Source organism: Rhizobium alarense (assembly GCF_021555155.1).
In the GTDB taxonomy this organism is placed as follows: domain Bacteria; phylum Pseudomonadota; class Alphaproteobacteria; order Rhizobiales; family Rhizobiaceae; genus Rhizobium_D; species Rhizobium_D alarense.
Genome location: NZ_JAKGBU010000018.1, coordinates 4,249 through 54,881, shown reverse-complemented (window position 1 = coordinate 54,881; position 50,633 = coordinate 4,249). Strand labels below are relative to the sequence as shown.

The following is a 50,633-nucleotide window of genomic DNA, read 5'->3' as shown; positions in this document are numbered from 1 at the left end:
TCCTGCCGCGCCTTCTGGTTGTCCTGCTGGTCCTGCTGGCGCGCCTTCTGGTTTTCCTGACGCTTCTTCTGCTGTTCCTCGCGCTGCTGGCGGCGCTTCTTCAGCAGTTCCTCGGGCGTTGCCTCGTCTTCCGCCTGGACCTGGATGACCTGCGCAGCGACGTCGACGGCAATCGCCGGACGGAGGGTGGCGGCGGCGACGGGCTCAAAGATGAGCGAGGCGAGCGGCAATGCCACGGTCGCCAGAAGTTTCGTTCGATTACCCATTGGTGTTTCCTCGCAGGTTTCTATCGTCTTCCGGAGAAGGGTTCGACGGGGTGTTCAGGGCGATTTTATGACTCGCGGCTAATCCTTGCCCCGAGGCAAACCGGTCCCATGCATGATCGATACCTAGTCTTTTCCGCCTTAACTCGCGATGAACGCGGGATTCTGCCGCCGTTCATCGTGCGGGCACTTCATAACCGCGTCCGGGCGCCTTCGGTTCCGCACCGGAGCCTACTTGCCGTGGGCCATGCCGATTTGCAGTTGATTTTTGTTGCGAAAGAAGTCGAATATCGGCGCCAAGTGGGCCGGGAGCGCCCACTGCCTAAAGGTCGCCGGATAACAAGCAACAAGCCGGCACCCAACAGAGAGGATCGACATGCGCATTTCCAAACGTCTCACCATGGCGGCATCGGCCGCCGTCATCGCGCTGTTTGCGGGGTCCGCGATGGCGGAGGGAGAGAAGATCGTCATCGGAACCGAGGGTGCCTACCCGCCCTTCAACAACCTTGAGGCCGACGGCACGCTGACGGGCTTCGACATCGACATCGCCAAGGCGCTCTGCGACGAGATGAAGGCCGAGTGCACCTTCGTCACGCAGGACTGGGACGGCATCATTCCCGCCCTGATCGCCAAGAAGTTCGACGCGATCGTCGCCTCGATGTCGATCACCGCCGAGCGTCTCGAGAAGGTCGACTTCTCGAAGAAATACTACAACACGCCGCCGGCGATCGTCGTGCCGAAGGATTCCGACATCACCGAGGCGACGCCCGAGGCGCTCGCCGGCAAGGCGCTCGGCGCACAGGGTTCGACGACGCATTCCAACTATGCCGAAGCGCATATGAAGGATGCCGACATCAAGCTCTACCCGACCGCCGACGAATACAAGCTCGACATCGCCAACGGCCGCGTCGATGCCGTCATCGACGACGTGGTCGTGCTGTCGGAATGGCTGAAGAGCGAGGACGGCGCCTGCTGCAAGCTGCTCGGTACGCTGCCGATCGATCCGGTCATCAACGGCGACGGCGCCGGCGTCGCGGTTCGCAAGGGCGAGACGGCGCTGGCCGACAAGTTCACCGCCGCGATCGCCGCGATCCGTGCCAACGGCAAGTACCAGGAAATCAACGCCAAGTACTTCCCCTTCGACGTTTACGGCGACTGATCCGTGCAATCATGCGGCCTGCGCGTCGCATCATGACGAGAATGTAACGGCGGGAGGCTTGCCCTCCCGCCTTTTTTGCCTGAAAACAGACCGAAAGGCGCACAAAGCGCCGGCATAAGGCGCAAAGCGCTTGGGGGACTATTTGGCATGAATGCAATCTTCGCCGCGATCAGCGAGGCGATCGGCAGAGTTCTATCCGTCATCGATCCGATGTGCGGCCCGGTCGGCATCTTCCGGCTGTTCGCCGGCGAAACCCTTCTTGCCTGCGGCGACACCGGCTGGGGCGACGAGATCGCCCTCGGCTTCCTGGTGACGGCCAGCCTCGCGGTGGCGACGCTGCCGGTCGGCCTGTTCTTCGGCTTCTTCATCGCGCTTGCCAAGCAGTCTGACGAGAAATCGCTGCGGCTTGCCGCCAACATCTACACCACGATCTTCCGCGGCCTGCCCGAGTTGCTGACGCTCTTCATCGTCTATTACGGCCTGCAGATCCTCGTCCAGAACCTCGCGGCTTCGCTCGGCTACGACGGCACGGTGGAGATCAACGCCTTCTTCGCCGGCATGATCGCCCTCGGCGTCGTCTTCTCCGCCTATTGCTCGGAGGTGCTTCTGTCGGCCTTCAAGGCGATCCCGCGCGGCCAGTACGAGGCGGGTTACGCGCTCGGCCTGCATCACGGCCGCACCATGCGGCTCGTCGTCCTGCCGCAGCTCGTGCGCATCGCGCTGCCGGGCCTCGGCAATCTCTGGATGGCGCTCCTCAAGGACACGGCCCTCGTCTCGGTCGTCGGCCTGCCGGACATCCTGCGCCAGACGGGCATCGCGGCGCGCGTCACCAAGGAAGCCTTCCAGTTCTACGCGCTCGCCTGTCTGCTCTTCCTCGTCCTCGCCTTCCTGTCCTCGATCGTCTTTTCGATGATCGAGAGCCGGGTGAAACGCTCGGAGGTCGCACGATGAGCTACGTCACCGCCCTCATCCCGCCGCAGGCCCCGCCGCCCGGCCCCGCCGTCCGCTACACCGCCGCGCGCTTCGTCGGCAATGTCGCGATGGGCGTCTGGCTCGCGCTGTCGATCGGCATCTTCCTGATGATCGTCGACGGCTGGGATCCGGAAAAATTCGCCCGCTACGGACCGAGCTACCTCTCGGGTCTCGCCGTGACGCTGACGCTCGTCATCCTGTCGGTCGTGCTCGGGGGCCTGCTGTCGCTGCCGCTCGCCTTCGCGCGCATGTCGAGGAACCCGGCGCTTTCCTGGCTCGCCTATACCTATGTCTATTTCTTCCGCGGCACGCCGCTGCTCACCCAGCTTTTCCTCGTCTATTACGGCCTCGGCAGCTTCTCCAACGAGTTGAAGGCGGTCGGCCTCTGGTGGTTCTTCCGAGACGCCTGGAACTGCGCGCTTTTGACCTTCACCCTCAACACCGCCGCCTATCAGGCCGAGATCCTGCGCGGCGCCATCCAGAGCGTGCCGCGCGGCCAGCGCGAGGGTGCCGCCGCGCTTGGCATTCCGCCGCGCATCGCCTTCCTGAAGATCATCCTGCCGCAGGCGATGATCGTCGCGCTCCGCCCCTACGGCAACGAGATCATCCTGATGATCAAGGGGTCGGCCATCGTGGCGATCGTCACCGTCTTCGACCTGATGGGCGAAACGCGCCGGGCCTTCTCGCGCACCTTCGACTACCAGACCTATCTCTGGGCGGCGCTGATGTACCTCGTCATGGTGGAGGCGCTGCGCAACCTCTGGGCCTGGCTCGAGGCACACCTGACCCGCCATCTCAAGCGCTAGGCCGGTCCTGGCAGCACTCGCCGTTGAGTGCTGCTAATGCTTTGATTTCAAAGGAATATTACTTCTCCTCGATCAAAGTCAAGACTTGATTAAGCGTTCGGGCGCTTCAATCATAGGGACCATCATTCACCACGCGATGAGGTCCCGAATGACGAACGACATGGAAATGCAGATGAAGGGTTACGGCCTAACCACCGCCCAGATCCTCTACCGCATGCCCGATCATCCGAGCTTCCTGCAGACCTATATCTGGCAGCACTACGACATCGCCCCCGATTTTCCGGAGATGAAGGGGTTCCTGAAATTCTGGCAGGAAACGCTCGAAGGGCCGCTGCATTCGGTGCGCTACGTCCACCGCAAGCTGATCTCGGCCTCCGAATGGCGGGCGCTGAAGGGCGAATTCATCATCAACTGAAAGCCCAGGGCGCCTTACCGCACGGCTCAGACGTGAACCGAGCCATGCGCGAGTTCCGTGTCCGACATGTCGACACGCAGCGAGCCGTAGACGATTGCCGCGTAGAACACGGCGACGAAGCCGAGCACGGCCGCGCCGTTGATCGGCCCGAAGGCGGCATGCGCGAGGATCGTATCGAAGGACAGCGCGACGTCCGCCTTCGCCCCTTCGATCTGCATGCTCGACGACGAAATCTTGAGGCCCCAGGCAAGCAGCAGGATGAGATACATCCAGCTGTAGTTGCGCCTCAGCCGCCGGCAGGCGGCCACGCGATAGCTGATCAGAAATTCCGGCTTGCGCAGGCTCTTGGCGATCGCCGCCGCCCAGTCGGTCGCGATGTCGCCCTGCGGGCTCATGAACTCGGCGAAATAGTGCCGCTCGAGCTGCCGCACGCGGGCCCGGTAGACGTCGAAGAAGCGATAGCGCCTGGCCTCGATCAACAACAGCAGCGTGATCAGCAGCATGGCGAAGAGCAGCACGCCGTGATGCGAGGTCGGCGTCGACAGCGAGACCGAAAGCAGGGCGGCGACGACGGTGATCGCCCAGTTCGAGGTCCGGTCGATGCGATCGCGCCAGCCGGCCATGCGGCCGAGTTCGCCGCGATAGTAGTGCACCATCAGGTTCATCGATTCCGCCGAATTGCTCGGCAGGGGCGGTCCGGCGCGCTGGCTGCGTTCCAGCGTCCCGATCAGCGTCGGCATGTCACCCGGCATCGGCGTGTCCTCGCATTTTCTTCTTGCTGTTGCCGCCGATGATGCGCCCGTTCCCGAAATTGATAAACCTCTATTTTCACCGACGCGGCGCGGTCCGCTCCGGTCCGGCATTGCCAAAGAGCCGGCACGCCCCTAAAGAGACGCCCCATGAAAAAGATTGACGAAGACGCGCTCGCGGACGCCTACAACCGTGCCCTCGCCCTGGAGAAATCCGGGGATTTCGACGCCGCCGCAATGGCCTATCAAGAGGTGCTGGCGATCGACCCGGAGGATCACGGCGGCGCGGCCGTGCGGCTTGCCTCGATGGGCCGCGGCGAGACGCCGGAAAAGGCGCCGGACGCCTATGTCACGACGCTCTTCGACCAGCATGCCGAGGTCTTCGACAGCGTGCTCGTCGACCAGCTCGCCTATTGCGTGCCCCTCCTCGTGCGCCAGCGGCTGCAGGCGCTCGGGCTCGGCCCCTTCGGCCGCGTGCTCGACCTCGGCTGCGGCACCGGGCTCACCGGCGGCGCGCTGCGCGACATGGCCGAGGACATCACCGGCATCGACCTTTCGGAAAACATGGTCGAGATCGCCCATGAGAAGGACCTCTACGAGACGCTCTACGTCGCGGAGGCGGTGGACTTCCTCGACGACAACGACGAGGACCCCTTCGACCTCGTGACGGCGACCGACGTGCTGCCCTATCTCGGCGCGCTGGAGCCGCTCTTCTTCGGCGCCGCCGAAAACCTCGTGCCGGGCGGCCTCTTCGCCTTCTCGTCGGAGACGCTGCCTGACGCGGCCTTCGCCGGCCGCCCCTTCATGGTCGGCCCGCACCAGCGCTTCGCCCACGCCGAAGGCTATCTCCGCGAGCGGCTTGCGGCGACCGGCTTCGACCTCGTCGAACTGACCGCCATCACGGTGCGCACGGAGGAAGGCGAACCGATCCCCGGCCATCTGGTGCTGGCGCGCCATATCGGCACCGCCTGACCCTGGGCAAGGGGCCGACCGGGCGCGGCGCCAGGAATCCGCTTGCGCCGATCCACCATGAGACTATCGTCGCCTCATGGATTTGTTCGAAGCCTTTCAACGCCTTGGCGTCGCGCTTGCGGTCGGCATGCTCGTCGGAATCGAACGCGGCTGGCAGGAGCGCCAGGTCCGCGCCGGCGGTCGAACCGCCGGCATCCGCACGTTTGCGCTGATCGGCCTCCTCGGCGGCCTTACGGGTTATCTGAACCGCTTCGCCGGCCCGGCGCTTCCCATCGCGCTGTTCCTGCTCTTCGGTTTCGCCTTTGTGCTCTTCAAACTCCGGGAGGCGACCGAGGAGAACGACCACAGCGTGACCGACGTCGTCGTCGCCCTTGTGGTCTTCGCGCTCGGCACGGCATCCGTCCTCGGCGAAATGGAAATCGCGGGCGCCGGCGGCGTGGTCGTCGCCGCGCTGCTCGCCGCCCGCCAGAGCCTGCACAGCTTCCTCCGGCGCCTGAGCTGGCTCGAACTCCGCGCCACCCTCGTGCTGCTCGTCATGACGATCGTCGCGCTGCCGATCCTGCCGGATCGCACCGTCGACCCATGGGATGCTCTCAATCCGTTCAATCTCTGGCTCCTCACCGTCACCATCGCGGCGATCTCCTATGCCGGCTATATCGCAATCCGCCTTGCGGGCCCGAGCCGCGGCATCCTCTTTGCCGGTGCGGCCGGCGGCCTCGTCTCCTCGACGGCGCTCACGCTGACCTTCGGCCGCTTCGCCGCGGAAACCCCGGACAATCAGCGCCGGCTCGGCGCCGGCGCCATCGTCGCCGGAACGCTGTCGCTGCTGCGCGTGCTGGTGATTTCCGTGGCACTCGCCCCCTCGCTGGCGCTGACGCTCGCCGCGGCCCTCCTTCCCGCTGCCCTCGCGATGCTCGCCGCGGCCTTCCTGGCGGCGCGCCGGGAAGAACGCGGGCGAACACCCGATCTCGGCCTCGAAAACCCCTTCGACCTCGGCATGGTGCTGCGTTTCGGCGCGCTTCTCGGCGCCGTCACCTGGATGTCCAAGGTGCTCGTGGATATCGCCGGCGCCCGCATGCTGTTTGTCGTCGCAGGCATCTCCGGCCTCGTCGACCTCGACGCCATCACGCTGTCCACGGCCCGGCTCGCAGGTCACGCTGTTGATCTCAGAACGGCGTCGGCGGCCATCCTGCTCGCGGTCGTCGTAAACCTGCTGACCAAGGTGGCATTGGCCTACTCGGCGGCAGGCAGGGGACGCTATGCCGCATCTCTCGCGACGGCGACCGGGGTCGCCGTCACCGCTATGGTCGCCGGGCACGTTCTGCTGGCGCCCCTCCTTCCGGCCACCGTTGCCGGCTGACGCGGTCATCGACCTCTCCCTTTCGCCGTGCCGGCGTTTCCGATAAACCACGGAACCAAAGCATCGAAAGGAGCCTCCGGAAATGGCGAAAGTCGCATTCATCGGTCTCGGCGTCATGGGGTATCCCATGGCAGGTCACCTGAAGGTGAAGGGCGGGCATGACGTGACCGTCTACAACCGCACCTTCGCCAAGGCGGAACAGTGGGTGGCCGCGTTCGGCGGCAGGGCGGAACGCACCCCCGCGGCCGCCGCCGCCGGCGCCGGATTCGTCTTCACCTGCGTCGGCAACGACGACGACCTGCGCTCCGTCACCACCGCAAAGGACGGCGCGCTGGAAGGCATGGCCGCCGGCGCGATCCTGATCGACAACACGACCGCCTCCGCCGAAGTCGCCCGCGAGCTGGAGGCCGCCGCCCGCGCCAAGGGCTGCGGCTTCGTCGACGCGCCGGTTTCCGGCGGCCAGGCGGGCGCCGAAAACGGCGCGCTGACCGTCATGTGCGGCGGCGAGGAAGCGACCTTCGAGACGGCGCGGCCGGTGATCGACGCCTATGCCCGCATGGTCGGGCTGATGGGCCCGGCCGGCAGCGGCCAGCTCACCAAGATGATCAACCAGGTCTGCATCGCCGGCCTCGTCCAGGGCCTTGCGGAGGGCATCCATTTCGGCAAGCAGGCCGGCCTCGACATCGAGAAGGTCATCGAGGTCATCTCCAAGGGGGCCGCCGGCTCCTGGCAGATGGAAAACCGCCACAAGACGATGAATGCCGGCAAATACGACTTCGGCTTCGCCGTCGACTGGATGCGCAAGGACCTCGACATCGTGCTGTCCGAGGCCCGCCGCAACGGCGCGAAACTGCCGGTCACCGCCCTCGTCGACCAGTTCTACGGCGATATCCAGGCGATGGGCGGCAAGCGCTGGGACACCTCCTCGCTGCTGGCGCGGCTCGAGAGGAAATGATCGGCCGCACCTCCGCGGCCGGCGACATCCTGGAGCACATCCGGGCATTGCGGTCGGAGGCAAACATCGCCGGCATGCGGCGGTACGGCATCGTCACCGACACGGCGCTCGGCATTTCCAATGCCGAGCTGCGAAAAGTCGCCCGGGCCGCCGGAAAGGACCATGGCCGCGCCGCCGCACTTTGGGCGACCGGTGTGCGCGAAGCCCGCCTGCTGGCGCTCTACACGCTGGACCCGCAGCGGCTGACGCTTGCGGAGGCCCGCCGTCTCGCGGCGGATTTCAACTCCTGGGAAATCGTCGACGGCGCGGCCGACATCTTCGTCGCGGCCGGCCTTCTCGCCCTCGTCGAGGACTTTGCCGCGGACGAGCGGGAATTCGTGCGGCGCGCGGCCTTCGCGATGATCGCCGGCGCAGCCGTCCACCTGAAGAGCGAATCCGACGCGACGCTGATCGCCTGGCTTGGCGTCATCGAGCGGCACGCCGCCGACCCGCGCAATTTCGTGAAGAAGGCGGTCAACTGGGCGCTCCGCAGCATTAGCAAGCGCAGCAGTGCCTGCCACGCGCCGGCCGTCGCGCTGGCCGGCACACTCGCCGAAAGCGCCGACCGGACCGAGCGCTGGATCGGCAGGGATGCGCTGCGTGAACTGACGGACGAAAAAACGCTCGCCCGGATCAGGCGCTGAGACGTCCGGCCGCATGCAGCACCGGGCGGCCTATTCCTCGCCGCTCTTCTGGTCGACCATCATGTAGTCGAGCGGCAGTTCGGTCGTGTACTTGATCTGCTCCATGGCGAAGACCGAGGAGACGTCGCGGATCTCGATGCGGGCGATCAGCCGCTTGTAGAAGGCGTCGTAGGCGGCGATGTCGGGCACCACGACGCGCAACAGGTAGTCGACGTCGCCGCTCATGCGGTAGAACTCGACGACCTCCGGAAACTCGACCACCACCTCCGAGAAACGCTTCAGCCACTCGATCGAATGCGAACTCGTGCGGATCGACACGAAGACGGTGACCTTCGTGTTGACCTTCACCGGGTCGAGCAGCGCCACCCGCTTGCGGATGACGCCGTCCTCTTCCATCTTCTGGATGCGCCGCCAGCACGGCGTCGTCGACAGGCCCACCTTCTTGGCGAGGTCGGCGACGGCGAGCGTCGAATCCTCTTGCAAGAGACGCAGGATCTTGCGGTCGAGACGGTCCATCATATCCCCCTTCGGAATCTTTTTTCACACTAGACCGAATTTCGCGGTGAAGGGAAGAATGAGGTTTCACGCGATCAGGCTTTTCACCCGCTTTCGCAGCTCCGGCACCAGTTCCGCCTCGAACCACGGATTGCGCTTCAGCCAGCCCGTGTTGCGCCAGCTCGGATGCGGCATCGGCAGGATCGCCGGCCGGCGGTTGCGGCCGAGATGCCGGCGCCAGTCGGAGACCGTCTCCGTCATCGTCGCCGCCCGCGCCGCGCCGAGGTGCCAGCTCTGCGCATACTGGCCGATCGCCAGCACCAGCTCGACCTGCGGCATGGCCTCCATCACGGGCCGACGCCAGAGCGGCGCGCATTCGCGCCGCGGCGGCAGGTCGCTCCCCTTGGCGTCGTAACCCGGAAAACAGAAGCCCATCGGCACGATCGCGAACCTGTCCGGATCGTAGAAGGTCTGCCGGTCGACGCCGAGCCACTGGCGCAGCCGGTCGCCGGAGGCGTCGTCGAAGGGAAGCCCGCTCTCGTGCACCCGAAGCCCCGGCGCCTGGCCGGCGATCAGCACGCTCGCCGTCGGCGAGATCACCGCGACCGGCCGCGGCTCGTGCGGCAGCGCTTTCGCCGGCCCGCCGGCCGGTGCGTCGCGACAGAGGCGGCAGCCGGCGATCGCCTCGCGCAGCACGGCGATCGTCCGCTCCCTCTCCGCTTCGCCGCCGTCTTCCATCGGGGCCTCCCTCGTCACGAACGCAGCAGCGCGCCGAGCCAGCCGACGAGGCCCGCCGCGCCGTCATGCGGCTCTTCCGGCGGCCGGTCGTTCCGCCGTCGCCAGTCCTGCGGCCGGTCGAAGCTGCCGCCCCACAGGCCGCGCCGTTCCGCCTGCGCCAGCGCCTCCTCCTGCGTATAGTCGCCATAGGAGACCGCCATGCCCTCGCGCACCATGCGCGCGCCGAGGTCCTCCCCGCCGACCGCGCAGCGCGCCAGCAGGCGGCCGTAGCGGTCGTGTCCGTGCGTGCGGCAGACGATCTCGCGGACGCGCATCAGTTCGGCGAGCCGGGCGCGGGCCGCCGCGCCGCAGTTCCAGCTCTCCCCGCCGCGCCGGCAGGTCTGGGCATATTCCGGCGCGTCGAGGCCCTTCAGCCGGATGCGGCGTCCGTCGAGCGTCAGCGTGTCGCCGTCCGCCGCCCGGCCGCGGCCGGCGACGTCCACGCTGCCGTCGCCGATCCGCAGCACGACGAGCGCCAGCAGGAAGACGATCGCCACCGTCGTAACGATGTCGCGCAACAGGCTGAAACGGCTGGGATTTCGTCCGGTCTTACGCAAGGTCAGTCTCGCAGGCGATTGTCCCGAATGGTTCGCAAATGGTTTATGCGCGGCAGCATCTTCTTAAGGATTACGGCCTAGAGTTCAATGTCGATTGCAACAGTTGCGTTATCATGAGTACGGGCGTCAGCACCTCGACGGACAAGATCATTGTCGACAAGTCGCGCAGCCATCGAAACAAGGCTGTGTCGAAGGCTGTGCGCGCGACCCGTGAACGGCTGCAGACGGCAACCGGCGTTTCGCCGATCTTCGAGCGCGACATGCTGCTGTTGCACATCGATTCCGTGCTCGACAATGCCATCGCGATGCCGATCCTGATCGTCGGGATCGCCACGGTCGGCGTCTACATCACCGGCGAGCCGGGCCTCATCGCCTGGGCCCTGCTGGCGCTCAGCCTGCATGCCCTCGGCATGGTCGCCGCCCGGCAGGCCCGCAAGGCGGAGATCACCGCCGAGACGATGCGGCGCTGGATACGCATGCTCGGCCTGACGCAGGCTCTGATGGGCATTGCCTGGGCGACGCTCGCCTTCCAGGATTGCGGCCCCTGCACCGGGTCCTCCTTCGGCTTCTTCAAGGGAACCGCCCTTCTCGTGGCGCTCGCCGTCACCGCCATGAGCACGATGATGCTGCGCAACGCGGTGCTCTTCACCTTCGCGCCGACCGCCTTCGTGCTCGCCGCGCAGGCCTACGGCGACCCGGATCCCGTGCTTGTCGGAATGACGGCGATCGTCACGGCGGCGATGATCTTCCTGATGTTCATCACGCACCGCATGCGCCAGACGAGCACGCAGCTCCTCTCCTTCCAGTCGGAAAAGGACGACCTCATCGCCGAGCTCGAGGTCGCCAAATCGATGTCCGACGAGGCGCGCCGCCGCGCCGAGGAGGCGAACCTCGCCAAGTCCCGCTTCCTTGCCTCCATGTCGCATGAGCTGCGCACGCCGCTCAACGCCATCCTCGGCTTTTCGGAGGTCATGTCGACGGAGGTGATGGGGCCGCTCAACAATCCGATCTACAAGGAATACACCTCCGACATCCACCGCTCCGGCCAGCATCTGCTGAACCTCATCAACGAGATCCTCGACCTGTCGCGCATCGAGGCCGGCAAATACGAGCTCAGCGAGGACGCGATCCACCTCGTCGACATCACGGAGGACTGCATCGGCATGGTGCAGTTGCGCGCCCGGGCGAAGAATATCACCATCGCCGAACAGTTCGAGACCGGCATGCCGGCCGTCTGGGCCGACGAGAAGTCGATGCGCCAGGTGGTGCTGAACCTGCTTTCCAATGCCGTGAAATTCACGCCGCAGGGCGGCGAGATCACCGTCAAGGCCGGCTGGACGGCCGGCGGCGGCCAGTATCTGTCGATCAGGGACAACGGCCCCGGCATTCCCGAGGAGGAGATCCCGGTCGTGCTCTCCGCCTTCGGCCAGGGCTCGATCGCCATCAAAAGCGCCGAGCAGGGCACCGGCCTCGGCCTGCCGATCGTCCAGGCCATCCTCGCCAAGCACAACGGCGAATTCATCCTGCGCTCGAAGCTGCGCGAGGGCACCGAGGCCATCGCTATCCTGCCCGCCAAGCGGGTGCTGCAGAGCCTGCCCGCCGTCGAGGAGACACAGGCGGTCAAGCCGCGCAGGAAGAGTTTTGCCTGACGCCGGCCGGCCTCTTCAGAAGATGTGCGAGAGCACGATCACATAGGCGGCATAGACCGCATTGGCGACAATGAGGCAGAAGCAGGCGAAGGACCCGAGGTCCTTGGCGTTCTTGCCCATTTCCGAAATTTCCGGCGAGACCCGGTCGACGATCTCCTCGATCGCCGTGTTCAGCGCCTCGAAGGCCATCATCAGCAGGAACAGGATCGCCATGGCGACATACTGGAAGAGCGTGGCGCCGGTTGCGATGAAGCCGATCATCGCGGCCCCGAAGGCCATCAGTTCGTGGCGGAAGGCGGCCTCGCCGAGCAGCCGGCGCGCGCCGGAATAGGAGTAGGTGCCGGCCGCGTAGAGATGCCGGATTCCGTGCTCCTTCTTGATCGACCGCGCCTTCATCGTTGCTTCCATCCGTCCGACCCTTTCGCCCGCCCCGGCCCGCTGCCGGGGCGCGCGGTCCATGCACCGCAATCTAGCCCGAATTGAGGTAAGAAATCCTTGCCGGTGCGCAAGGGCTCCTTCCGCCCCGTCGTCAGGCGCGGTTGCTGACGCCCGCCTGCGCGAAGGTCGCCATGCCGGAATGGCAGGCCGCCGCCGCCTTGACGATGCCGGCGGCGAGCGCCGCGCCGGTCCCCTCGCCGAGCCGCATGCCGAGCGCCAGCAGCGGCGTCTTGCCGAGCTTTTCGATCGCCTTCAGGTGGCCGGGTTCGGCGGAGACATGGCCGATCAGGCAGTGGTCGAGGGCGGCGGGATTGGCGGCGCGCAGCACCGCGCCCGCCGCCGTCGCGACGTAGCCGTCGAGGATGACCGGGATCTTCTGCATGCGCGCGGCGAGGATGGCGCCGGCCATCGCCGCGATCTCGCGTCCGCCGAGCCGGCGCAGCACTTCCAGCGGGTCCGAAAGGTGCGCGTCGTGCAGCGCCACCGCCTTTTCCACCGCCGCGATCTTCCGCGTCAGCACGTCGCCCTCCGACCCGGTGCCGGGGCCGACCCATTCCGCCGCCGTGCCGCCATAGAGCGCCAGGTTGATGGCGGCGGCGATCGTCGTGTTGCCGATGCCCATCTCGCCGATGCAAAGGAGATCCGTGCCGCCGGCGACGGCCTCCATGCCGAAGGCCATGGTCGCCGCGCAGTCGCGCTCGGAAAGTGCCGCCTCTTCCGTGATGTCGGCGGTCGGATAGTCGAGCGCCAGATCGAAGACCTTGAGGCCGAGGTCGTGCGTCACGCAGATCTGGTTGATGGCGGCACCGCCCGCGGCGAAGTTCTCGACCATCTGCGCCGTCACCGAGGACGGGAACGGCGTGACACCCTGCTTCGTCACGCCGTGGTTGCCGGCGAAGATGGCGACGAGCGGCCGCGTCACGGCGGGTGGCCTGCCGGTCCAGGCGGCGAGCCAGAAGGCGATTTCCTCCAGCCGTCCGAGCGCGCCGCCGGGCTTGGTCAGTTGCGCGTCGCGCTGGCGCGCCGCGGCAAGCGCCGCCGAATCCGGCCCCGGAAGGTTGCGCAGCAAGTCACGGAAATCATCGAACGGCAGGCCGCTGGCACTCATTTCAGGAAATTCCTCGTCTCGGGCTTTCAGTTGCGTTGCGGTCCCTCATAGAGCGAGTGCGCCGCTGCGACAATCGCATTTGCGCCGCCGGCTTGCGTGGAATCAGCGAAGCGGAAATGATCGCGGGCGCGGACTCACGCTCCGGCGACGGGCGGGCGACGGCAAGAGGGACGCCGCCACCCGCCGGAGCACTCGTTCCGGAGGCCGCGTGGAGGGGAAAACTTGGACATTCGCGATTTCGTCGACGATCTGGCCCGGTCTGTGGCCTTCCTGTCGCGCCTGCCGGTGCCGGAGCGCCATTTCATCGGCCATGACGGGCGGCTGAGCCGCGCCGTGCGCGCCTTCCCGCTCGCCGGCCTGATGATCACGCTGCCGCCGGCAGCGCTTCTCTCGGTGCTGGTGGCGCTGCGGACCGATCCGCTGCTTGCCGCGCTGCTGGCCGTCGCCGCCGAGGTGCTGATCACCGGCGCGCTGCACGAGGACGGGCTCGCCGACACCGCGGACGGCATCGGCGGCGGCCGCGACCGGGACCATGCACTGACGATCATGAAGGACAGCCGGCTCGGCTCCTTCGGCGCGGTGGCCCTCGTGCTGGTGCTCGGTGCGCGGATCGCGGCGATCGCCGCGATCCTGCCCGGCCTGTCGCCGGCCGGCGCGGCACTCGCGCTCGTCGCCGTCGCGGCGGGCAGCCGGGCGGCCATGGTCTGGCACTGGCAGGCGCTGCCGCCGGCCAGGAAGGACGGCGTGGCGGCGTCCGTCGGCGAGCCGGAACGCACCGCGGCGGTCGTCGCCCTCGCCTCGGGTGCCGCCCTGTTCCTTCTCCTTCTCGTCCTGTCGGCCGGCGCGCTCGCGGCCTGTGCCGCCGCCGCGGCCCTCGCCGTTGCCGTGCTCGCGCTGAACCGCCTCGTGCTGCGCCGGATCGGCGGGCTCACCGGCGACACGATCGGCGCGACGCAGCAGGTCGCATCGGTCGCAGCCCTCGTCGCCCTTGCGCTCGTGCGGTAGCTCGCCGATATGTGAGGGTAGCCAGGCGGCGATGCCGCGCTTCGGGTCCGAAGCGCGAAACCCGCCGCAACCTTGACGGCGGCGCAGGCCCCGATCACGGATCGGAGCGCACGCAACGGAAAGCGGAGACCGCATGGAATCGCCCTGCATCCTCGTCTGTTCGATCGACATGGCGACCGGCTACTGCTTCGGCTGCGGCCGCACGCGCGAGGAGATCGGCGCCTGGACGCTCTACACCTCCGACGAGCGCCGCGCCATCATGGCAACGCTGCCGGCGCGGCTGGAGACGGTCGAGCGCAGGCCGCGCCGCGAGACCCGGCGGACCCGCATGGCCCGCGAACGGCAGGACGGCAACGCATGAGGCTTCTCGTTCTTCTCGCCATCCTCGGCCTCGGCCTGGTCATGCTGGTGCTCAACCACGACGACGGCCGCACATTCGGGCTTGCCAACGACGACTTCGGGCGCCTCGTCATGCTGTCGAGCCTCGTCGCGCTGTTCGGTGCCGGCATGCTGGCGAGCCGCCGGCGGTTCGGCGAGAGCCTGCGGCAGGCGGCGATCTGGCTCGTCATCATCCTGGCGCTCGTCGCCGTCTATCTCTACCGCACCGACCTCCAGTCCTTCGCGAGCCGCATGACCGCCGGCCTCATCCCCGGCCGCGCCATCGTGACGACGGCGGCGGACGGCAGCCGGATGCTCGTCGTCCACCGCATGGAGGGCGGCCACTTTGCGGCCGACGTCGCCGTCGACGGGGTCAGCCTGCGCATGCTCGTCGACACCGGCGCGAGCACCGTCGTGCTCAGCCACGACGACGCCCTGCGCATCGGCATCGACGCGGAGGCCCTCACCTATTCGATCCCCGTCATGACCGCCAACGGCCGCACCATGGCCGCGCCGGTGACGCTGCGCCAGGTGGCGATCGGACCGATCGTCCGCGACAACATACGCGCCATGGTTGCGCAAGACGGCAATCTCGACGAAAGCCTGCTCGGCATGAGCTTCCTCGGCACGCTCGGCTCGCTGGAGATGGCGGGCGACGAATTGCGGCTCCGCGACTGACGTCAGACCCGCCCGCGGCCCTGGCCGCAACATTCGTTCACACTCAGACACGCCGCCGCAACAGTCCTTAATTTTTCCTGCGAATCCAGCCGCGTACTGTGAAATATCGGGGGTCATTCCTGCTTTTGACGCAGCCCCCCGATCGACCTACCACTGAATCATCGCATCTTTCCGTACCGTTTTCGATGCGACCTTCACAACGGACGATCAGGAGGTCACATGACAAGCATTTCGTCTACAACGTCTAGTTCATATCAGTACCAGAGTCCCTTCCTCCGCATGGACACCAACGGCGACGGCAAGGTCACCGAGGACGAATTCGTCTCCGCGCGGCCGAAGGAGGTCGACGAAGCGAAATCCAAGGCGCTCTATGCCGAGATATCCGGCGGCTCGACCGAAGGCATGACCGAGGAGGAACTCGCCGCGGCGATGGAAGCCGCGCGGCCGAGTGCCGAAGCACGCTTCAGCGGCGACATGAGCGCCATGATGCTCGACATGCAGGAAGCGTCCGCGGCGCCGCCGGACGCGACGGACCTGTTCTCCGCACTCGACACCGACGGCGATGGCACGGTGAGCGAGGCGGAATTCGCCGAGGGCCGGCCCGACGACGTGAGCGAGGAGCAGGCACTTGCCCTCTTCGCGAGCTTCGACAGCGAGGGCACGGGCTCCCTGACGGAGGATCAGTTCGTCGCGGCCATGGAGGCGAACCGGCCCGCCGGACCGCCGCCCGGCATGCCGCCGGCCGGTGACGTAAGCGAAAGCGACAGCGAGGACAGCGAAACGGCCAGCGCGGCCTCGACCACGCTCGACGACCTGCTCGCGCGCATCCGCCAGGTGATCGAGGAATACGAATCGCTCGGCACCACCGAAGACGACACCGCGGACGAGAGCACCACGACCGTGACCGCCTGATGCGCCGTGGAGGGCCGTCGGCGACGGCGGCCCTCTGCTCCCCGCCCGGCCGCCGTCAGTTCTTCAGCTTGTAGCCCGTCCGGAAGATGAAGGCGGTGATCGACAGGCACGCGACGAGGAAGACGACCACCATGGCCAGGCTGACCATCGGGTCGACGTCGGCGATCTCGTAGAAGCTCCAGCGGAAGCCGGAGACGAGATACAGCACGGGATTGAAGTGGCTGACCGTCTGCCAGAAGGGCGGCAGCATGTCGATCGAGTAGAAGCTGCCGCCGAGGAAGACGAGCGGCGGCACGACGAGCATGGGGATGAGGTTCAACTGTTCGAAATCCTTCGCCCAGATGCCGATCATGAAGCCGAACAGGCTGAAGGACACGGCCGTCAGCACGAAGAACAGCACCATCATCACCGGGTGGGCGATCGTGATGTCGACGAACAGCGAGGCCGTCGCGAGGATGATCGCGCCGACGATCAGCCCCTTCGTCGCCGCCGCGCCGACATAGCCAAGCAGGATTTCCGTCATGGAGATCGGCGAGGACAGGATCTCGTAGATCGTGCCGGTGAATTTCGGGAAGTAGATGCCGAAGGAGCCGTTGCTGATGCACTGGTTGAGCAGCGTCAGCATGATCAGGCCGGGCGCGATGAAGGCGCCGTAGGGCACGCCCTCCACCTCCTGCACGCGCGAGCCGATCGCCGCGCCGAAGACGATGAAATAGAGCGAGGTGGAGATGACCGGCGAGACGACGCTCTGCACGAGCGTGCGGCGCGTGCGGGCCATCTCGAAGCGGTAGATGGATTTGACGGCCTCGAAGTTCATCACTTTTCCCCCACCAGTTCGACGAAGATGTCCTCGAGCGAGCTCTGCCGCGTCGAGACATCCCTCAGCCGCAACCCCGCCTCCGAGATCGCGGCAAGCAGGGTGGTGATGCCGGTCCGCTCGGCCGTCGTATCGTAGTCGTAGACGAGATGCCGGCCGCCGTCGTCGAGCATCAGCCCGTAGCTGGCGAGCGCGTCGGGAACCGTCGCCACCGGGTCGGAGAGCTCGACCATCAGCTGCTTGCGGCCGAGCTTGCGCATCAGCGTCGCCTTGTCCTCGACAAGCAGGATCTCGCCCTTGTTGATGACGCCGATCCGGTCGGCGATCTCCTCGGCCTCCTCGATATAGTGCGTCGTCAGGATGATGGTGGTGCCCGCCGCACGCAGCCGCTCGACGAGCTGCCACATGTCCTTGCGCAGGTTGACGTCGACGCCCGCCGTCGGCTCGTCGAGGAAGAGCACCTTCGGCTCGTAGGAGAGCGCCTTGGCGATCAGCACGCGCCGCCGCATGCCGCCGGAGAGGTGCCGGAGCATCGTGTCCTTCTTGTCGTAGAGCGACAGGTCCCGAAGGATGCGTTCGATCAGCGCCGGATCCGGCTTGCGGCCGTGCAGGCCGCGCGAGAAGGCGACGGTGTTCCACACCGATTCGAAGGCGTCGAGCGTCAGTTCCTGCGGCACCAGGCCGATCATCGAGCGCGTCTCGCGGAAGTCGCGCACCACGTCGTGGCCGCCGACCGTGACGGTGCCGCCGCTCGGATTGACGATGCCGCAGACGATCGAGATCATCGTCGTCTTGCCCGCCCCGTTCGGCCCGAGCAGCGCGAGGATCTCGCCCTCCTCGATGTCGAGATCGACACCCTTGAGCGCCTCGAAGCCGGTGGCATAGCTTTTCGTGAGATTGCGGATGGAAACGATGGGTGCCATGGGAAGGTCCGGTGGAGGGGGCTGTCGAAGGGACACCCTATATGGCGTATCGCATCGGCGATTTCATCCTCGCGGCCAAAAAAACGTCCTCAGCCGTAAACGCTGAACAGGAAGCGGCAGGCGACGAGCAGAAGGAAGACCCCGAAGCCGATCTCGAGCTGGCGCTTGCTCATCGCGTGGGCGATCTGCACGCCATAGGGCGTGACGACGAGCGTCATCGGCACGATGAGCGCGACGGCGATCCAGTTGATGAAGCCGGTCGAAAACGGCGGCAGCGCCGTCTCGCCCAGGCCCGCCCAGACATAGCCGAAGAGCCCGGGTATCGAGATCAGCACGCCGACGCCGGCGGAGGTCGCGACGGCCTGGTGCATCGGCCGGCCGTAGAGCGACATGAAGGTGTTGTTGAGCACGCCGCCGCCGATGCCCATCAGGCCCGACAGGATGCCGATCAGGACGCCGACGAGCCAGGTCCACGGGTTGCGCGGCAGGTCGGTGCCGAACCGCCAGCTCGGCCGGTTGAAGAGCATGCGCACCGCGACGATGACGGCGATGCCGGCGAAGATCAGCCGCAGCTCCTCGCTCGACGCCTTGGCGGCGATCAGCGCGGCGAGGATGGCGCCGAGCGGCACGGCGACGATCCAGCCGCGCAGCAGCGCCGTGTCGACCACGCCGCGCGCATGGTGCGACAGGAAGGAGCGCAGCGACGTCGGCACGATGATCGCCAGCGACGAGCCGACGGCGAGATGCATGCGCACCGTTTCGGCCACGTCGAGATAGCCGAAGACCTGGTAGAACACCGGCACGAGAACGGCCCCGCCGCCGATGCCGAAAATGCCGGCGAGCAGCCCCGACAGCACGCCGGAGGCGACGAGCAGCAGCGCGAAGACGAGAAGATCGGCGTCGGGAGGCATGGTCACTCCGGAGGGCGGCGGGCGGGACGCGCGCCGCCCAAAAAGAGTCGCGGCGCGCCTCTGAATGTCATGAAACCGTGATGCTTTTCAACGAAAGTCTGCCGCGAGGCAAAGGACAGCATCCGCCGCCCCTTCCGCAAGCTGCACCTTGCGCCGCGCCATGCGGCCGCGCCTCGCTCCGTCACCCTGGACGGAGTCCGGACGCATGATGCGTCCGCAAGGCCTCGTGCGAGGCCGCCCGCATGCCCCGCCCCTGGCGGACAACCGTGACTGTGACGTTCTTTGCGTATTGCGTACCTGCGGCGGACCACCCCTTCGCCGCCTTTTTCGACCGGCGTCCCCGCCGGTCTTTTTTTGCCCGCCTGCCGGGATCGCCGGGGGGCGCTCGACAGTCTTCATCCCGATCGGCTGGATCGGGGCCGCCCGCGGGTGTCGTCAAGCCTCGTCCGGTTCGGGGAAAAGTTCGGTCCTCTCCCGACATTCCGACGACGTGACGGTCGGCAGGCGGCGTTCTCCGACGCGACCACGTCAATGCGCCGACCGGAGCGATCCTCTCCGGTCACCGGCGGCCCGTGACGTTTGCGAGCATTCGATTGTGATGGACAACCGGAACAAAAACAATAATGTTCCAACGCTGGATACAGAGGGGGCAATGACATTGGCAAAAATGTTTTACTGGCTGGATGCGGAATATATCAGCTCCACGTCAAATCTCAATTTCTCTCTACGATCAAAAAGTGACAACAAAATATCATATAAAGTAGAAGACGACAGCGGAGCCATTAAAGGTCTCGTTCTCAAAGGGGACGATATTGTCGTAAACAATAATCGCATCACGTCCGGCAATATCGACGAGGTCATCTTTCTTGCGGGAGGAAAGAGAAAAATACTCGAAGTCGAGGCGCTGGACCTGGGCGGCAAGGAGATACAGACGGCAATCGCCGCGGAAACGACGTGGAAATTGCTGACGTTAATCTTCAACGGCAACGACAAGATTTCGGTCCGTGGCGACGAGGTCGATGTCTTCACAGGAGCCGGCAACGATGTCGTCAGGTTGACGGCTTCCGGCTACAAGCTCATCTACGATGGTCCCGGCTCCGACACATATATCGGCAGTTCGGGCAACCGTGCGGACACGGGGCTGTCCTATGAGGATGCCGACCTCTACACGGGCTTCGGCAAATACCAGGGCGTCAAGGTCGACCTCGCCCGCCAACGCGCCGTTGATCCTTGGGGAGACGTCGATACCCTGAAGAACATTGGGTTCGTTTTCGGCAGCGATCGCGGCGACGTGATCAAGGGGGCGAGCAATTGGGAAAGCTTCTGCGGCATGGCAGGCAACGACCTGATCGACGGCCGCGGCGGCGGCGACCGTGTCGACTACAAACCCGAACTGCGCGACGGCGGCAGGCACGGCGTGACCGTCAACCTGGCCAAGGGGACGGCGCTGGACAGCTTCGGCGACAAGGATACGCTCAGGAATATCGAAGACGTGCGCGGCAGTCGCTTCAACGACAGGATTATCGGCGACGACACGGGCAACATGCTCGAAGGGGCGGAAGGACAGGACGTTCTGACCGGCAAGGGAGGGGCGGACCAGTTCCGATTTCGGGATGGCTTCGGGCGGGATACGATTACCGACTTCAAAATCGGCGTCGACACGATCGGCCTCAATGAATTGGCGGGACTGTTCGACGGCTTCGACGGCCTGGACATCACGCAAAGCGGCGAGAACACCGTCATCCGGTTCGATGATCTGCCGCGGCAGAAAATCACCCTGCTCGACGTTCAGGCCGACGACTTGACGGCCAGCGATTTCCTTCTCTGACACCGCTTGCGCAGATCGATGCCATGACGGGGTGCGCGCGGCATCTCCCCTGCCTTGGCAGATGCGGATAGGCTACAGGCTGCAGTAGCGGCCGCCCTTCTTGCGGGCGCGCAGGTCGAAGTGGAAATGGTCCTTGTGATAGCGGTCGCTGCCGGGGCCGAGCACGGTCGTGAAATATTTGCAGCTGTCGCTGCGCACCGCCTTCAGGAGGCCCTTCTCGCGGAAGGCGAAGAAGCCCTTGCTCTCGATCTTGATCGCCTTGCCGTTGCTGAGCGCGATCCTGCCCACGTCGATGGCATTGCCCTTCGCATGCTCCGACATCGGATTGCCGCGCCGCGAATTCATCGTGCGGCACGAATAAGACGACATCTGGTGGATCGCCGAGATGCCGCCGACATAACGGAAGCGCACGGCCGGCGCGAGTTCGTTCTTCACCCATTTGGCGAAGGCTTCGGTGATCTGGCAGTTGACGCTCGCCGCCGGCTTGATCGCAATGCCGCCGGAAAGACCGGTGAGCTCGATCGGATAGTCGATGCCGCAGGATTTTCCGCGCGAGATGCGCGGGATGTCGCGGAACTTTACGCCGAGCTGGCGCAGCCGCTGGCGGCAGGATTTCTCCGCCGCCGGCATGCCGCCGAAGGATTCCGGCACGGCCATCGGATCGGCGATGCGCGGGATGAAGGCAACCTCGCGCTCCTCCTCCGCGATCGGCCGCCGGCGGCTTTCCTGGTCGGGAAGCCGCAGCACGGTGTCATCGGCCTGCGGCACGAGGTCGTCGGCCGCCTCCGTCAGCGGGATGACGGCGCGCGTTCCGATCTGCTGCGGATTGTCGCTGCCGATGCCGTCGACCGCCACCTGGCTCGTGGTGCCCTCGGCGATCTCCTCCGCCTGCGCCGCGGCAAGCCCCTGGATCGGCTCGGCGCCGAGCGCGGCATCCATGTTGACGCCCTCCTCCGGTATGGCGAGCGGATCGGCCCCGGCGGGTTGCAGGCCCGCGACGCCCATCGCCTCGTCGCTGTCGATCATCGGCAGGCCCGACGTGCGCCGCGACGTGCTCGTCATGGCGGTCTCGGAGGCCGACACGATGCCGGTGTCCGCCCCGTCGAAAGCGACGTCGCCGGCGACCGCGCTGCTCTCGGCCCCCACTCCCTCGAACACATCCGCCTGGCCGCCGGTGTCGGAGACCGGCGCGATCGCGCTCACCGTGTTGCGGCTGTCGATGTCGCCGGGCGGCGTCAGGCCGGACCCGGAACAGGCGACGAGCATCGTCGCCGCCATCAGCCAGCCGGTGCCTCTGCGAAGGGAAGGAACAAACGCCATACTCATCGTCACTCACGCTTCGCCTTCGGGCCGCCGCGGCGCAAAGGGCTCGATGTCCCGAATCCTTCCACCCGCCTGTGTCGCAATTCGGTCCACCGACGCCCTTCGGGACCCGGTCCGGCTACAGGCTTGCAAAACAGGGAAATTTTGCCAGAACAAGGTAAACGGAGCCTTTCCAGCGCGCTGGCGCTACTAACCAGATGGGTTTTTCTTTCCTCCCGGATCGGCAGGGGGCTACTGGTCAACGCTGACGCAAGCCGATAAATTCCGGCGCATATTGATGTCGGGGGACAGGGAATGAAACGGTGGCGAACTATAGCACTCGGGATAGAGGTTCTTGCGGCATGCTCCGGGCTAGGCGCAACGGCAGTGCCAACGCCAGCTGTGGCAGCGAATGAGCTTCCTTCCGGCTATAAGTGCGAATTTCGCGAAGCCGGGGAAGCGCCCACTCTGTTCATCATCTTTTCCAGCGACACGAGATACACGCTTTACAAGCACGACTACCCTGTCGACACGTTGTTCGTCGCCGACAAGTGGGGCAACTATTTTACCCTGGGGGCCGGCCTATTCCGCAATTATTTAAAGTACACCATTGTCTCAGGCGGCTACAAACGCGTCGTGCTGCTCGGTGCAAGCAAGGGTGGCTTCGGTGCAATCCTTCAGGGTAATTTGCTAGCGCAATCTCTACCGAGCGTGTCGATCTCGGTATTCGCTTTCAGCCCTCAAACGCGGCTCTATCCGCTAAACGACCGACTCTATTTCAAGAGTTATAGGAACCTGATGCGCCGCGCCGAGGAGAAGCAGAGCATTCGTGACTTTTTGGAGAAATTCGGAGATTTGGGACGGCTCACCTATCCCGCCAATCTCAAAGTCAGGATCTTCTACGGCGAAAAGAACGCCATCGACACTGCCGAAGCGCAATATCTCAAGGCAAAGCCTGTGGAAATGTATCCTCTGCCCGTCGGCGGCCACGCGACGCTTACGCTGGCTATGCTCGACCCGAGTGACGAGCGCGAACTACACGACATGGTGGATCGAGTCTACGAGCGTGCCAAGACAAATCCCGACCTTCAGAGCAGCCTACCAAAGGAGAAGGCCGATTTCCTGCACGACGCACGCGTGACAGCGGGCCTCAACCTCGACGCTATCCTTCACGAAGAGTTAGCGCCGACGGTATCCGCAGAATGAGTGCGGCCCAATAACAAATACGTTGGTTCGCTATGTGGTGATCGCAGGCTTCGCCAACAATCAACATGCCGCGTTAAAAGACCCCGGCATGAGCCGGGGTCCAGTCTTTCGATCGGTGGTCTTCTTATGCGGCGCGGCGGGCCGAGGGCTGCGCGCCCGTTTCGGCAAGCCGGAAGCTCTGCAGCAGCGCCCTGAGCTGGTTGCTTTCCTCGGTCAGCGTCTGGCTGGCGGCATTGGTTTCCTCCACCATCGCCGCGTTCTGCTGCGTCATCTGGTCCATCTGGTTGACCGCCGTGTTGACCTCGGCGAGGCCGACCGCCTGTTCGCGGGCGGCCGTGGCGATCGACGTCACCTGGTCGTTGACCTGGTTGACCAGGGCCTCGATCTCGGTCAGCGCCGCGCCCGTCGAGTTGACGAGCGACACGCCGGTGCCGACCTCCGTCGCCGAATTGCTGATCAGCGACTTGATCTCCTTGGCGGCGTTGGCGGAGCGCTGCGCCAGTTCGCGCACCTCCTGGGCGACGACCGCGAAGCCGCGGCCCGCCTCGCCGGCCCGGGCCGCCTCGACGCCGGCATTCAGCGCCAGCAGGTTCGTCTGGAAGGCGATCTCGTCGATCACGCCGATGATCTGGCTGATCCTGTTGGAGGCGTCCTCGATCCGGCTCATCGCGGAAACCGCGTCGCGCACGATGGCGCCCGACTTGCCGGCGCTGTCCTTCGTCTCGGCGACCATGCGGCTTGCCTCGGCCGCCCGCTCGGAGGCGCTGCGCACCGTCGCGGTGATCTCGTCGAGCGCGGCCGCCGTCTCTTCGAGCGAAGCCGCCTGCTGCTCGGTGCGGTGCGACAGGTTGTTGGAGGCCTCGGCGATGCCGCCGGCGCTGCCATGGACGATGTCCGTCGAGCGCGCGATGGCGCGGATGGCGCCGGCGAGCGCATCGACGGCACGGTTGAAGTCGTCCTTGAGCTTGGCATATTCCGGCGAGATCCGGTCGATCGTCGCCGTCAGGTCGCCGTTGGCAAGGCGCTCCAGCGCCGAACCGACGGTCTCCATCGCCTCGGCCTGGCTGCGGCTGACGGCCTGCTGGCGGCGTTCGCCGTCCTGGCGCTCCTCGTCGAGCCGAATCTGCTGCTCGCCTTCGCGCGTCCGCAGTTCGGCGCGTTCGCGCACCGAGTCGCGCAGCACCGAGACGACCGCCGCCATCTCGCCGATCTCGTCGCGCCGGTCGAGTTCCGGAACCTCCGCCGCCACGTCTTCCCGGGAGATCGCCAGCATCGACGCCTTCAGGCGCTCGATCGGCCGCACGACGCTGCGCACGATCGCGAAGGCGGCAAGCAGGGTGGCGAGCGCGCCGATCGCCAGGATACCGCCGGTCTGCAGCGCGTTGCGGCGGAAGAGCGCCGCGAGGTCGTCCGCATAGACGCCGGTGCCGACGATCCAGCCCCAGGGCTCGAAGCCGGCGACGTGGGAATATTTGAGCACCGGCTCCTCGAAGCCCGGCTTCGGCCAGTAGTAGTCCACGAAGCCTTCGCGCGTCGGGCTCGACTGCACCATCTTCACGAACTCCTGGAAGATGTACTTACCCGTCGGATCCTTCATGCCCGACTGGTCGGTGCCGTCGAGCGCCGGCTTGATCGGATGCATGACGATGACGCTCTTCATGTCGTTGATCCAGAAGTAGCCGCTGTCCTCGTAGCGCAGGGCGCGCACCGCGTCCTTCGCCCGGGCCTGCGCTTCCTCGCGCGTCAGCTGGCCCGAGGTTTCCATGCCGTGGTAGAGTTTGAACAGCGTCAGCATGCTCTGGTCCATCGCGGCAAGCTTGGACTTGCGCTCGACGACCATGTCCGCCTGCGAATTGTGAAGCGTCCAGACAAGCGCCACCGCCAGAATGGTGAGCAACAGCCCCACGAGCATGTACAGTCGCGTCGAAATCTTCAGACCCTTCACTTCGCCCTCCTCGTCAACACCGAAAGCCGGAAGCCGGCTCATTTTGACAAAAGGATCGAAGCAAGAGGTTTAAATTCAACTAAAATGTGATTCATCAATTCGGGGAGGCGTTTCCCCGGACGGCCGGCACCTCTTCCGCCCGTGCGCGCAATTCGCTAAACCGGTGCGCGAGAGGGAGACTCCGATGCAGGACGACAAGGCGGCCAACCCCAACGGACAGCTCACGCTGCGCACGCTCGCCATGCCCGGCGACGCCAACGCGGCCGGTGACATCTTCGGCGGCTGGGTCATGGCGCAGATGGACCTTGCCTGCGGCATCCGCGCGGCCGAGCGGGCCGGCGGGCGCGTCGTCACGGCGGCGGTCAAGGAAATGGCGTTCGAGCTGCCGGTGAAGATCGGCGACACGCTCAGCATCCATACCGAGGTGGCGCGTGTCGGGCGCACCTCGATCACGCTCGCCGTCGAGGCCTGGGCGCAGCGCTACCTCACGGGCACGCTCGAAAAGGTCACCGCCGCAACCTTCATCATGGTCGCCCTCGACCGGGACGGCCGCCCGACGCCGGTTCCCGAGGGCTGACGGCGATGGAAGCGCCGGTCCACGATCCCGCCCTCTTCGGCCATGTGCGCATCGTCATCGGCATGGTCGTGTCGCTCAGCCTGGCGCGGCTTCTGACGGGCCTGGCGCTCTTCGTGCAGCATCCGGGCCGGAACCGCGTCTACTGGATTCATCTCGGCTGGGTGCTGTCGCTGTTCCTGTTCATCCTGCACTTCTGGTGGTGGGAGTTCCGGCTGCAGACGCAGGTGATCGGCTTCGGCATCTACCTCTTCCTCATCTGTTTCGGCTGCCTGTTCTTCTTCCTCAGCGTCCTGCTCCTGCCGACATCGATCGAGGACTATTCGGGCTACGAGCACTATTTCATGTCGCGCCGCCGCTGGTTCTTCGGCCTCCTGGCGCTCGCCTACGCGGTCGACCTCGTCGACACGGCGATCAAGGGCGCGGACTATTTCCGCGCCACCTATTTCGAGCCCTTCGGCTACGAATATCCGCTGCGCAACGTCAGCTACATCCTGTTGTGCTGCATCGCGGCGGCGACCGCGAACCGCCGCTTCCACGCCGCCTTCGTCGTCGGCGGGCTCGTCTACCAGGTCATCTGGATCTTCCGGGCCTTCGACCTTCTCTGACGGTCTTTCACCCCTTGAAGACGAAGGCCGAACCGATGGCGATCAGCGCGAAGCCGATCAGGTGGTTCCAGGAGACGCTTTCCTTCAGCCAGAAGACCGAGAAGGCGACGAAGACGGCGAGGGTGATCACCTCCTGCATCGTCTTCAACTGCGCCGCCGAATAGACCCCGTGGCCGATGCGGTTCGCCGGCACCGCGAGGCAATATTCGAAGAAGGCGATGCCCCAGCTCGCGAAGATCACGACGACGAGCGGCGCCGCCTTGTATTTCAGGTGCCCGTACCAGGCGAAGGTCATGAACACGTTGGACAGGCACAAAAGGACGATCGGCCACAGGGTGGCGAGATTGGGGGCGAAGGGCATCGGGAATCCTCTGGAGGAGAAGCGGAAAGTCCAATAGCGGCTTCGCAGCCCCCGTCAAGCGGCGCCGGCCGGCCGGCGCAAATTCGTCCCGTCCCGTTAAGCCAATCTTATCTCGCCTGCGCCACACTCCCGTCCCGGCGAAGATGAGTTGCAGCGAGGCGCCGAAAACACGATGGTGGAGCCGACCCGCAAGGGGCCAGATCAGGACGAAACCGCCCGGCTCATCAGGAGCGCGCAGGCGAGAGCCGTGCTGTCCGGCATCTCCGTGTCGCTTCTCGCCAACAGCTTCATCGGGCTGACGACCGTCGTCATGCTCTGGCTGTCGCGCCCCTCCCAGGAGGTGCTCTGGTGGTTCGCGGCGCTGCTTGCCCTGAATGCGGCGCGCCTCGTCGGCGTGCGCCTGCTCGTCACACGCAACATGTGCGTCATCGCGCCCGAGCGCGCGCTCGGCATCCTGTCGGCCGGCGCGCTGGCCGGCGGCCTGTTCTGGTCGGCGGCGCCGCTGCTCGGCGGCGGCCTCGGCATGGACGGCCCGAAGGCCTATGTCATCTTCATCATCTGCGGCATATCCGCAGGCGCGCTGATGCAGAGCACCGCCTATTCCCGCACCGCGCTCTGCTTCGCGACGCCGCCGCTCGTCACCACCATCGCCTGCCTGCTCTATGCCGCGACGCCCGTCAGCCTGGTCGTCGCCGCCGACGTGCTGCTGCTCACCGTCATGATGTTCAGGGCGAGCTTCACGAGCCAGGAAGGGTTCCTGCGCAGCCAGCGCGACCGGCTGCGCGCGGTGGCGCTCGCCAATTCGCTCTCCGAGGCGAATGCCGAGATCAGCCAGTCCTACCAGCACCTCGAATCCATGGCGAACCGCGATCCGCTGACCGGCCTCGGCAACCGCGCGCTGTTCAACGAACGGCTGAGGAACCTGCTCGACGGCGCAGCCGCAGCCCCGGCCTCGCTTGCCCTGCTCGCCATTGATCTCGACCGCTTCAAGGCGATCAACGACACGATGGGCCACGGCGCCGGCGACATGGTCCTCTCGGAAATCGCCGCCCGCCTCTCGGGCATCGCCGGACCGTCGGATACGGTCGCGCGGCTCGGCGGCGACGAGTTCGCGGTCATCGTCGAGGGCGACGACGCGCCGGCGCGCGCCCGCATGATCGGCCTCGACATCGTGCGCCTCGCCGGCGAACCGATCGACATCGACGGCCGCCCGGTCGTCATCGGCGCCAGCGCCGGCCTGGCCGTCCATCCGGAGCACGGCACCGACGCCCGCACGCTCTTCGCCAGCGCCGACATCGCGCTCTATGCGGCCAAGGAAGGCGGCAGGCGCCGCCTCGGCATGTTCAACCCGGTGCTGCGCTCGCGCATCGAGCGGCGTCGCCAGATCGAGGCGGCACTGCCCGACTGCCTCGCCCTGGGGCAGGTCACCGTGCATTTCCAGCCGCAGGTCGCCCTGTCCGACGGCCGGATCATCGGCTTCGAGGCGCTGTTGCGCTGGTCCCACCCGGACCTTGGCGCGGTCAGCCCGCCGGAGATCGTCGCCGCGGCGCATGCACTGCACGTCTCCGGCGATTTGACCGCCCATGTGGCGCGCCAGGCGGCCGACCTGCTCGCCCGCCTGCCGGCGCTCGGCCTCGAGCACGTGTCGATGGCGATCAACGTCTCGCCGCGCGAATTCACCGGCCGCACGCTCGCCGACCTGCTCATCCGGATCGCCGCCGAAAAGCGCATCGACCCGTCGCTGATGGAGATCGAGATCACCGAGGAGGCGATGCTCGACCGCGCCGCCGCCGCCGACGAACTGGCACGGCTGGAGCAGGCCGGCTTCCGCCTCGCCGTCGACGATTTCGGCATGGGCCATTCCTCGCTCGCGCTTCTCGTCGGCATGCGCATCGACCGGCTGAAGATCGACCGCAGCTTCGTCGCCGGCATTTCCCACAGCCGGGAGAACCAGGCGCTCATCTCCGCCCTCATCGGCATCGGCCGCGCGCTGTCGATCGAGATCGTCGTCGAAGGCGTCGAGACCGCCTCGGAGGCCGAGACGCTGCGCATGCTCGGCTGCCGCTTCGCCCAGGGTTATCACTTCGCCCGCCCCATGCCGGCCGGCGACGTCGAAGCCTGGCTTGCGGCGCGCGAGGTGCCGCCGATGCGCCAGGCGAGCGGCGCCTGAACGGCCCGTCCGGCCGCGTCGACAATCCGTCGAAAACAACGGATGGATCGCCGTCCCGCTTCAGTCGGCAAGCCCCTGGAACTGCAGCCCGTCCCGCACCGCCCGCAGATAGGTTCGCCCGATGCGCACCTCGCTGTCGTCCTTCAGCACCGCGACCAGCGCGCCGAACGGCCCGCGTCTGACGCGTACGATCTGGTCGCGGCGCACCATCGCGCTCCGGCTGATGCGCAGGAACGCGTCGGTCGGCAGCCGCCGTTCGAGCGCCGCGAGGCTTTCGTTGTAGAGAAACGTGCCGAGTTCGGTGTGCATCTGCACATAGTCGCCGTCGGCCTGGAAGCGCAGCACCTTTTCCGGCGGCACCCGGATCGTCTCCCGTCGCGACTTGACCCAGCACGGCGTCTGCCGCCCGGCCTGCTCGCGCAGCGCCTTGCGCAGTGCCGTGACCGTCTCGCGCAGCTCCGCGACCGAATCGCGGCTGTCGCGGGCCTCGACGGCAGCGCGGGCGCGCAAAAGCGCCTGCCGGAGCCGCTCCGCCGCCACCGGTTTCGTCAGGTAGTCGACCGCATTGACGTCGAAGGCGCGCACGGCATGGTGGTCGAAGGCCGTGACGAAGATCGGCAGCGGCGGCCGCGGACCGGCCCGTTCGAGCACGTCGAAGCCGTCGCCGCCCGGCATCTGGATGTCGAGCAGCAGCACGTCCGGGCAAAGGGCGGCGATGCGCTCGACCGCCTGCGGCACGTCGCCGGCCTCTCCCACGCACCGCACGCCCCCGACGGCCGAAACAAGCCGCGCCAGCCGTCGCCGGGCGATCGGCTCGTCGTCGACGATGAGCACGGCAAGCGCGGTCATGCGAGCCGCAGCGGCATGGTGAGCGCGACGCGGAACCGGCCGCCGCCGGTGGCGCCGTAGTCGAGCGCACTCGCGCCGGGGAAGCGCCGCTGCAACCGTTCGCCGACATTCCTGAGGCCGATGCCGAAGCTTGCGGCCGTCGCGGGGCGCGCGCCCGCCATATCGTTCTCGACGACGATGCGCAGCCGCCCCGCCTCGGCAGAGGCGCGGATGCGGATCGTGACGCGGCCGGTCTTGCGGCCGGCGGATGTCGAGTGCCGTTCGGCGACGAAAGACAGCCGTTCGTCGATTGTCCGTCCTTTCGGCGGCGGATCGGCCCCCCCTTCGTCGCAAGCCGCCTTTCCAAAGGTCGCCCGGGACGAACAGTGGCGCGCACCGGCCGGTCACAGGACCGCCGGGCGTGACATGAAACCGGAGGCCCCATGGCAATCATCAAAGGCGACAACAGGAACAACGTGCTGCAACCCAACCCGTTGAGCGGCGATTCCGTTTTCAAGATCTACGGTTACGGCGGCAAGGACCAGATTTTCGGCGCCTTCGCGGCCGACAACTTCCTCTATGGCGGCAACGGCGACGACATCATCCGCGGCGGCAGCTTCAAGAACACCATCTCCGGCGGCAGCGGCAACGACGACATCATGGCCAGCGACAGCCGCGACGTGATCATCGGCGGCGGCGGCCACGACCGCATGTACGGTCTGGACGGCGGCGACCGCTTCGTCTTCAGGAGCGTCGCCGACATCGGCAAGGGTCTCGGCAACCGCGACGTGATCGAGGATTTCAAGCTCGGCACCTTCAACGGCGCCGACAGGATCGACCTGTCGCAGATCGACGCGAAGCGCGGCACGCCGAAGAACGACAAGTTCACCTTCGTGGCCGAGGAAGGCGCCGACTTCTCGGGCCGGAAGGGCGAGCTCGTCTGGGAAACCAAGCCCATCGCCGGCGGCTTCAACGCCGCCCTCGTCAAGGGCGACGTCAACGGCGACGGCAAGGCCGACTTCATCCTCGAGGTGACCGACTCGATGGACATGCTGGCGGGGGATTTCATTCTCTAGGGACGGATGGCAGAGGGAACTGCCGGGCGCCGCCGGGATCGTGCAGGCCTGAGGCCGCAGGGCGCGCGCCGGCGCCCCTGCCGTTCAGCGGGATCAATTCTTGCGGGCGCGCGCTTCTGCCGTTCGCGGCGCCGGTCGATCTCTCAATATCGACTATAAATAGAACTATAAAACTCTTGATTGTTTTTGAGATCGGTCAATAATGAAGAACGCATGTCGGATTTCGACAGAGGCCGGGATGACGCCTGTCGGCTGTGCGTCCGGGTCGGGCGCCTTCTCCTCATCTGCAGCCTGCGCGCCCGTTGCGACATGTGATTGCGCCTGTTCCGGCATCGGAACCACGGGGCTCGGAACATGCGAGGAGGCAGGGAATGTTGCGTCTTCTACTCGCCTTTCTGACGGCCGGCTGCATTCTCCTGCCGGCGGGCGCCGTCGCCCAGCCGACCTGCACCGCCCGGCCGCGGGTCGTTGAGGTCAACGACGCCGGCTGCCCGATCACGGGTGTTCGTGTCCGCATCCTGTGCAGGAATGTGCTGCTTCGCCACTTTTGCAAGGCAAGGACGGCAGCGCCGCCGGATACCGATACGGATTCAAGCGAGCCGGCGGGAGCGCATGACGGATGACGGAGGCAGCGCAAGGAGGACCCGGCGCAGAGGGGAAAGGCACCGCCGGCCGGCGCCTGCTGGCGGCGCTGCGCTGGACCGGCGAGCAGCTCCGCGGTGCCCTGTCCAGCAACAAGCTGTACCTGCTCGTGCTTGCGCTGCTGGTCTACTATGCGGTGGTCAACCGCACGAACATCGTGAACCTCGTCGACGACTACACGCAGTTCCGGACGAGCGGCAGCATCTATGTCGACAGCCCGGAGGTCTATACGCGGGAACGGCTGGTGAACGACCGCTACGAGCAGGCGGCGTGGCTGCAGGAGCAGTTGAAGGAAGTCGACAGGGGGGAATATCTGGCCTCCAGCCTGACGGAGGGCGAACGCCGGTCGTTCGACCTCGCGGTGGGGGCTGCGGACGGCAAGGTTGTGGCTGGTGCGGACGGCAAGACGGCAGGCGCCGCGGACGGCAAGGCCGTGGTCGCAACGACGGAAAAGGCGGCGACCCCGGACAACAAGTCGCGCCTCGGCAGAATGCCGTTCGACCAGGAACACGAGATCAAGGCGGCGACGCGCGACAGGATCCGTCAAAGCATCATCGAGAACATGCTCGACGACCGGCACGATCTCATCGGCAACACGCTTGTCGCCCTGAAATTCGACACGACGGTGATTCCGAACAGGTCGGTCGAGCGGCGGGCCTTCATCGACATTTCCCTCGACACCGAGAACATCGCCTTCCAATATGACGACGTCCTGAAGAGCTTTCCCGATCGCGCCGACCCGCTGTTCGTCGCCTGCGAACAGGCCAACGAGGACAGGCGTCTGCGCTGGGAACTCGTCGTCTATTTCTGCGGCAAATATCACGACGCGCTGCTGAAGACCGACGGCAATCTCGGCAAGATCCACAAGCTCTTCGTCAACTGGCTGAACAATATCGAGAACCGGCTTGCGTCAGGTTCCGGCGCCGGTACCTGTGCCGCCACCTCGTCCTATCGCGCGCTCGATGTTCTCGCCAGCAGGATCAACCAGGATCTCATCCGCCAGGTCGTCCTGGACCGGCTCGGCACGACGGCGGTGGAAATCGTGGAGACTGCCGCGGTCGACGCGGCCGGCAACGGCGTCAGCCATTACCGGCTGGCACTGGAGCGGCCCTGGAGCGACATCGTCGAGATATCCGCGCTCTGCAAGGGCGGCCGCATGACCTATTCGGTGCGCAGCCTGAGCGAAACCTTCATCGTGATCGACAACGACATCCGCAACGTCACGGCATGCGGCGAGGCCGTCAAGCCGAAGGAATGCGGCTATGCGGGCATCTACGAGGCCTATATGTCGGACCTCGAGGCACGCTTCATGCAGCGCCACGACGGCGGTGACCCGTCCGGCACCGCGGACCCGAAGCCCGCGCCGGACGATCCGGCGCCGCTCGACGCGGTATTCTCGCTGATCAGCGACGGCATCATCATCGCCAAGATCGACAGCCAGTCGGGATCGCATCTCATCCTCAAGAAGAGCGAGTTCGTCTCCGGCGACCCGCTGACGCGCAACTATCTGGAGCAGATCCGCTATTCGATCGGCAATGACGACTGGATCCGCATCACCGAGCTCGCGGGTCATATCACGTCGCAGGTGCAGGACGACTGGCAGGCGCGCAAATACACCTTCATCCGCTACAGGGCGGAAGGCTGCCAGCATCTGAAGCACTGCCTGATGTACGGTTTCCCGTCGGGCTTCTTCAACTTCATCTCGCGGGTGTCGCGCATGGACAGCTTCGCCTATTCGCTGATGCCCACCAACAGGTCGAGCGCCACCTTCGCCACGCGATCGCTCGCCGAACGCATGAGCTTCGGCATGTCCGGAGCCACGCTGTCGGGCGGCAAGGCGACCGCGGAAGAGGCCCGCGACTTCCTGCGCGAAAGCTATGCCAGCGAGATCGACGTGATCGGCTACGGCAACGGCGAGGTCAATCCGAACCGCATCAATTTCGGCTGGGTGATGAATGTCAGCGCGCAGGCCGGCGGCCGGCAGCATTCCCAGATGGCGCTGCTGTCGATCCCCGCCTGGCTCGACGAGCTGAAGCTCAAGGTGCGCAAGGGATGGCTGAACCACGACGGCTCGGAGCGCGAGACGGCCGAGGAGCGGGAAATGATCATTCCGCTGCCCTTCGACTACGAAGTGCTCGATTCCTATGTGGCGGACGACTTCCGCTACCGCAAGCCGCGGATCGTCGGCAAGCCGCTGAAGCAGACGATCAGCGCGACGCGCGGCGGATCCGTGGTCATCCCCGGCGACCGGCTGTGGCGCAGCACGGTCGTGCTTCTGCAGGGCAGGAAGGCGAAGAGCATCGTGGTGATGCCCGACATGCGCGGCCTCATCGCCGAGTTCGACGGGCCCTTCCCGCCGGGCAGGCTGTCGCTCGTCGTCTGGACCAGCGAGGGCATGGTCCCCATCGACGACATGGTCTATGCCGCCGACGACGGAGCGGCGGCGGTCGAGCCGCAGGCCGTGGTGGCGAAATGACGGAAGCGGGGCGACCCGCCGTCCGCAACAGGTAGGTCAACGGAGGGATATAGGATGCATCTGTCGCTCATGCCGCTCGGCGCCGTTCTGGCGGTCTGCCTGCCCCTCTTGATATCCGACCGGCCCGGCCCCGGCGCCGGGTGGCGGTCGCATCTGCAGGCCCAGGCGCTCGGAACGCGCTGCATCGTGCCGAACGGCCCCATCTGCATGATTCCGCCCGCCCCGATGGGCAGCCAGTGCTTCTGCAACGGACTGATCGGCTTCGTCGCGCCATGACGCCGCCGATGCCCCGCGGGCAGCGGCCTCTATCCGGCGATCGGAACCGCCAGAGCACCGTCATTCGCTGACACCCCTCGCCCGATCCCGGGTATCCGCTTCGCGGTCACGAGAGCGAGAAAGCGGAATAAATCTCTGCGTTGCTTCTTATACCATCGCGTATTTTTCGAGTTTACCTTCGTCACAAACCACAGCCTCGTCTTCCTCTTCCTCCTTCTTTCCTTGTACATCAGGAAGTGAGACCGTCTTAAAAAAGTGATCCATGACATGCTTCACGCCAAATTCATTCACCGTTCTCTGATCGGGATTGAAGAACGAGCCGCGATTTACATGAGTGGTTATTATTTCAAAACTTGGAAAGTAGAAGGCATCATCGTGCCTCGAGCAAAAGTCACCGGCAACGGCCCTCAAAGTCGATTTTGAATATGTATTGGCGACAAGAACGTGTAAATCACTCGCCGTTGCCGCCAATGTCACGGGTGACACCGTCAATATTATCCGAGCCTTTGGATTAAGTAATTTCAAAATTCTCCAAAACTCTTCAAGATCGGATAGAATTTCCGGATACGAAAAATTCTTAAAGGCGTATTTCTTGCTGTCATATTCACCTGCTGCGGTACCTGGGCACAGCGGATAGGTCGTGCCGTCGGCGGTTGAAACCCACCCTTCAGTCAACCCAAGCGTAAAAACAAAGATATCAAGGGTCGTAAATAGCTCACGCACCTTCTTAAGATGGTGCTCTCTCAGAGCGATAACGGTTTCCGCGGATGCATGCCCCACAGGATCGACAGAGGGCCGCATTGCATCACAGTAGCGATCATTGATTTTCCAGATCCGATCACTTGGAACGAAGCCCTCCGTCGCCTCACGTGCGATCGTTAGAAGCTGACGAACCGTATATATATTGCCATAACGGCACGAGTAGATATTGAAGCCGTGCTCGGTTGCTTCCCCCGGCGAGAGATATGCAGGCGCCGGTTCGAGGTCGAGATATGTCGCTCCTCGATCTCTTAAGGCCCTACCGATATGCTGCGCAAAGCAGCTCCCAGCCGTCGCTATTTTGTCTGTGGCCGAAAGAGGTATGGGCTTGCTGAGCTCAACTATCTCCGAAAAGTGTACCCCCCCAACGGCGGGCTTCCAGTAGGCCGTTTTGGGCTGCAGTTTATAAGGATTAGATTCCGGCATCAGATGACCTCCAACCGGCTGGAAAGCACGTCGGCAGCGAGACGATCGGCGAGAGCAATCGCCGCACTGTCGACCGACTGCTTCGAAGCACCGCCCCCATTTGCCGCTACAACGGACGCAGGTTTACTGCCGCCGCCCCGGGTCGCAAGCTTGGATATCTCGACCAGATTGCCGGATCTGTCGCTCAGCACGGCACCAATCCAACGGTCATAGGGCTCAGCGGGATACGTGTGGCCGATATGCGTTGAAAAAAACTCCGACAAGAAAACAAATTGATCTCCGGCAGCCAAAGCAGTAACGAGCGGCAAGACCTGTGGACCCAGATAAGTGTCAAAACAGTTTTGCAGAACGATCACCTTGTTGCGATAACCTGAGGCGTAAAGATCTGTGATGTCGTCAAACACCAGTTTTCCGAAGACATCTTGCTCCGATATTTTCGGCCAGCACTGTGGGCGATAACGATCAATGTGAATGCGTTGAGCGCTGATCTTGGTCAGCGGATTAACGACGATGCAATAACTGTTCTCAATCGCGTGGGAGTGAAGAAGCGCAGGATGAGCGCCGCTCGATCCCGCGAGGAAAACGAACTTTTTTGGCTCAATGTGACGTTGGAGTTCGTCACAGAGACTTCCGATCAGTTGTTGCGTTCGTACCTCATGATCGCCGGCATACCAGGTGTACAAAAGAGTCTTGGCGAGACGAATTGATGGATCAGCTATCGCTATGACCGTTGCGTTGGATGAAAATCGGGCCGCAATCTTCTCACCGAAATAGAAGGGAATCGGCCTTACCTGCTGGTCAACGGCTCCATGGAAGGTGAGCACAATGTTCCGGGATTGCGGCGCATAAGACAGGATTTTGACAGGAAGTTGAAAGCTCTCATTGCCGCTCGCGAGGAGAAATTCTTCCTCGTCAGGCCTACCCTTCGCGAGCATGACAGCGAAATTTTGAATCGTATCTGCGATCATCATCACCTCAAGCGGCAACGGCTACGCTTCGTTGCCATTGCACAAAGTTACCGATACGTCCCTTGCTGGGGAGGTTCAAGGGTTTATCGCGGACTAAAAGTCCGGCAAAATATCGAGCGGTATTGTTCGGTGACATATCTTCTGCGCCAGTGCAACCGGACCCAGTGCATGCGTTCGTCGTCGTTTCGGGGGGACAAGGTTTCTCGGGCTGTTCGCCAAATTCACCGCCGCGAGACGTTTGACGCGGCGTGGGAAACCTCACGCGTCCTCCGCGTGCAAGTTCGTGCTGCTTCCAAAGCGGCGTTCACATCGCATCCGTCCACGAATGCGGCAAACACGTCACGCAACAGGTTCCTGTCGCGCCGATGCGAAAAGTCGAATGATCGTTCACGGTCTTCACGATCGAGATGTGCCCGTAGCCGTGAACTGGTCCGGCCATCTCCGTGTCGAATGCCTTCCGACGCGCCATACCCGACAACTGCGAACATTTTGTCGGTATGTCCCGGTTCGGAAATGTCGGACTTCCCACCTCCTGAAATATTCAACCGGTTATTCTCCGCAGCAGCGTCCCTGACGCCCCCCTCAGCCGATCTTGCGCACCAGCTGCGCGGTGGCGAGCAGCGTCATCAGGTCGCGGATCATCGGCCGGACGTGGCGGTCGAAGTCGACGTCGGTCTCGACGGAGGGCAGTTCGAAATAGTTGGTCTTCGTCGGCACCAGCAGGTAACATTCGTGGTTGTGCAGCGCGATGCGGATCGTGTCGTCGCGCCACAGGCCCGACAGGAAGTCGAGCCCGCGCGCGAGCGTGCCCTGCACGATCGGCGTCGCCGCCGTCGGATTGTCGGTGCGGAACTCGTGGCTCTCGTCGACATCCGGATGGCCGCTCGTCACGCTCTGCAGATTGCCGGCGGAAAAGAAGTTGCGCACCATCAGGGCGAAGGCGTTCGGCCGCTTCGTCGCCACCAGCAGGCCGGCGAAGCGCTCGTCGCGGCGGAAATGGAAGATGATGCCCTTGAAATGCGTCGTCTTGTGCTTGCCGCTGCCCGAGGTCAGCTCCGTCTCGGTCAGCGTGAAGTCGAGCCCCTCGTGCCGGCCGGCGATCGTGTCGTCGTGGGCGCTGCGGTCGCGCGAGACGAACTCCTTGCCGGGCATGGCGGCGATGAAGCGCGGCGTCTCGCCGTTCGAATAGCGCACGCCCTCGACGAAGCCGAAGATCGACGGCATCAGCCGGTGGCGCAGGCCCTGCTGGAAGTCCCGGGCGGGCTCGTGCGCCTTGCTCCAGACGAAGAAGCCGCAGACCAGCGTGCCGCCGAGCGCAAAACCGAAGACATCCGGGTCGCCCGCCTTCCAGACGCCATAGAGCACGGCGGCGACGAGCACGGCAAAGCCCGCCATATAGCCGAGGCGCCGGCGCCACATGTCGGCGGCCACGGCCGGCCGCTCGCGGTTGTAGGCCTCCAGCGCCGTCCGTATCTTCTCCAGCGCCGCCCCGTCCGGCATCAGCGCCGCCTCGTCGATCCGCTCCGCCATGCCGCGCCCTCCGCCCGCAGTGATCCGCTAGGCATGACGGACGACGGCCGGCACAAATTCGCCGCACCCGAACCGCCGCCGGGCCGCGACCGCTCCGCCCGCCGCCGCTGCTGCTGACAGCATGGTGTCAGCAGCCGGCCCGGTGTTTCCCTTTTGTACCCGCCGCCCCTTTCCTTTCGCGGTGACTCTCGCCATATTCCGCCCATGGCCAGATCCCCGAAAAAATCCCCCTCCCCGACCGGTTTCGAGGAGGCCCCGCAATCGCCCCTCGCGGGCGCGCCGCTGTCCGGCAGCGTCGCCGACTGGGTGAAGCAGCTTGAAGCCGAAGCCGAGGCGGCCGGCATCGAAAGCCGCCGCGAGGTCGCGTCCAAGGCGGGAAAACACCGCAAGACGGTGGAGAACGCCGCCCGCCAGCATGCTGAACGGATGGCTCTGGAGTCGGCCGAAGGCCGCAAGCCCGAACGGGCGTCCGAGCCAATGCGAGGCCCCCGCGGAGCGAAGGCGCAAGGCGCCGGCAGCGTGAGCGCATCCAAGAGTTCCCGCGGCACCTCGATGGGCGGCTCGACCGACCCGAAGACCCGTGCGGCCGCCGGCCTCAATCCGGTCGCCGGCATGGACACGACGCTGGAGGAAGCCGCGTCGCTGAATGCCGGCACCGCCGTCACCGCCACGGTCGACGCGCTGTCGAAGCTGATCGAGAGCGGCAATCCCCTCTTCAAGGACGGCAAGCTGTGGACGCCGCACCGCCCGCCCCGGCCGGAAAAGTCGGAGGGCGGCATCGCCATCCGCATGATCAGCGACTACCAGCCGGCCGGCGACCAGCCGACCGCCATCCGCGACCTCGTCGAGGGCCTGTCGTCGGGCGAGCGCAGCCAGGTGCTGCTCGGCGTCACCGGCTCGGGCAAGACCTTCACCATGGCCAAGGTGATCGAGGCGACGCAGCGCCCCGCCGTCATCCTCGCGCCGAACAAGACGCTGGCCGCCCAGCTCTATTCCGAGTTCAAGAACTTCTTCCCGGAAAACGCCGTCGAATATTTCGTCTCCTACTACGACTATTACCAGCCGGAGGCCTATGTGCCCCGCTCGGACACCTATATCGAGAAGGAATCGTCGATCAACGAGCAGATCGACCGCATGCGCCACTCCGCCACCCGCTCGCTGCTCGAGCGCGACGACTGCATCATCGTCGCCTCGGTCTCCTGCATCTACGGTATCGGCTCGGTCGAGACCTACACCGCCATGACCTTCCAGATGCAGGTCGGCGACCGGCTCGACCAGCGCCAGCTCTTGGCCGACCTCGTCGCCCAGCAATACAAGCGCCGCGACATGGACTTTCAGCGCGGCAGTTTCCGGGTCCGCGGCGACACGATCGAAATCTTCCCCGCCCACCTGGAGGATGCCGCCTGGCGCATCTCGATGTTCGGCGACGAGATCGATGCGATCACCGAGTTCGACCCGCTGACCGGCCAGAAGACCGGCGACCTGAAGTCGGTGAAGATCTACGCCAATTCGCACTATGTCACGCCCCGCCCCACCCTCAACGGCGCCATCAAGGCGATCAAGGAGGAGCTCAAACACCGCCTCGCCGAGCTGGAAAAGGCCGGCCGCCTGCTGGAGGCGCAGCGGCTGGAGCAGCGCACGCGCTATGACATCGAGATGCTGGAGGCGACCGGCTCCTGCCAGGGCATCGAGAACTATTCGCGCTATCTCACCGGCCGCCGCCCCGGCGAGCCGCCGCCGACCCTCTTCGAATATATCCCCGACGACGCGCTGATCTTCATCGACGAGAGCCACGTCACCATCCCGCAGATCGGCGGCATGTATCGCGGCGACTTCCGCCGCAAGGCGACGCTCGCCGAATACGGCTTCCGCCTGCCCTCCTGCATGGACAACCGCCCGCTGCGCTTCGAGGAATGGGACGCCATGCGGCCGGACACGATCGCCGTCTCCGCCACGCCCGGCGGCTGGGAGATGGAGCAGTCTGGCGGCGTCTTCGCCGAGCAGGTCATCCGCCCCACCGGCCTGATCGACCCGCCCGTCGAGGTGCGCCCGGCGAAAACTCAGGTCGACGACGTGCTCGGCGAGATCCGCGAGACCGCCCAGGCCGGCTACCGCACGCTCGTCACCGTGCTCACCAAGCGCATGGCCGAGGACCTCACCGAATATCTGCACGAGCAGGGCGTTCGCGTGCGCTACATGCACTCGGACATCGACACGCTGGAGCGCATCGAGATCATCCGCGATCTGCGCCTCGGCGCCTTCGACGTGCTCGTCGGCATCAATCTGCTGCGCGAGGGCCTCGACATCCCGGAATGCGGCTTCGTCGCCATCCTCGACGCCGACAAGGAGGGTTTTCTGCGCTCCGAGACCTCGCTGGTCCAGACCATCGGCCGCGCCGCGCGCAATGTCGACGGCAAGGTCATCCTCTATGCCGACCGGGTTACCGGCTCCATGCAGCGCGCCATGGACGAGACAAGCCGCCGCCGCGAGAAGCAGGTCGCCTATAACGAGGCGCACGGCATCACGCCGGAATCTGTCAAGGCCCGCATCTCCGACATTCTCGACTCGGTCTACGAGCGCGACCACGTGCGCGCCGACATTTCCGGCGTCGCCGGCAAGGGCTTTGCGGATGGCGGCAACCTCGTCGGCAACAACCTGCAGACCCATCTCAACGCGCTGGAAAAAGCCATGCGCGACGCCGCCGCCGACCTCGACTTCGAAAAGGCCGCGCGCCTGCGCGACGAAATCAAACGCCTCAAGGCCGCCGAACTCGCCGTCATGGACGACCCGATGGCAAGACAAGAGGCGCTGAGTGCCGAAGGCGGAGGAAAGGGCAAAGGCTCGGCGAAGCCGCAAGGCCAGGCGGCCGTCGCGCCGGGTGGCGCGCGCCGCGACGCCACAGGCGCGCAGAATGGAAAGGGCGCGGAGGCCAGCCCGAAGGGCGATGCGGCCGCGAGCACATATTTTGCCAAACCCACCCTCGACGCCATGGGCCGCGACGTCGCCGCGCCCTCTTCTCCCCCACGGGGAGAAGATGCCCGAAGGGCAGATGAGGGGGCCACCCTCTTCCGCAAGAACACGCTGGACGAAATGACCGTCGGCCGCACGGAGAAACCGGTCGCCGGGAGCGTGCCGGACAAACCGACCCTCACCCGCGGCAAGATCGGCACCGGCAGCTACGAGGACCCGGCGGAGGCGAAGCGCAAGGGACGAACGAAAGGGAAGACGGGGCGGCCGGGGCGGTAGATCGTCTTTTTCAGCATGTAAAAAGGGTGTGAAAATGTAGCGAGAAACGCTTAAATGCGGCGTTGTCGGTGCGCTTGCGTTCTGCGCAGTTCACCCCATATCTGGTGGCGATTTTGACGGCTGGAGCAGCAAGCACGAAGGTTGTATGGGACTCATTCCGCTGCCGGGGAATAGCTTTGGAACTTTCTAAGCGAGTTGCTGGATGAGCTACCCAGTTGATATACCCGCCTTTATTGCAACGTTTTTAGATGTCAATTGCGAGAGCGGCAACGATAACAACGCCGAGCGTATCATTATAAGATAGACCCAATCCGAAAATTCAACATCGACAAACCTCAAGAATTAGCTAATAATGGCAATTAATTCAAGCGGCACTGCCACATTATTGGAATAATTCGATGAAGAGAACTATACTTAGCAGTTTCCTTGAGAAAAACAGCATAACACCCGCGAATTGCCTCCCAATTGTACACAGCTCCGAATCTTATATTCTGAAGAAAAGCATCAGAGATGGATGCTTGAAAACCGCAAAATGTGACGTTTTCAAATCAGATGAACTTCTATATTTCTTTGTCGGCCGACCTGCCTATAAAAAAGAAGCCGTAATGGAAGGAGAATATTGGGAGCTTCCTAGCTGTATAATATTTGATTTTGAAATATCAACAGCCAAACGCGTTTTCCCCTTCGACACCGGCGCCTTCTCTGCAAAACGTTATCCTAACTATATAAGCATTATGAGTTTAGACGATTTTGAGATTAATCCATCTGAATCTGAAGTTCAAAGAGCAATTGGCGCGTTTTTCAATTCGAGCCGCGACTATTATAGATTAAATCCAATATCTCCGGAGAAATTTGAGTCCTTGCATGATATTGATGCTACGGAGGAGGAGGTATTGGCGCTCCACCGCCTTATCCAAGATAGGTCGAAAAGATTTGATGATCGACGCTTCTCTCTAGAAATTCAGTTTAGCGAGTCTTTTAACTTTCGAGAAAAAAAGCCAATATTCGCAATATTCCCGGAAATATACATGACTAGCGATTCCTTTAGGTCATGGATAGACCTATATGGAATAGAACTAGAAACATACCCCTACTATCCAATGCGAAGAGATTATTATTACTCGTCAATATACGAAAAAATCGATAAGTATTACAGAGATAGAGGCTTCTATGAAATTCAAAGTTGATATCTTATTGGATTTAGTTCCTGAATCAAAAGGACTTCTTATACCAGTCTTTAAGATTGAAGGGTCAAACATGCCTTTTGCACAGGAGATGAATGACGGATTTGAAGTATATGACATGCAGCCCTATTTAGATTCAGACAACTACGAATATATAATACCGCCAACGCTATGCTCCACGGACGTTGGTGAGAAGGGAATATTTGCTTTTCGTTCTTTTGATGATGAGATCGTTTTAGGCGACATTAGCCACGTCATGGAATATAGGGAATTGTACCGCGCGAATTTTTCGGAGTTTCCTTTACTAGATCTTCAACTGGCCCGTATCTGCGGAGAACCACTTAGCACATTGTATTCAAAGTGGAATTCAACAGCCACAATGTATTTTGGTGCCGAAAAATCCAAATCCTGGATCGCCAGAGAATTTGAGCTTTTTCAGAAGAATCGCTTGATTTGGGAAAACATAAATTCCATCTCTTTGAAAGAAGAGCAAAATATAATTACTGAACTTAGGCAGCATAGCTTTGAATATCTATTCCGATGGCTTGCTGTAAACCTATCACATTCCGCATGGGGTAGAGTTTGGCTCCATGCGTTCAAGATGAGCCCCTTTGATGAGCGAATGCATATTATTGCGGAGCAATGGTTAGTAAAGGAGATAGAAGAAAAATCTTTTGTTCGCGATATTAGATTAATTCTATTTTGTCATCTTGAATATAGAATGAGAGAAGATGATGAGGGCGAGGATTTTAAAGAAGTAATAACTGAGTACGTATCTGCACTAGATGAAGAGATTTTTGATTTTTTACATCCATCTATGCTTCCTTATTTGTTAATTAGGAATATTGATGTGGAGTCTGGCAAGAATATATATCTAAAGTTATTTCAGAGATTTAGAGAGAGAATAGAATTTGATCGACGCTTCGAGGGCACAATTTTGCTAATGAAATCCCATTATTCCGACGTCTTGGGATAATCGATCTCAATCTTAGTGTTGGAATTACAACCGCGGACACCCCAGCCCCCCTCATCTGCGATTTCTAACACTTAGCCTTCGGCTAAGATGTTGAAATCGCTTCTTCTCCCTCCAGGGGAGAAGAAATGCCGCTCGCGTCCTGGCAGAACCGCAACCACGTGTGTCGATGCGAGACCTGCGACACGTCTGATGCCACGCGTGGGTGCGACTGAGGCGCGACGCCAGCCGTTTCCTCTCCCCTGGAGGGAGAGGATAGAAAATCGAGGGCTTAGCCGAAGGCTAAACCTCAGATTTTGTTGGTGAGGGGGACGGCGACGGTCGACCAACCGGGGACGCCGCCACCCCCTCATCTGCGATTTCTAACACTTAGCTAAAGCTAAGATGTTGAAATCGCTTCTTCTCCCTCAAGGGGAGAAGAAAAGCCGCATCCTCCCTTGTCCCCATCCCCCAAAACCGTGCCTACAATCCTGCCATCCCGTCGCGGATAGGCTGTCAGGCGTGGCAGCGAGGCGGGGACGGCGCTTTGGCGGGTGGGACGACGTGCACCATCCTCTCGAAGGGCCTTGCGGAAAATGGTCTCCCTCCGGCGACACGGGGGAAACGGCGGGCCTGTCGGACCGATCCTGCCGTTTTCACTCCAACAGGGCGCCGGATGTGCCTGTGCGGCACGCAGGGAGGTGGGCGAGCATCGCGCGGCGTCTGCGGGGTTTTCCCCGGTTCGCGCGGCGCAGGTGGCGGCAACCGACCCCGTGAGGGGCAACCGACCTCTCCACAATCCCCGCCTTCGCAGAGAGATCGAAGTCGCGAGGCACAAACCGCCGAACGGGGCGCCGGAAGGTGTCACCACTACTACAAAAACCGAGGCAGCTTCCGGCGCCCCGTCCGACCAGCCCATGACGCCCCGACTGGCGAAGCCAGGTCGGGATGGCAGTCATGGCAGAAATTCCGGAACCACGGCGTTGCGGCGGGCCTGCGGCAGAACGGCGCGGCATCTCTTCTACCCGAGGGGGAGAAGAAGCGAAATCAGCATCTTAGCTTCAGCTAAGTGCTAGATTTTGCAGATGAGGAGAGGCAGGGACGCACCGACAGAGACCCCATCAGCCCCCTCACCAACAAAATCTGAGACTTAGCCTGCGGCTAAATCTCGATTTTGTGTCCTCTCCCCAAGGGGCGAGGAAAAGCCTCGAGGCCCGCCGCAGCCAAGCCACGTCCCCCCGTGGGGAGGGTTGGGGAGGGGTCTTCCCACCGAACACACCACCAACCCGACACCGAAAGGAGCCCCCGATGTCCGATTTCGCCAGACCCTATCTCGACAAACCCAGCCTGCTGCTGATGCGCCGGACGGCGGAGGTGCTCGACCTGCCGCACACGGTCTGCCGGCGGCGAAGCTGCCGGCGGGCCAACCGCTGCCGCTGGTCCTTCCGCGAAACCGGCATGCCCTGCTGCCGCGCCAATCTCACGCCGTCGCGGCGCTGGGGCTTCGACGCAATCGTCGATCTCGCCGCCCGCATGCGCGACAATGGCGGCCGCAGCGAAGCCATGACCTACGCGTCGCGCCATGCCGACGAGCGCCTGCTGGAAAACCTTGCGGTGCTTGTTGGCTGGCAGGCGCTGGCGGGCTGGCAGCGTCGCCTGTACCGCCGCTTCCTGAAGCTGCGCGCCAAGGCCCCGCCGCCCGACCTGCCCGGCTTCGACCCGACCCGCCCCCCGCCGCCCGCGTGAACCGTGGCGCGCGATGCGGTGCCCGATCCCTGCCCTATTCCGCCGCCTCGCCCTCCGGCACCGGCGCCACGGCGGCGGCCGGCGGCGTCAGTTCGTAGGAATAGCCCTCGAGCATCTGATAGGCCTGCTCGGTCGCCTGGATCTGCCCCTCCGCCGCGCGGATGGCATCGGCGATCGAGGCCGAGCGGGCGCGCAGCATGGAGCCCAGAAAATCCGTCCCGGGCCGCCGGCCGAGCCGGTCGATATGCTGGCGCACCCGGTTGCGGTGGCGCTCCAGCTCGAGGATGTGGAAGCGGCTCTTGACGATGTCGTCGGAGAGCTTGCGGCGCATCGCGGCGAGCGGATCGAAGCTGCCGGGCTCGCGCTCGTCGAGGATGACGTCGTTGACCAGCGTCTCCAGCAGCATCAGGCCCTTGAGATCCTTGGGGTCGGCGAGCTGCGGGTCGTAGCCGGTGTCGTCGAACACCTTGCGGCGCACCGGGTCCTTCAGCAGGTCGTAGGCCGCCTGCAGCCGGGCGAAGCGCCCGGCGTCGCCGCCGGAATCCGGATGCGCCTCCTTGGCGGCGCGCCGGTAGGCCGCCCGCACCGTCCCGTCGTCCGCGTCACGCCCGATGCCGAGCATTTCATAGGGATCGATCACGCTGCCCCCTGCCATCCGTCCGCCTGTCCTGCCGCGCCCGCCGAAGCGGCCGCCCGCCAGAGCTACCGAAGCGCCCCGCCCGGTTCAACCCTCGCCGTCGCTCATCACCGCATTTCGGCACACGGCACTGTCCGCCGCCTGCCGAAGCGGCCGCCATCTTCGGACGCCGGCGGGACGAAAATGCGGCGCCGGCGCGGCGATCGACAGATTTGCCGCCGCTTGAAGCGTGTCGCGTCTAGAAGGCGGGTGCGGCGTCGATGACGCGGAACTGCACCCGCCGGCTGCCCTGCCAGTGGTCGGCCGACAGCGCGCCGGCGACATGCAGGAGATCGCCGCGGCGCGCCATCAGGAAATCGCCGAGCGGCGTGTCGAGCGCCCGGAAGGCGACGGCGGCGATCCGGCCGCCGTCCGGGCCGGCAAGCGTCAGCTTGAGGTGGTTGACACCGATCGGCCGCACGTCGACGAGCCGGTGGGCGGCGAGCGCGAAGACCGGCTGCGGATGGCCGGAGCCGTAGGGGCCCGCCTGCTCGACGCGGTCGATCAGCTCCAGCGTCGCGCCGGAGGCGGCGAGCGCCCCGTCGATCTTCAGCCGGTGCTCGGCCGTCAGCGCCCGGACGCCGCGCGCGGCCCGCTCCTCGAAGAAGGCGCGCAGCCGGCCGAGATTCTCCCGCGTCACCGTCAGCCCCGCCGCCATGGCATGGCCGCCGCCCTTGACGAGGATGCCCTCGTCGACCGCCGCGCGCACCATGCGGCCGAGGTCGAAGCCGGCGATCGAGCGGCCGGAGCCGGTGCCCCGGCCGGAGGGGTCGAAGGCGATGGCGAAGGCCGGCCGCCGGAACTTTTCCTTGAGCCGGGCGGCAAGCAGCCCGACGACGCCCGGATGCCAGCCCTGCCGCGCCGTGACGATGACGGCGGCCGCCTCGCCCGAGCCGTATTCGGCCGCCGCCTCGGCCTCGGCCTCGGCCAGCATCGCCACCTCCATCGCCTGCCGCTCGCGGTTGAGCCCGTCGAGCCGCGCGGCGATCTCCTCGGCCTCGGCCGCGTCGTCGAGCGTCAACAGCCGGCTGCCGAGCGCCGCGTCGCCGATCCGCCCGCCGGCATTGATGCGCGGTCCGACGAGGAAGCCGAGATGGTAGGGCGTCACCGGCCCGCCGATGCCGGCCTGCTTCAGCAGCGCCGCCAGCCCGCAATTGCCGAGATGCCGCGCCGCCACGAGGCCCTTGACCACATAGGCGCGGTTCAGCCCCTTGAGCGGCACCACGTCGCAGACGGTGGCCAGCGCCACCAGGTCGAGCATCGACAGGAGGTCGATCGTGCCCGTCCGCCCGTCGCCGCGGGCCCGCAGCAGCCGGTGCAGCGCCACCAGCACGAGGAAGACGACGCCGGCGGCGCAGAGATGCCCCTGCCCCGAGAGATCGTCCTCGCGGTTCGGATTGACCAGCGCATGGCAGTCCGGCAGCGTCTCGCCCACCTGGTGGTGGTCGATGACGACGACGTCGACGCCGCGCTGCCGCGCGACGGCCAGCGATTCGTGGCTGGTCGAGCCGCAGTCGACGGTGACGATCAGCCGCGCGCCGTTGTCGGCGAGCTGGCCGATCGCCTGCGGGTTCGGCCCGTAGCCCTCGAAGATCCGGTCGGGAATGTAGATCGACGCCTGGACGCCGAAATGCGCGAGGAAGCGGTAGAGCAGCGCCGAGGAGGCGGCGCCGTCGACGTCGTAGTCGCCGAAGATCGCCACCGGCTCGCCGCGGCCGATCGCGTCGGCGATGCGGGCCGCCGCCGTCTCGCAGTCGACGAGCTCTCCGGGATCCGGCATCAGCCGGCGCAGCGTCGGGTCGAGGAAGTCCACCGCCTCGTCGAAGCCGACGCCGCGGCCGGCAAGCACCCGGGCGATCAGCTCCGGCAGGCCGTGCGACTGGCTGATCGCCAGCGCCCGGTTCTCGCCCGCCTGGTCGAGGCGCGCCACCCAGCGCTGGCCCGACGCCGATTGCTCGACGCCGAGGAAGGCACGCGGCACGGGATCCGGCAGTTCGCTCATCGGCGATCCATGCGGCTTTTGCGCCCCGCTGTCAAAGGCGGCGTCGGCCGGCGTTGCAACGCGTCGCTCAGGCGCTCTTCGGCCGCTCGATGCGGATCACCTGCGGCTTGCCGGTGAGATAACCGTCGCCCTCGATCGATTTCACGGCCTTGCGCACCGCGTCTTCCATCGTGGCATGGGTGACGAGGATGATGGTCTGCGGCTCGCCGGTCTCCGTGTGGTGCTTCGAGCGCTGCACGATCGATTCGAGCGAGATGTGGTTTTCCGCCATGTGGCCGGCAATGCCGGCGAAGACGCCGGCCCGGTCCTCGACCGAGAGGCGGATGAAGTAGCCGCCGTGATGCTTGCGGATCTGGGCGCGCCTGTAGGGCGCAAGCGCCGAGGCCGGCCGGCCGAGCGCCGGCACGGTCTGGGCACCGGGGCGGCTCTTGGCGATGTCGGCGATGTCGCCGAGCACGGCCGACGCCGTCGCGTTGCCGCCGGCGCCCGGGCCGACCATCAGCAGTTCGCCGAGAATGTCGGATTCGATCGCCACCGCATTGGTCACGCCGTCCACCTGCGCGATCACCGAATCGAGCGGCACCATGGTCGGGTGCACGCGCTGCTCGATGCCGGTGTCGGTCTTCTGCGCCACGCCGAGCAGCTTGATGCGGTAGCCGAGGTCGGCGGCGGCGCGGATGTCCTCGATGGTGATGTTGGTGATACCCTCGAGATAGATGTCGTCGGCCGCGATCTTCGTGCCGAAGGCGAGCGTCGTCAGGATGGAGAGCTTGTGCGCGGTGTCGTTGCCCTCGATGTCGAATGCGGGATCGGCCTCGGCATAACCGAGCCGCTGCGCCTCCTTGAGGCAGGCCCCGAAGGTCAGCCCCTCCTTCTCCATCTTGGTCAGGATGTAGTTGCAGGTGCCGTTCATGATCCCGTAGACGCGGGAGATCGTGTTGCCGGTCAGCGATTCGCGCAGCGCCTTGATGACCGGGATGCCGCCTGCCACCGCCGCCTCGTAGTTGAGCAGGCTGCCGTGCTTCTCGGCGAGCCGGGCGAGTTCGACGCCGTGCGCCGCCAGCAGCGCCTTGTTGGCGGTCACCACGTGGATGCCGCGCTCGAGCGCCGCCTTGACGGCCGCATGCGCCGGATCGCCGGCCCCGCCCACCAGTTCGACGAAGACGTCGATGTCGGCCGTGCCGGCAAGCGCGGCAGCGGTGTCGAACCAGGCGGCGCCGGACAGGTCGACGCCCCGGTCGCGGCTGCGGTCGCGCGCCGTGACGGCGACGATCTCGATCGGCCGGCCGCACGTCGTCGTGAGCATGTCCCTGCGTTCGACGAGAATCTTCGCGAGCGAGGCACCGACGGTCCCCAAGCCCGCAATGCCGATCTTCAGGGCATCAGCCATGGTCATGTCCTAACATTTCGAGGAAAAGCCCTCCGGTGCGGGCCGGAGGGCGAGGATGGTTCGAACCGGATATCAGCGGCGGGCGTTGAGCGAGATGACGTTGTGCATCGTCTCGTCGGCCGTCGCGAGGAACTTCTTGATGGAGCGCGCCGCCTGGCGGATGCGGTGCTCGTTCTCGACGAGGGCGAGGCGCACGTAGTCGTCGCCCTGCTCGCCGAAGCCGATGCCGGGCGCCACCGCGACATCCGCCTTTTCGACGAGGAGCTTGGAGAATTCCAGCGAGCCGAGATGGCGGAACTTTTCCGGGATCTTCGCCCAGGCGAACATGGTGGCGGCCGGCGGCGGCACATCGAAGCCGGCCTTGCCGAAGCTGTCGACCATCACGTCGCGACGGCGCTTGTAGATGCTGCGCACCTCGGCGATGTCGGAACCGTCGCCGTTCAGCGCATGGGTCGCCGCCACCTGGATCGGCGTGAAGGCGCCATAGTCGAGATAGGATTTCACCCGCGTCAGCGCCGAGATCAGCCGCTCGTTGCCGACCGCGAAGCCCATGCGCCAGCCGGGCATGGAAAAGGTCTTGGACATGGAGGTGAACTCGACGGAAATGTCGATCGCGCCCGGCACTTCGAGCACCGACGGCGGCGGCACGTCGTCGAAGTAGATCTCCGAATAGGCGAGGTCGGACAAAACGATGATGTCGTGCTTCTTCGCAAAGGCGATCACGTCCTTGTAGAAGTCGAGGCTCGCCACATGCGCCGTCGGGTTCGACGGGTAGTTGAGGATCAGCGCCAGCGGCTTCGGGATCGAGTGGCGCACGGCGCGCTCGAGCGGCGGGAAGAAGCTCTCGTCCGGCTCGACCGACATGGAGCGGATCACGCCGCCCGCCATCAGGAAGCCGAAGGCGTGGATCGGATAGGTCGGGTTCGGGCAGAGAATCACGTCGCCCGGCGCGGTGATCGCCTGCGCCATGTTGGCGAAGCCTTCCTTGGAACCGAGGGTCGCGACGACCTGGGTCTCCGGGTTGAGCTTCACGCCGAAGCGGCGGGCATAATAGGCGGCCTGCGCCCGGCGCAGGCCCGGAATGCCCTTGGAGGACGAATAGCGATGGGTGCGCGGATCCTGCACGACCTCGCAGAGCTTGTCGACGATCGCCTTCGGCGTCGGCAGGTCGGGGTTGCCCATGCCGAGGTCGATGATGTCCGCGCCGCCCGCTCGCGCGCTCGCCTTCAAACGGTTGACCTGTTCGAAAACATAGGGTGGCAGGCGCCGGACTTTATGAAACTCTTCCATCTCTATCCCCGTTGGCCGGCTCCGGCCGCGGCGACCGCGCCACGCCGGATTTCCCGAATGAATCACCTGTTCCGGGTTAGCGGCAAATGCGTTCGTTTTGAAGGCAGCCGCATCCGGTCGAAGGTCGTTCGAACCGTCCTTCGCTTTGCTGCCAAAACCGTTCGAACGCAAGTCCTAATTCTTACTCTCG

Annotated in this window: 47 protein-coding genes and 1 pseudogene; 26 read left to right on the top strand and 22 right to left on the bottom strand. The window is 64.7% G+C overall.

Features of this window, described 5'->3' with window-relative positions:
- Window positions 1-266, bottom strand: a pseudogene (locus LXM94_RS08025) (hypothetical protein); the annotation flags it as partial.
- A 373-nt stretch (window positions 267-639) separates the two neighbouring features.
- Between LXM94_RS08025 and LXM94_RS08020 the strand changes: the two are divergent.
- The 4 genes from LXM94_RS08020 (at window position 640) to LXM94_RS08005 (ending at window position 3,615) form a co-directional block, all read left to right on the top strand.
- The gene (locus LXM94_RS08020; protein ID WP_235770641.1) at window positions 640-1,422 is read left to right on the top strand and encodes an ABC transporter substrate-binding protein; all 783 of its coding nucleotides are present in this window, start codon (window positions 640-642) and stop codon (window positions 1,420-1,422) included.
- A gap of 147 nt (window positions 1,423-1,569) precedes the next feature.
- Entirely contained in the window at window positions 1,570-2,373 is an 804-nt protein-coding gene (locus tag LXM94_RS08015; RefSeq protein ID WP_235770640.1) for an ABC transporter permease, read from the top strand.
- A complete protein-coding gene (locus LXM94_RS08010) occupies window positions 2,370-3,200 on the top strand; it encodes an ABC transporter permease (protein ID WP_235770639.1) in 831 nt (276 codons plus the stop codon). Before LXM94_RS08015 ends, LXM94_RS08010 begins: the two co-directional genes overlap by 4 nt.
- A gap of 148 nt (window positions 3,201-3,348) precedes the next feature.
- Window positions 3,349-3,615, top strand: coding sequence for an usg protein (locus tag LXM94_RS08005; RefSeq protein WP_235770638.1), 267 nt, complete (start codon window positions 3,349-3,351; stop codon window positions 3,613-3,615).
- A gap of 26 nt (window positions 3,616-3,641) precedes the next feature.
- Here LXM94_RS08005 and LXM94_RS08000 read toward each other — a convergent pair whose 3' ends face one another.
- Window positions 3,642-4,367 carry a DUF2270 domain-containing protein gene (locus LXM94_RS08000; protein ID WP_408015602.1) on the bottom strand — a complete coding sequence of 242 codons (726 nt, stop codon included), beginning with the start codon at window positions 4,365-4,367 and terminating at the stop codon, window positions 3,642-3,644.
- A gap of 147 nt (window positions 4,368-4,514) precedes the next feature.
- On the opposite strand from LXM94_RS08000, the gene LXM94_RS07995 reads away from it, so the two are divergent.
- The 4 genes from LXM94_RS07995 (at window position 4,515) to LXM94_RS07980 (ending at window position 8,334) form a co-directional block, all read left to right on the top strand.
- Window positions 4,515-5,336: a methyltransferase gene (locus tag LXM94_RS07995; RefSeq protein ID WP_235770637.1), complete on the top strand. Its 822-nt coding sequence runs from the start codon at window positions 4,515-4,517 to the stop codon at window positions 5,334-5,336.
- Between the two features lie 76 nt (window positions 5,337-5,412).
- A complete protein-coding gene (locus LXM94_RS07990) occupies window positions 5,413-6,696 on the top strand; it encodes an MgtC/SapB family protein (protein WP_235770636.1) in 1,284 nt (427 codons plus the stop codon).
- Window positions 6,697-6,778: 82 nt separating this feature from the next.
- Window positions 6,779-7,651, top strand: coding sequence for an NAD(P)-dependent oxidoreductase (locus tag LXM94_RS07985; RefSeq protein ID WP_235770635.1), 873 nt, complete (start codon window positions 6,779-6,781; stop codon window positions 7,649-7,651).
- Window positions 7,648-8,334 carry a DNA alkylation repair protein gene (locus LXM94_RS07980; protein ID WP_235770634.1) on the top strand — a complete coding sequence of 229 codons (687 nt, stop codon included), beginning with the start codon at window positions 7,648-7,650 and terminating at the stop codon, window positions 8,332-8,334. The genes LXM94_RS07985 and LXM94_RS07980 overlap by 4 nt, the downstream gene beginning before the upstream one ends.
- 30 nt (window positions 8,335-8,364) lie before the next feature.
- Here LXM94_RS07980 and LXM94_RS07975 read toward each other — a convergent pair whose 3' ends face one another.
- From LXM94_RS07975 to LXM94_RS07965, 3 genes are all read right to left on the bottom strand, one after another.
- On the bottom strand, window positions 8,365-8,850 hold the full coding sequence (locus tag LXM94_RS07975; protein ID WP_235770633.1) for an Lrp/AsnC family transcriptional regulator: 486 nt from the start codon (window positions 8,848-8,850) through the stop codon (window positions 8,365-8,367).
- A gap of 66 nt (window positions 8,851-8,916) precedes the next feature.
- Window positions 8,917-9,567: a uracil-DNA glycosylase family protein gene (locus LXM94_RS07970; protein WP_235770632.1), complete on the bottom strand. Its 651-nt coding sequence runs from the start codon at window positions 9,565-9,567 to the stop codon at window positions 8,917-8,919.
- Between the two features lie 14 nt (window positions 9,568-9,581).
- On the bottom strand, window positions 9,582-10,163 hold the full coding sequence (locus tag LXM94_RS07965; protein WP_235770631.1) for a thermonuclease family protein: 582 nt from the start codon (window positions 10,161-10,163) through the stop codon (window positions 9,582-9,584).
- 113 nt (window positions 10,164-10,276) lie between these two features.
- On the opposite strand from LXM94_RS07965, the gene LXM94_RS07960 reads away from it, so the two are divergent.
- Window positions 10,277-11,812: a sensor histidine kinase gene (locus tag LXM94_RS07960; protein WP_235770630.1), complete on the top strand. Its 1,536-nt coding sequence runs from the start codon at window positions 10,277-10,279 to the stop codon at window positions 11,810-11,812.
- 15 nt (window positions 11,813-11,827) lie between these two features.
- Here LXM94_RS07960 and LXM94_RS07955 read toward each other — a convergent pair whose 3' ends face one another.
- Both LXM94_RS07955 and cobT read right to left on the bottom strand, forming a co-directional pair.
- Entirely contained in the window at window positions 11,828-12,220 is a 393-nt protein-coding gene (locus LXM94_RS07955; protein ID WP_235770629.1) for a diacylglycerol kinase, read from the bottom strand.
- A gap of 121 nt (window positions 12,221-12,341) precedes the next feature.
- The gene (cobT, locus tag LXM94_RS07950; RefSeq protein ID WP_235770628.1) at window positions 12,342-13,358 is read right to left on the bottom strand and encodes a nicotinate-nucleotide--dimethylbenzimidazole phosphoribosyltransferase; all 1,017 of its coding nucleotides are present in this window, start codon (window positions 13,356-13,358) and stop codon (window positions 12,342-12,344) included.
- A 222-nt stretch (window positions 13,359-13,580) separates the two neighbouring features.
- On the opposite strand from cobT, the gene LXM94_RS07945 reads away from it, so the two are divergent.
- The 4 genes from LXM94_RS07945 to LXM94_RS07930 all read left to right on the top strand — a co-directional run bounded on the left by LXM94_RS07945 (window position 13,581) and on the right by LXM94_RS07930 (window position 16,331).
- Window positions 13,581-14,363, top strand: a complete 783-nt coding sequence (locus LXM94_RS07945) for an adenosylcobinamide-GDP ribazoletransferase (protein ID WP_235770627.1) — start codon at window positions 13,581-13,583, stop codon at window positions 14,361-14,363.
- Between the two features lie 133 nt (window positions 14,364-14,496).
- Window positions 14,497-14,724 carry a DUF1289 domain-containing protein gene (locus LXM94_RS07940; RefSeq protein WP_235770626.1) on the top strand — a complete coding sequence of 76 codons (228 nt, stop codon included), beginning with the start codon at window positions 14,497-14,499 and terminating at the stop codon, window positions 14,722-14,724.
- On the top strand, window positions 14,721-15,419 hold the full coding sequence (locus LXM94_RS07935) for a TIGR02281 family clan AA aspartic protease (RefSeq protein WP_235770625.1): 699 nt from the start codon (window positions 14,721-14,723) through the stop codon (window positions 15,417-15,419). Before LXM94_RS07940 ends, LXM94_RS07935 begins: the two co-directional genes overlap by 4 nt.
- A 219-nt stretch (window positions 15,420-15,638) precedes the next feature.
- Entirely contained in the window at window positions 15,639-16,331 is a 693-nt protein-coding gene (locus tag LXM94_RS07930; RefSeq protein WP_235770624.1) for an EF-hand domain-containing protein, read from the top strand.
- A gap of 55 nt (window positions 16,332-16,386) precedes the next feature.
- Here the strand turns inward: LXM94_RS07930 and LXM94_RS07925 are convergent, their stop codons facing one another.
- The 3 genes from LXM94_RS07925 to LXM94_RS07915 form a co-directional block, all read right to left on the bottom strand.
- Window positions 16,387-17,148 (bottom strand): ABC transporter permease, encoded by a 762-nt coding sequence (locus tag LXM94_RS07925; protein WP_235770623.1) that lies wholly within the window; start codon window positions 17,146-17,148, stop codon window positions 16,387-16,389.
- Entirely contained in the window at window positions 17,148-18,071 is a 924-nt protein-coding gene (locus tag LXM94_RS07920) for an ABC transporter ATP-binding protein (protein ID WP_235770622.1), read from the bottom strand. The genes LXM94_RS07925 and LXM94_RS07920 overlap by 1 nt, the downstream gene beginning before the upstream one ends.
- 89 nt (window positions 18,072-18,160) lie before the next feature.
- Entirely contained in the window at window positions 18,161-18,982 is an 822-nt protein-coding gene (locus LXM94_RS07915; RefSeq protein ID WP_235770621.1) for a sulfite exporter TauE/SafE family protein, read from the bottom strand.
- A gap of 652 nt (window positions 18,983-19,634) precedes the next feature.
- On the opposite strand from LXM94_RS07915, the gene LXM94_RS07910 reads away from it, so the two are divergent.
- Entirely contained in the window at window positions 19,635-20,810 is a 1,176-nt protein-coding gene (locus tag LXM94_RS07910; protein ID WP_235770620.1) for a calcium-binding protein, read from the top strand.
- Window positions 20,811-20,882: 72 nt separating this feature from the next.
- Here the strand turns inward: LXM94_RS07910 and LXM94_RS07905 are convergent, their stop codons facing one another.
- Entirely contained in the window at window positions 20,883-22,130 is a 1,248-nt protein-coding gene (locus LXM94_RS07905; RefSeq protein ID WP_235770619.1) for an extensin-like domain-containing protein, read from the bottom strand.
- Between the two features lie 369 nt (window positions 22,131-22,499).
- Here LXM94_RS07905 and LXM94_RS07900 point away from each other — a divergent pair, with 369 nt between their 5' ends.
- Window positions 22,500-23,318 (top strand): hypothetical protein, encoded by an 819-nt coding sequence (locus tag LXM94_RS07900; protein ID WP_235770618.1) that lies wholly within the window; start codon window positions 22,500-22,502, stop codon window positions 23,316-23,318.
- A 124-nt stretch (window positions 23,319-23,442) separates the two neighbouring features.
- Here the strand turns inward: LXM94_RS07900 and LXM94_RS07895 are convergent, their stop codons facing one another.
- The gene (locus tag LXM94_RS07895) at window positions 23,443-25,305 is read right to left on the bottom strand and encodes a methyl-accepting chemotaxis protein (protein ID WP_268965055.1); all 1,863 of its coding nucleotides are present in this window, start codon (window positions 25,303-25,305) and stop codon (window positions 23,443-23,445) included.
- A 142-nt stretch (window positions 25,306-25,447) separates the two neighbouring features.
- Between LXM94_RS07895 and LXM94_RS07890 the strand changes: the two genes are divergently transcribed.
- Both LXM94_RS07890 and LXM94_RS07885 read left to right on the top strand, forming a co-directional pair.
- Window positions 25,448-25,840 carry an acyl-CoA thioesterase gene (locus LXM94_RS07890; protein ID WP_235770616.1) on the top strand — a complete coding sequence of 131 codons (393 nt, stop codon included), beginning with the start codon at window positions 25,448-25,450 and terminating at the stop codon, window positions 25,838-25,840.
- A gap of 5 nt (window positions 25,841-25,845) precedes the next feature.
- Window positions 25,846-26,445: a hypothetical protein gene (locus tag LXM94_RS07885; protein ID WP_235770615.1), complete on the top strand. Its 600-nt coding sequence runs from the start codon at window positions 25,846-25,848 to the stop codon at window positions 26,443-26,445.
- Between the two features lie 7 nt (window positions 26,446-26,452).
- Here the strand turns inward: LXM94_RS07885 and LXM94_RS07880 are convergent, their stop codons facing one another.
- Window positions 26,453-26,806, bottom strand: coding sequence for a DMT family protein (locus LXM94_RS07880; RefSeq protein WP_235770614.1), 354 nt, complete (start codon window positions 26,804-26,806; stop codon window positions 26,453-26,455).
- Between the two features lie 172 nt (window positions 26,807-26,978).
- Here LXM94_RS07880 and LXM94_RS07875 point away from each other — a divergent pair, with 172 nt between their 5' ends.
- A complete protein-coding gene (locus LXM94_RS07875) occupies window positions 26,979-28,976 on the top strand; it encodes a putative bifunctional diguanylate cyclase/phosphodiesterase (RefSeq protein ID WP_235770613.1) in 1,998 nt (665 codons plus the stop codon).
- A gap of 60 nt (window positions 28,977-29,036) precedes the next feature.
- On the opposite strand, the gene LXM94_RS07870 is transcribed toward LXM94_RS07875, so the two are convergent.
- Both LXM94_RS07870 and LXM94_RS07865 read right to left on the bottom strand, forming a co-directional pair.
- Complete coding sequence (locus tag LXM94_RS07870) at window positions 29,037-29,825, bottom strand: LytR/AlgR family response regulator transcription factor (RefSeq protein WP_235770612.1); 789 nt, start codon at window positions 29,823-29,825, stop codon at window positions 29,037-29,039.
- Window positions 29,822-29,986, bottom strand: coding sequence for a hypothetical protein (locus LXM94_RS07865; RefSeq protein ID WP_235770611.1), 165 nt, complete (start codon window positions 29,984-29,986; stop codon window positions 29,822-29,824). Before LXM94_RS07865 ends, LXM94_RS07870 begins: the two co-directional genes overlap by 4 nt.
- A gap of 261 nt (window positions 29,987-30,247) precedes the next feature.
- On the opposite strand from LXM94_RS07865, the gene LXM94_RS07860 reads away from it, so the two are divergent.
- From LXM94_RS07860 to LXM94_RS07845, 4 genes are all read left to right on the top strand, one after another.
- Window positions 30,248-30,880: a calcium-binding protein gene (locus LXM94_RS07860; protein ID WP_235770610.1), complete on the top strand. Its 633-nt coding sequence runs from the start codon at window positions 30,248-30,250 to the stop codon at window positions 30,878-30,880.
- Window positions 30,881-31,251: 371 nt separating this feature from the next.
- Complete coding sequence (locus LXM94_RS07855; protein ID WP_235770609.1) at window positions 31,252-31,503, top strand: hypothetical protein; 252 nt, start codon at window positions 31,252-31,254, stop codon at window positions 31,501-31,503.
- Complete coding sequence (locus tag LXM94_RS07850; RefSeq protein WP_235770608.1) at window positions 31,500-33,998, top strand: hypothetical protein; 2,499 nt, start codon at window positions 31,500-31,502, stop codon at window positions 33,996-33,998. Before LXM94_RS07855 ends, LXM94_RS07850 begins: the two co-directional genes overlap by 4 nt.
- Before the next feature lie 54 nt (window positions 33,999-34,052).
- The gene (locus LXM94_RS07845; RefSeq protein WP_235770607.1) at window positions 34,053-34,274 is read left to right on the top strand and encodes a hypothetical protein; all 222 of its coding nucleotides are present in this window, start codon (window positions 34,053-34,055) and stop codon (window positions 34,272-34,274) included.
- Between the two features lie 147 nt (window positions 34,275-34,421).
- On the opposite strand, the gene LXM94_RS07840 is transcribed toward LXM94_RS07845, so the two are convergent.
- The 3 genes from LXM94_RS07840 to LXM94_RS07830 form a co-directional block, all read right to left on the bottom strand.
- Window positions 34,422-35,459, bottom strand: coding sequence for a GSCFA domain-containing protein (locus LXM94_RS07840; RefSeq protein ID WP_235770606.1), 1,038 nt, complete (start codon window positions 35,457-35,459; stop codon window positions 34,422-34,424).
- Window positions 35,459-36,427 (bottom strand): hypothetical protein, encoded by a 969-nt coding sequence (locus LXM94_RS07835; RefSeq protein WP_235770605.1) that lies wholly within the window; start codon window positions 36,425-36,427, stop codon window positions 35,459-35,461. Before LXM94_RS07835 ends, LXM94_RS07840 begins: the two co-directional genes overlap by 1 nt.
- Before the next feature lie 582 nt (window positions 36,428-37,009).
- Window positions 37,010-37,957, bottom strand: coding sequence for a DUF3137 domain-containing protein (locus tag LXM94_RS07830; RefSeq protein ID WP_235770604.1), 948 nt, complete (start codon window positions 37,955-37,957; stop codon window positions 37,010-37,012).
- A 204-nt stretch (window positions 37,958-38,161) separates the two neighbouring features.
- On the opposite strand from LXM94_RS07830, the gene uvrB reads away from it, so the two are divergent.
- The 4 genes from uvrB to LXM94_RS07810 all read left to right on the top strand — a co-directional run bounded on the left by uvrB (window position 38,162) and on the right by LXM94_RS07810 (window position 45,085).
- Window positions 38,162-41,203: an excinuclease ABC subunit UvrB gene (uvrB, locus tag LXM94_RS07825; RefSeq protein WP_235770603.1), complete on the top strand. Its 3,042-nt coding sequence runs from the start codon at window positions 38,162-38,164 to the stop codon at window positions 41,201-41,203.
- A gap of 518 nt (window positions 41,204-41,721) precedes the next feature.
- Entirely contained in the window at window positions 41,722-42,390 is a 669-nt protein-coding gene (locus LXM94_RS07820; RefSeq protein ID WP_235770602.1) for a hypothetical protein, read from the top strand.
- The gene (locus LXM94_RS07815; protein ID WP_235770601.1) at window positions 42,374-43,363 is read left to right on the top strand and encodes a hypothetical protein; all 990 of its coding nucleotides are present in this window, start codon (window positions 42,374-42,376) and stop codon (window positions 43,361-43,363) included. The genes LXM94_RS07820 and LXM94_RS07815 overlap by 17 nt, the downstream gene beginning before the upstream one ends.
- A 1,284-nt stretch (window positions 43,364-44,647) precedes the next feature.
- Window positions 44,648-45,085, top strand: a complete 438-nt coding sequence (locus LXM94_RS07810) for a hypothetical protein (RefSeq protein WP_235770600.1) — start codon at window positions 44,648-44,650, stop codon at window positions 45,083-45,085.
- 34 nt (window positions 45,086-45,119) lie between these two features.
- On the opposite strand, the gene LXM94_RS07805 is transcribed toward LXM94_RS07810, so the two are convergent.
- From LXM94_RS07805 to LXM94_RS07790, 4 genes are all read right to left on the bottom strand, one after another.
- Window positions 45,120-45,740, bottom strand: coding sequence for a J domain-containing protein (locus LXM94_RS07805; protein ID WP_235770599.1), 621 nt, complete (start codon window positions 45,738-45,740; stop codon window positions 45,120-45,122).
- 220 nt (window positions 45,741-45,960) lie between these two features.
- Complete coding sequence (gene recJ / locus LXM94_RS07800; RefSeq protein WP_235770598.1) at window positions 45,961-47,763, bottom strand: single-stranded-DNA-specific exonuclease RecJ; 1,803 nt, start codon at window positions 47,761-47,763, stop codon at window positions 45,961-45,963.
- Window positions 47,764-47,830: 67 nt separating this feature from the next.
- Window positions 47,831-49,153 (bottom strand): homoserine dehydrogenase, encoded by a 1,323-nt coding sequence (locus LXM94_RS07795; protein ID WP_235770597.1) that lies wholly within the window; start codon window positions 49,151-49,153, stop codon window positions 47,831-47,833.
- A 72-nt stretch (window positions 49,154-49,225) separates the two neighbouring features.
- Window positions 49,226-50,443 (bottom strand): LL-diaminopimelate aminotransferase, encoded by a 1,218-nt coding sequence (locus LXM94_RS07790; protein WP_235770596.1) that lies wholly within the window; start codon window positions 50,441-50,443, stop codon window positions 49,226-49,228.
- Between the last annotated feature and the right edge of the window lie 190 nt (window positions 50,444-50,633).

Coding starts and splice junctions, on each gene's coding strand:
- LXM94_RS07910 (WP_235770620.1), top strand. CDS start 19,635: ATGACATTGGCAAAAATGTTTTACTGGCTGGATGCGGAATATATCAGC.
- LXM94_RS07890 (WP_235770616.1), top strand. CDS start 25,448: ATGCAGGACGACAAGGCGGCCAACCCCAACGGACAGCTCACGCTGCGC.
- cobT (WP_235770628.1), bottom strand. CDS start 13,358: ATGAGTGCCAGCGGCCTGCCGTTCGATGATTTCCGTGACTTGCTGCGC.
- LXM94_RS07985 (WP_235770635.1), top strand. CDS start 6,779: ATGGCGAAAGTCGCATTCATCGGTCTCGGCGTCATGGGGTATCCCATG.
- LXM94_RS07940 (WP_235770626.1), top strand. CDS start 14,497: ATGGAATCGCCCTGCATCCTCGTCTGTTCGATCGACATGGCGACCGGC.
- LXM94_RS07915 (WP_235770621.1), bottom strand. CDS start 18,982: ATGCCTCCCGACGCCGATCTTCTCGTCTTCGCGCTGCTGCTCGTCGCC.
- LXM94_RS08005 (WP_235770638.1), top strand. CDS start 3,349: ATGACGAACGACATGGAAATGCAGATGAAGGGTTACGGCCTAACCACC.
- LXM94_RS07805 (WP_235770599.1), bottom strand. CDS start 45,740: ATGGCAGGGGGCAGCGTGATCGATCCCTATGAAATGCTCGGCATCGGG.
- LXM94_RS07795 (WP_235770597.1), bottom strand. CDS start 49,153: ATGGCTGATGCCCTGAAGATCGGCATTGCGGGCTTGGGGACCGTCGGT.
- LXM94_RS07930 (WP_235770624.1), top strand. CDS start 15,639: ATGACAAGCATTTCGTCTACAACGTCTAGTTCATATCAGTACCAGAGT.
- uvrB (WP_235770603.1), top strand. CDS start 38,162: ATGGCCAGATCCCCGAAAAAATCCCCCTCCCCGACCGGTTTCGAGGAG.
- LXM94_RS07830 (WP_235770604.1), bottom strand. CDS start 37,957: ATGGCGGAGCGGATCGACGAGGCGGCGCTGATGCCGGACGGGGCGGCG.
- LXM94_RS07970 (WP_235770632.1), bottom strand. CDS start 9,567: ATGGAAGACGGCGGCGAAGCGGAGAGGGAGCGGACGATCGCCGTGCTG.
- LXM94_RS07810 (WP_235770600.1), top strand. CDS start 44,648: ATGTCCGATTTCGCCAGACCCTATCTCGACAAACCCAGCCTGCTGCTG.
- LXM94_RS07995 (WP_235770637.1), top strand. CDS start 4,515: ATGAAAAAGATTGACGAAGACGCGCTCGCGGACGCCTACAACCGTGCC.
- LXM94_RS07845 (WP_235770607.1), top strand. CDS start 34,053: ATGCATCTGTCGCTCATGCCGCTCGGCGCCGTTCTGGCGGTCTGCCTG.
- LXM94_RS07980 (WP_235770634.1), top strand. CDS start 7,648: ATGATCGGCCGCACCTCCGCGGCCGGCGACATCCTGGAGCACATCCGG.
- LXM94_RS07860 (WP_235770610.1), top strand. CDS start 30,248: ATGGCAATCATCAAAGGCGACAACAGGAACAACGTGCTGCAACCCAAC.
- LXM94_RS07885 (WP_235770615.1), top strand. CDS start 25,846: ATGGAAGCGCCGGTCCACGATCCCGCCCTCTTCGGCCATGTGCGCATC.
- LXM94_RS08000 (WP_408015602.1), bottom strand. CDS start 4,367: ATGCCGGGTGACATGCCGACGCTGATCGGGACGCTGGAACGCAGCCAG.
- LXM94_RS07905 (WP_235770619.1), bottom strand. CDS start 22,130: ATGGCGTTTGTTCCTTCCCTTCGCAGAGGCACCGGCTGGCTGATGGCG.
- LXM94_RS07850 (WP_235770608.1), top strand. CDS start 31,500: ATGACGGAGGCAGCGCAAGGAGGACCCGGCGCAGAGGGGAAAGGCACC.
- LXM94_RS08020 (WP_235770641.1), top strand. CDS start 640: ATGCGCATTTCCAAACGTCTCACCATGGCGGCATCGGCCGCCGTCATC.
- LXM94_RS07925 (WP_235770623.1), bottom strand. CDS start 17,148: ATGAACTTCGAGGCCGTCAAATCCATCTACCGCTTCGAGATGGCCCGC.
- LXM94_RS07855 (WP_235770609.1), top strand. CDS start 31,252: ATGTTGCGTCTTCTACTCGCCTTTCTGACGGCCGGCTGCATTCTCCTG.
- LXM94_RS07835 (WP_235770605.1), bottom strand. CDS start 36,427: ATGATCGCAGATACGATTCAAAATTTCGCTGTCATGCTCGCGAAGGGT.
- LXM94_RS07815 (WP_235770601.1), top strand. CDS start 42,374: ATGAAATTCAAAGTTGATATCTTATTGGATTTAGTTCCTGAATCAAAA.
- LXM94_RS07840 (WP_235770606.1), bottom strand. CDS start 35,459: ATGCCGGAATCTAATCCTTATAAACTGCAGCCCAAAACGGCCTACTGG.
- LXM94_RS07935 (WP_235770625.1), top strand. CDS start 14,721: ATGAGGCTTCTCGTTCTTCTCGCCATCCTCGGCCTCGGCCTGGTCATG.
- LXM94_RS07920 (WP_235770622.1), bottom strand. CDS start 18,071: ATGGCACCCATCGTTTCCATCCGCAATCTCACGAAAAGCTATGCCACC.
- LXM94_RS08015 (WP_235770640.1), top strand. CDS start 1,570: ATGAATGCAATCTTCGCCGCGATCAGCGAGGCGATCGGCAGAGTTCTA.
- LXM94_RS07960 (WP_235770630.1), top strand. CDS start 10,277: ATGAGTACGGGCGTCAGCACCTCGACGGACAAGATCATTGTCGACAAG.
- LXM94_RS07895 (WP_268965055.1), bottom strand. CDS start 25,305: ATGAGCCGGCTTCCGGCTTTCGGTGTTGACGAGGAGGGCGAAGTGAAG.
- LXM94_RS07875 (WP_235770613.1), top strand. CDS start 26,979: ATGGTGGAGCCGACCCGCAAGGGGCCAGATCAGGACGAAACCGCCCGG.
- LXM94_RS07865 (WP_235770611.1), bottom strand. CDS start 29,986: ATGGCGGGCGCGCGCCCCGCGACGGCCGCAAGCTTCGGCATCGGCCTC.
- LXM94_RS07955 (WP_235770629.1), bottom strand. CDS start 12,220: ATGGAAGCAACGATGAAGGCGCGGTCGATCAAGAAGGAGCACGGAATC.
- LXM94_RS07975 (WP_235770633.1), bottom strand. CDS start 8,850: ATGGACCGTCTCGACCGCAAGATCCTGCGTCTCTTGCAAGAGGATTCG.
- LXM94_RS07870 (WP_235770612.1), bottom strand. CDS start 29,825: ATGACCGCGCTTGCCGTGCTCATCGTCGACGACGAGCCGATCGCCCGG.
- recJ (WP_235770598.1), bottom strand. CDS start 47,763: ATGAGCGAACTGCCGGATCCCGTGCCGCGTGCCTTCCTCGGCGTCGAG.
- LXM94_RS07790 (WP_235770596.1), bottom strand. CDS start 50,443: ATGGAAGAGTTTCATAAAGTCCGGCGCCTGCCACCCTATGTTTTCGAA.
- LXM94_RS08010 (WP_235770639.1), top strand. CDS start 2,370: ATGAGCTACGTCACCGCCCTCATCCCGCCGCAGGCCCCGCCGCCCGGC.
- LXM94_RS07880 (WP_235770614.1), bottom strand. CDS start 26,806: ATGCCCTTCGCCCCCAATCTCGCCACCCTGTGGCCGATCGTCCTTTTG.
- LXM94_RS07990 (WP_235770636.1), top strand. CDS start 5,413: ATGGATTTGTTCGAAGCCTTTCAACGCCTTGGCGTCGCGCTTGCGGTC.